Raw genomic sequence first — 56,672 nt, 5'->3', positions numbered from 1 at the left:
ACGACGGGGCCGGTGTGCCCGCCGACCAGCGAGAGCGCATCTTCGAGCGCTTCGTACGACTCGACGACGCCCGCACCCGCGACGACGGCGGGGCCGGTCTTGGCCTCGCCATCGCGCGCGATGTGGCGGTACGACACGGCGGAACACTCACGGTCCGGGAGGCACCCGAGGGGGGCGCACTCTTCGAACTCCGGGTCCCTGGTGCCCCCTGAGGGGCGCGGGGCTGTGACATTTTGCGGCTCCGCCAGGTGGGCGCGACCAGCCACAGTCGGCACGCAGTCGCAGGCGGCCTTCCCAGCGGAGCGCTACCGGGATTCATTCGCAGTGCTCGGGGGTTCACCCCGGGGTGAAGCGAATCTCCCGCCTGCGACGCGGAGCGTCGCGGTGTCGTTCTGGCGGAGCCGGACTGGGCTGCGGTGACGGTGAAGGTTCGCTCGCATGTTCCCGGTGACGGTACTCGTTCGACCTGCCTAGTGTGATCGTCGTGCAGCTCCGGTATGCCTTCAGGTTGTACCCGGACACCGGCCAGCGCACCGCGCTGGCCAAGGCGTTCGGGTGCGCCCGCGTCGTGTTCAACGACGCCGTGCGGGCCCGCCAGGACGCCCGGCGGGCGGGTATCCGTTCCCGACGGCCGGTGAGCTGTCGACCCGTCTGATCACCGAGGCGAAGAGGACCGCCTCGCGGTCCTGGCTGGGCGAGGTCTCCGCGGTTGTCCTCCAGCAGTCCCTGCGCGACGCCGAGGCCGCCTACAAGAACTTCTTCGCCTCACTCAAGGGCACCCGCAAGGGCCCGAAACTGGGTGCACCCCGTTTCAAGTCCCGCAAGGACACCCGGCAGTCGATCCGGTTCACGGCCAACGCCCGCTGGACCATCACCGACAGCGGCCGTCTGAACCTGCCCAAGATCGGGGCGGTGAAGGTGAAGTGGTCCCGCACGCTGCCCACCACCCCCACCTCCGTCACCGTGTTCCAGGACAGTGCGGGCAGGTTCTTCGCCTCGTTCGTCATCGACACCGACCCCGCCGCCGCGTCGATGCCCGCCACCGACCAAACCATCGGCATCGACCTCGGGCTCACCCATTTCGCCGTGCTGTCCACCGGCGAGAAGATCGACTCGCCCCGGTTCCTGCGCCGGGCGGAGAAGAAGTTGAAGAAGGCCCAGAAGGAACTGTCCCGCAAACAGAAGGGATCGAAGAACCGCGAGAAGGCGCGCCTCAAGGTCGCCCGCGCCCACGCCAAGGTCACCGACGCCCGCACAGAGTTCCACCACCAGCTCTCCACCCGGCTGATCTCCGAGAACCAAGGAATCGCCGTGGAGAGTCTGTCGGTGGCGGGACTGGCGCGTACCAGGCTGGCCAAGTCCGTCCACGACGCCGGCTGGACGGCGTTCGTGAACATGCTGGAATACAAACTGGAATACAAAGCGGAACGGTACGGGCGCACCCTGATCAAGATCGGCCGGTTCGAGCCGACCTCCCAGACCTGCTCCACATGCGGCGCCGTGGACGGCCCCAAACCCCTGTCCGTCCGCCAATGGACCTGTACCGCCTGCGGCACCGTCCACGACCGGGATCACAACGCCGCGATCAACGTCAAAAAGGCCGCCGGACTGGCGGTGTCAGCCTGCGGAGCGCCGGTAAGACCAGAACCTGTTCTGGCACAGCGCGAAGAAACAGGAAGCCACGGATTCCCGGCCGGAAACCGTGCCGCGTAGCGGCACGGCAACCGGTAGAGAAGGCCAGAATCCTCGCCCTTCACGGCGAGGAGCAAGTCAAGGCTTGCCGCGCTGCCCCCGCAGATGCTCCGCGATCGGCGTCAGCGTCTTGTGGAGCTCCTCCAGCGCCTCCGGCGACAGCAGGTCCATGAAGTGCCGCCGCACGGAAGCCACATGGTGCGGTGCGACCTTCCGCATCGTCTCCATGCCGTGGTCGGTGAGGACCGCGAACAGCCCCCGGCGGTCGGATTCGCAGTTCTCCCGGCGCACCAGATCCGCGTTCTCCATGCGGGTGATCTGGTGCGAGAGGCGGCTCTTGGACTGGAGGGTGGCGGACGCGAGGTCGCTCATCCGCATCCGTACGCCCTCCGACTCGGAGAGGTTCACGAGGATCTCGTAGTCGTTCATGGTCAGGCCGAACGGTTGCAGGTCCCTCTCGAGCTGGTAAGTCAACAGCCTGTTGACGTCCAGGTGGGTGCGCCAGGCACACTGCTCCGCATTGGTCAGCCAGCGCGTGGCCGTCTCGGTCTCCATAAGTGAAGTCTACCTAAAATGTTGAAAGGCGAACTAGTGAGGGCGGTGTGACTACGCGCACGCGTTCGATGTCACACTCCGCAGACTACCGCTCACAGCCCGAAGCGACGCTGGAGGTCTCCCAGCTGTCCGGGAAGGCGCGGTACGCCTGCCTGCTGTCCATGCTGGCCGGGTACCCCGCCACCGCCGGGTACTCCCGCCTGCTGCGGGACCACTCCCGTGGCCTGCTCGGCCATGAGGGTTTCGGTGGACTGGAGCAGCACCGTGCCGGCCCCCACGAACTCGAACTGGTGCTCCTCACCGGAGGCCCCGCCGATGCCCGTCATCGCACGTAGACCGCCCATTACACCTGTCATGTACCCGTGGTCGTAGTGGTGGCACGGGGAGGGGCAGTCCGCCCAGCCGACCAGTGCCTGTGGGTCCACTCGGATCGGGGGTTCCATGAACACCACCGGACCGTTGGAGGCGGCCACGAACTTGCCCGTTCCGATAAGGGTCAGGAAACCCGGCACGATCGACTGCTTGAGGGCGAGAGTTGGCTGAAAAGCGAGCAGATTGCCGGAGCGAATGGTCAGGTTGCCGTTTTCCAGATCGTACGAATTCACGTCGAAGGCCCGGTCGGCGAGCAGCATCTTGCCCGAGCCCTCCGCCACGACCCAGTCGCTCGCGTGCAGAGGCGAATGGAAAGACGTACGGACAAGTCGGTCGAGCCGGCCGTGTCCGATGCCGTTGAAGTCGATCGTCCCGTAGTAGGCGATCATCTTGCCCTTCTGCAGGAACCACTGGCTCCCCTTGAGCTCCACGCAGAAGGTGTAGTTGTTCACGTTGTCGTCGACGGGCAGTGTCATCGGGTCGTGGACGGTCGGCCCCGAAGCCCCGTATCCGCTCACAGCTTCTCCTCCGAGGCCTGGACGTACACCGCGCCGTTGCCGCTCAGCTCCAGCTGGAACGCCTCGCCCGAGCCGCGGCCCACCATGTCGCGCCAGCCCAACGCCGTGGACAGCTTGTTGCGTACGTCGCCGTGGTGCGCGACGTACGCCTGGGGGTCGACGTGGACCGGGCGCTGCGGGGTGATCGGGATCTCGAACACGCCGCCGTGCGCCATGACGGCGACCGCGCCGTGCCCCTTCAGGGTCGTCGTGAAGAGCCCCTGACCGGTCACCTGGCCGCGCACCATGCCCATCACCCCGCCCTGCGAGCCCATGAACATCGTGCCCTGCTGGAGTGCGCCGTCGAAGGCGAGCAGCCGGTCCGCCTCCACATACAGGGTGTCGCCGGTGAGGCCGATCACCTGGATGTGGTGGCCGCCGTGCCCGAAGAGCACCGTGCCGGAGCCCTCGACGGTCATCAGCGGGGTGGCCTCGTTCGCCAGGCGGCGGCCGAGCATCGACATCACTCCGCCCTGGCCGCCCTGGATGTTGGGCGTGAAGGACACCTCGCCCTTGTAGGCGAGCATCGCGCCCCGCTGACTGAACATCCGCTGGCCGGGCAGCACGGTGGCCTCGACCATCTTCGAGTTGATCTCACGGAAGGGCATGTCACACATCCCCCGCGATCGTGTTCCGCTCACTGGGCTGTACGTAGACCAGGCCGTCGCCCTCGAAGCGGATCTGGAAGGCCTCGCCGCCGCCCTCGCCCATGAACGTGCGGAACGTCACGCCCGACTGGAAGGACTGCCGCACATTGCCCTGGTGCGCGATGTACGCGCCCGGGTCGACGGTGAGCGGATACTGCGCGCTCACCCTCAGCACCACCGCCGGACCGTCGGACATGATCGCCGCCTGGCCGTGGCCCTCGACGGTCGTCGTGAACAGCCCGTTGCCCTGGGTGGCACCGCGCATGCCCGTGAATTCCGTGCCGGTACGCAGCCCGGCATCGGTCACGAGCAGATTGCTCGACTCGACGTACAGCTTGTCCCCCTGGAGATTCACGAGGTTGATCTCGGAAGCCCGGTCCGCGAACCAGCAGGTCCCGTGCCCCTTCACCTCCATCACCGTCATCTGCTCACCGGTGAGGCGCCGGGTCACCATCCCCCGTACGCCCTCACCGCCGCCACTCATCTTCTTGAAGGCCACCTGACCGTCGTACGCCACCATCGAGCCGTTCTTCGCTTTTACGGCATCCCCGGTCATGTCGACGGCCAGCACCTTGCTGCCTTGAAGTCGGAACATCGCCACGCTGTGAAGGTAGCGGCCGGGTAGGGTCCGCCAAAAGGGCCTACGGGTGGATCTCGTCCCTGATCGGACCCCTAGGGGGCCAGGGGATCCGGCGGGTGCGCCGCCCCGCACCCCGCGCCGGGGCGGCCGGAACCCGGGTGCCACAATGGTTCGGACGCTTGTGCTTGCGTTCACAAAGCGACGTTCCTGCCGAAAGCGAATCTCCCACCGAAGGTGACCCGTGGACATTAAGACCGCCAGCGCCCTCCGCCGCCTCCGCCTGATCTCGGCCCCCGAGGCGGCTTCCTTCCTGATCCTCCTCGTCTGCTCGGTGCTGAAGCGGACAACGGACTTCAACGCGGTGCCCGTCATGGGCTACGTCCACGCCGTCCTCTTCATCCTGTACGTGATCTTCTGGGCGGACGCCTGGAACCGCACCAAGTGGGGCGCGAAGACCGCCGCCTTCTACTTCGTCCTCTCCGTCCTGCCGACCGGCGGCTTCTTCGCCGAGCGCAGGCTCAGGCACGAGGCCGAGAACGCGGTCATCGCCTCCCGCGCCCGGCGCGAGGGCGTGGTGGAGACGTCATGATCGTCGCCTTCTCCGTGACACCGCTGGGCGTCGGCGAGGACGTGGGGGAGTACGTCGCCGACGCCGTCCGGGTCGTACGTGAGTCGGGGCTGCCCAACCACACCGACGCGATGTTCACCTCGATCGAGGGCGAGTGGGACGAGGTGATGGCCGTGGTCAAGCGCGCCGTCGCCGTCGTCGAGGAGCGTGCCCCGCGCGTCTCGGTCGTCCTGAAGGCGGACATCCGTCCCGGTGTGACGGACGGTCTGACATCCAAGGTGGAGACGGTGGAACGCCACTTGTCCGCGTAGGCCTCCTCCAGGCAAACCCCGGTCCTTCTGGGCCGGGGTTTTGTTGTGTCCGCTCCAGCGGGGCCGATTACCCCTTCGGACGCGCCCAGTTCGACACGCCACCAAATCTCCACTTGTGTATGGGTATCGGCTTGTTCGATCACCGGACTGGTTCAATCACTGGAGGGCGCTGTGCGGCCCGAGGGCTACGACTACGACACCTACAGCCGTCTCGCCGGACCGCTCACGCAGCCGTCCGGCCCGGCGTACCAGGTGCAGTACACCAAGCTCCTCTCGCGAGAGCCGCACCGAATACGCGCTGTCCTGCTGATGACCTTCGCGCCGATCCTCACCGGCCTGCTCCTCGTCTACCTGGTGTGGCCGAGCCACTGGGTGGAGCGCGAAGGCGGCGAACGCTGGCTGGTCGGGCTCGACATCGCGATGCTCATAGCCATCGGGCTGATCGAGCTGTTCATGGTCGTCAACGTGATCAGCATCGCGCACGCCACGATGGTGGCGCGGGACCCGATACCCGTCGTGGCCCAGGAAGGGACCCGGGTCGCCTTCCTCACCACGTACGTCCCCGGCAAGGAACCCCTCGCCATGGTCCGCGCGACGCTCGAAGGCGCGGTCAGGGTCACCCACGCCGGACCCGTGGACGTCTGGCTCCTCGACGAGGGCGACGACGAACAGGCCAAGGCCCTCTGCGCGGAACTCGGCGTCCGGCACTTCACCCGGTTCGGCGTCCCGGAGTGGAACCGTGACAAGGGCGTCCACAAGGCCCGTACCAAACACGGCAACTACAACGCGTGGATCGCGATGCACGGCAAGGAGTACGAGTACTTCGCCTCCGTCGACACCGACCACGTCCCGCTCCCCAACTTCCTTGAGCGGATGATGGGTTACTTCCGGGACCCGGACGTCGCGTTCGTCGTCGGGCCGCAGGTCTACGGCAACTACGAGAACCCCGTCACCAAGGCGGCCGAGTCGCAGCAGTTCCTCTTCCACGCGCTGATCCAGCGCGCCGGCAACTGCTACCGCGCGCCCATGTTCGTCGGCACCAACAACGTCGTACGCGTCGCGGCCGTCCGTCAGGTCGGCGGCCTGTACGACTCCATCACCGAGGACATGGCCACCGGGTTCGAGCTGCACCGCCACAAGAACCCGAGGAGCGGAAAGCACTGGCGGTCCGTCTACACCCCGGACGTGCTCGCCGTCGGTGAGGGGCCCGCCTCCTGGACGGACTTCTTCACGCAGCAGATGCGCTGGTCGCGGGGGACGTACGAGACGCTGTTCAAGCAGTACTGGAAGGCGCCGTTCACGATGCCTCCCGGCCGCCTCTTCTCGTACACGATGATGCTCGTCTACTACCCGATGACGGCCGTCAACTGGCTGCTGGGCATCATGAGTTGCTTCCTCTTCCTGTGGTTCGGCGCATCCGGCACGCAGGTCGCCGCATCCGTCTGGCTGATGCTCTACAGCGACGCGGCCGCCCTCCAGATCGGCCTCTACCTCTGGAACCGGCGGCACAACGTCTCCCCGCACGAACCCGAAGGCTCCGGCGGCCTCGCGGGCATGGCGATGTCGGCGCTCTCCGCGCCCATCTACCTCAAGTCGTTCGGCGAAGCCCTGATCCGCCGACCCAGCCGCTTCGTGGTCACCCCCAAGGGCGGCGAGGCCAACCCCGACCGGCTGCTGACCTTCCGTATCCACCTCACCTGGGCGGCGCTGCTCGGCGTCTCGCTCGCCGCGTCGGTCGTCCTCGACCACACCCACGCCGCCATGCGCACCTGGGCGGTGCTGGCCATGGGGATCTCGCTCGCCCCGGTCGGGGTGTGGGTCGCCACGCTGCTCAAGGAACGCAGGGCCCGGCAGCTGCCCCATCTGACGACCGCTCGGATCACCGAGGCCGTCGAGCCCGCCCTCGCGACCAGCGGCAGCACGACCGCGGTCACCAGCTCCACGACAGGAGGTAACTAGGCCATGGCCTACCAGCCCTCGCAGAAGACGAAGAAGACCGTGCTGGGCATCGGCGGCATAGTCGTGCTCGCCGGCCTCAACGCCCCCGCCGCGGTCGGCTTCGCCAGCGAGACGTACTACGAGTACAAGATCGCGCAGCCCGGCTACAAGGCGAAGTACGGCTCCTGGAGCCACCTCGACATCCCCGACGACTACCGCACCAACGCCATCCACGCGGCCCTGCTGCACACCGGCAAGGTGCTGATCGTCGCCGGCTCGGGGAACGAGAAGCGGAAGTTCGACAAGGGATCGTTCGACACCGTCCTCTGGGACCCGACGACCGACACCTTCAAGAAGATCGCCACCCCCGACGACTTCTTCTGCTCGGGGCACGCCCAACTCCCCAGCGGCAGAATGCTGGTGGCCGGCGGCACCGCCCGCTACGAACTGCTCGAGAGCGAGGTCGAGCGGGCCGGCGGCGGTATGCGGGTGAAGAACGAGAACCCCGACCGGGCGGTGTATCTCAAGAAGGGCACCCGTTTCCGCTCACCCGCCGGCGTCGAGTACGTCAGCAAGGTCGACGTCCGGATCCCCAAGGCCAAGCGCACGCAGAAGGTCACGTACAACCGTGCGGGCGTCATGCAGCCCTGGAAGACCAGGATCGTCGCGAGCGAGTCCCGTGTCTTCGTGGAGGCGACCGAGGGCGGCCCGACCTCGGCCACCGACACGCAGGCCCAGTACGAGATCGTCGGCCTGAAAGGCAAGGACGCCGACAACACGTACGGCCTCTCCGAGAAGATCACCCTGGAGAAGCAGGACTTCCAGGGGATCAGGGCGGCCTACGAGTTCGACCCGACGGCCGAGAAGTACATCCCCGTCGACCCCATGCAGAAGGCCCGTTGGTACCCGACGCTCGTCGGACTCGACGACGGGCGGGTCCTCGCGGTCTCCGGCCTCGACGACGTCGGCATGATCGACCCCGGCGACAACGAGATCTACGACCCGAAGACGAAGAAGTGGACACCGGGTCCCAAGCGCTACTTCCCCACCTACCCCGCGCTCTTCCTCACCAAGGGCGGCAAGCTCTTCTACCCGGCGTCCAACGCCGGTTACGGGCCCGCCGAGATGGGCCGCGAGCCCGGCATCTGGGACCTGAAGACCAACAAGTTCGAGAAGGTCCCCGGGCTGCGGGACCCTGACGAGACCGAGACCTCCGCATCCCTGCTGCTGCCGCCCGCGCAGGACCAGAAGGTGATGATCCTCGGCGGCGGAGGCGTCGGCGAGTCCAAGAAGTCGACCCCGCGCACGGCTGTCGTCGACCTCAAGAAGGGCAGCCCGTCCTTCGAGGACGGCCCCAACCTCCCCCAGGGCACCCGGTACTTGAACAGCGTGATCATGCCGGACGACTCCGTCTTCACCACCAACGGCTCCGAGGACTACCGCGGCCGCAGCGCCAGCAACATTCTCAAGGCGCAGTTCTACGACCCCAAGGCCAACTCCTTCCAGGAGGCCGCCTCCCCGAAGGTCGGCCGCAACTACCACTCCGAGGCCCTGCTGCTGCCCGACGGCCGCGTCGCCACCTTCGGCTCCGACCCGCTCTTCGACGACCAGCAGAACACCAAGCTGGGCCACTTCGAGCAGCGCATGGAGATCTTCACCCCGCCCGCCCTGCACAAGAACGGCAAGAACCGCCCGGTGCTGGGTGACGGCCCGGACGTTCTCGACGGCAAGCGGCGCGCGACCTTCGCGACCGAGTACCCCGAGCGCGTGGTCAAGGCCCGGCTGATGCGCCCGAGCGCGGTCACCCACACGACGGACGTCGAGCAGCGCTCGATCGAACTCGGGCTGACGAAGACCGAGAACTCGGTCACTGTCGACGTACCCAGCGACCGGGCCCTGGTGCCGCCGGGCTGGTACATGCTGTTCGTGACGGACGGGGAGGGGACGCCGTCGGAGGCGAAGTGGATCCAGGTGCGCTGAACCGGCCTGCCGTGCCTACGAATTGGAGTTGCGCGCCAGACTCAGCGCGTACTCCGGCCACCACTGGCCGGCGTCCGGACCGCCCTCGCAGGTGCCGTCCGACTCTCCGGGCCGTTTGATCCACAGATAGGCGTCCAGGGCGGGCTCGCCCGTGTCGGTGGTCGGCCGGGTGCCCAGCGCCCGGCCCGACGGGTTGCACCAGACGCCGGGCAGTGGCCCGTTGCCGTTGCGGCTGGAGTCGATCACGAAGTGCTTGCCGCCGAGGTCCTGGGAGAGATGGAGGCCGTACGCCTTGGTCACCGCGTCCGTCTGGAAGTTGGAGACGTTGAGCGCGAAGCCGTCCGCGTTCTCGATGCCGGCCCGCTTCAACGGGTCCACCAGCTTCCACGGCTCCTGGATCCAGGACGGGTTGCCCGCGTCCAGGTACACCTGCGTGTTCGGCTGCTGCTTCAGCCGGACGATCGCCTCGCCGAGCAACTGCTCGCGCTCGGCGTGGTACTCGCCGGGAGTGCAGCCGTCCACGATGTGCGCGACCGCGTCGGGCTCCAGCACCACCAGGGCCTTGCTGTCGCCCAGTGCGTTCGCGAACTTCCCCATCCACGCCCGGTAGGCGTCCGCGTCCGGCGCCCCGCCCGCCGAGTGCTGGCCACAGTCCCGGTGCGGGATGTTGTACGCGACGAACAGCGCCGTCCGCCCCTCCTGGGATGCCGACGTGGTCGCGGACGTGACCGCCGGGGCCGGGTCGGTCTCACCGGCCGGCCACAGCGCGACGGGCTGCCCGGCGATCCGCGCCAGCAGTTCGGCGTCCGCGGTGCGGCCCTGCCGCTCCCACAACTGGATCTGCTCGGAGGCGGAACTGGCCGGGTCGACCCAGAAGGGCGAGGTCGGCGCCGGACTCGCCTTCTTGGTGGCGGCGCCGGCGACGGAGGCCTCGTCGACGCTAGGCGTGGACGAGCAGCCCGCCGCGAGCCCGAGCACCGCGAGTGCCGCGAAGGTACGGATCAGCCGGGACATCCTGCCCCCTTGGGCGAAGGTGACTATCAGTGACAATTCATCGGCAATCGTTGCATAGGGCGCTTAGTCGACATGGATACGACACTGGGGCGGCGGGGTTCGGCGGTCGGTCGGCATCTGGTTCGGCGCGTCGTCCGGACGGCGTTCCGCCCGGTATTCCGGGGCCGGGGACCGAAAGGCGAGACAGGGCTGACCACGATGTGACCGGCCGGTAAGGTCTTTGGCGTGTCGAAGCCGCTCAGCCTTGCCTTTGATCCCATCGCCCGTGCCGACGAGCACTGGAAGCAGCGGTGGGGCTCGGTGCCGTCCATGGCGGCGATCACCTCGATCATGCGCGCGCACCAGATCCTGCTCGCCGAGGTGGACGCGGTGGTCAAGCCGTACGGGCTGACGTTCGCGCGGTACGAGGCGCTGGTGCTGCTCACGTTCTCCAAGGCGGGCGAGCTGCCGATGTCCAAGATCGGTGAGCGGCTCATGGTGCATCCGACGTCCGTGACGAACACCGTGGACCGGCTGGTGACCTCCGGGCTCGTCGACAAGCGCCCCAATCCCAACGACGGGCGCGGCACGCTCGCCTCCATCACCGAGAAGGGGCGCGAGGTCTGCGACGCGGCCACCCAGGACCTGATGGCGATGGACTTCGGGCTCGGTGCGTACGACGCCGAGGAGTGCGCGGAGATCTTCGCGATGCTGCGGCCGCTGAGGGTCGCGGCTCAGGACTTCGACGAGGAGTAGCAGGCAGTGGTACGTGGGGAAGGGTCGCCTCAGTGTGTGGGGAAGGGCCGCCTCCGCTACGAGCCGGGGGCGCCCGAAGATCGCCCGAAACCGGTGGTTACGCTCGTCTCCATGAAGAAAAGCGTGCTGACCCGCTATCGCGTGATGGCCTACCTCACCGGTGTGCTGCTGGTTCTGCTGTGCCTCGGCATGATCGCCAAGTACGGCTTCGACATCGACGGGGCCGTCGACTTCACCCGCCTTGTCGCCATCGCGCACGGCTGGTTGTACGTCGTGTACCTGATCGTCGCCTTCGACCTGGGCTCCAAGGCGAAGTGGCCGGTCGCCAAGCAGCTGTGGGTGCTGCTCGCGGGGACCGTTCCGACGGCCGCTTTCTTCGTGGAGCGCCGGATCTCGCGCGAGCTCGAGGGCAAGATCGCGGACGGCACTCCCGTTGTCGCCAAGGTGTGACGGCGTAATCCCGTCGCCGCGTAACCCACCACCACTGCGCAATCCCTGCCGCCGTATGGGCAACGTACGGCGGTCAGCCATCGACATTTACTAGGACGTCCTAGTAAATTCGAAGGTATGGACGCTGACGCCATCGAAGAGGGCCGCCGACGCTGGCAGGCCCGGTACGACGCCGCGCGTAAGCGCGACGCAGACTTCACCACGCTCTCCGGAGATCCCGTGGAGCCGGTGTACGGGCCCCGGCCGGGAGACACGTACGAGGGCTTCGAGCGGATCGGCTGGCCGGGGGAGTACCCCTTCACCCGTGGCCTCCACCCGACCGGCTACCGAGGGCGAACGTGGACCATCCGGCAGTTCGCCGGATTCGGGAACGCCGAGCAGACCAACGAGCGCTACAAGATGATCCTCGCCAACGGCGGCGGGGGCCTGTCCGTGGCCTTCGACATGCCCACCCTCATGGGGCGCGACTCCGACGACCCGCGCGCGCTCGGCGAGGTCGGGCACTGCGGGGTCGCGATCGACTCGGCGGCCGACATGGAGGTCCTGTTCCAGGACATCCCGCTCGGTGACGTCACGACGTCGATGACGATCAGCGGTCCTGCGGTCCCGGTCTTCTGTATGTATCTGGTCGCGGCCGAGCGGCAGGGTGTGGATCCGGGCCTGCTCAACGGCACGCTCCAGACCGACATCTTCAAGGAGTACATCGCACAGAAGGAGTGGCTCTTCCAGCCCGAGCCGCACCTTCGCCTCATCGGTGACCTGATGGAGCACTGCGCCGAGCGCATCCCCGCCTACAAGCCGCTCTCCGTCTCCGGCTACCACATCCGGGAGGCCGGCTCCACGGCCGCGCAGGAGCTGGCGTACACGCTCGCCGACGGATTCGGATACGTCGAACTGGGCCTCTCCCGTGGCCTCGACGTGGATGTCTTCGCACCCGGGCTGAGCTTCTTCTTCGACGCGCACCTCGACTTCTTCGAGGAGATCGCCAAGTTCCGGGCGGCCCGGCGGATCTGGGCACGCTGGATGCGTGATGTGTACGGGGCCACGTCCGACAAGGCGCAGTGGCTGCGCTTCCACACGCAGACGGCCGGGGTCTCACTGACCGCCCAGCAGCCGTACAACAACGTGGTGCGTACGGCGGTCGAGGCGCTGTCGGCGATCCTGGGCGGCACGAACTCGCTGCACACGAACGCCCTGGACGAGACGCTCGCGCTGCCGTCGGAGCAGGCCGCGGAGATCGCCCTCCGTACGCAGCAGGTGCTGATGGAGGAGACGGGCGTCGCCAATGTCGCCGACCCGCTGGGCGGTTCCTGGTACGTCGAGCAGTTGACGGACCGGATCGAGGCCGACGCCGAGAAGATCTTCGAGCAGATCAGGGAGCGGGGGCAGCGCGCGCACCCGGACGGACAGCACCCGATCGGTCCGATCACCTCCGGGATCCTCCGGGGCATCGAGGACGGATGGTTCACCGGGGAGATCGCCGAGTCCGCGTTCCAGTTCCAGCGGTCGCTGGAGAAGGGCGACAAGCGGGTCGTCGGCGTGAACGTCCACCACGGCTCCGTCACCGGCGACTTGGAGATCCTCCGCGTCAGCCATGAGGTGGAGCGGGACCAGGTGCGGGAGCTCGCGGGGCGGAAGGCCGGGCGGGACGACGCGGCGGTCCGCGCCGCGCTGGAGACCATGCTCGCCGCGGCGCGCGACGGGTCCAACATGATCGTGCCCATGCTGGACGCGGTACGGGCGGAGGCGACGTTGGGGGAGATCTGCGGGGTGCTTCGGGACGAGTGGGGGGTGTACACGGAGCCGGCGGGTTTCTGACCGGCGTCGCGCAGCGCGCGACCAGGAACAGCCACGGCCGCTCGCGGCGCCGATCACCGGCGCGGGGAGCGGCCGTAGGTAGTTGTACTCATGACCGGCCGCCGCCGGGGCGGGACCATGGACCGGAAGCACGGGCCGGGATGGTGCCGGCGGGGGCAACTGGGGGACGGTATGGGGAAGTTCCTGTTAGGCGTGTGCGCTGTGTTCACGACCGTCGGAGCGCTCGTGCTCGCGTACGCGGTGGGGGCGCCGCTGTCCGTGGTGCTGGGGGCCGCGGCCGGGGTGATGAGCCTGCTCTGGCTGCTCGTTCTGCTGACGGTGCCGTGGAATCTCTACTTCCGGGCCCACTCGGTGCTCGCCGAGATCGCGGTGAGCAGGGAGAAGGGTCTCGCGGTCTCGGAGGAGCGGGACGCCGAGGCCGCGAGGATCGCGCGCGTGATGCTGCGGGTCGCCGTCGCCGGGCACATGGTGACGGCGGGGCTCGTCGTCGCGGTCACCGCCGCCACGGGCAACGCCACCGGCTACTGGTTCGCCGGGTTCTTCCTGCTGAGCACGGTCTTCCGGCCCGCGGGCGCCTACTTCGCGCAACTGCGGCGACGCCTCGGCACACTGCTCAAGGACGTGACCTACCCGCGCGACGACGTGGTGGAGCTGAGGGGGACTGTCACGCGGCTGGTGGCGGGCGTGCGGGTTCTGGAGGAGAAGACCGAGGAGCAGTACCGCTCGCTCGCCGAACTGCGACGCAGGGTCGATGCGTTGGGTGTCTCGGTGTACGAGCGCGCCGACGACGCCGACCGGAAGATCGCCGCGCTGGGGCGGGAGTTCGAGGCCACGGTGAACCGTCTGACCAACAACGAGGAGATCATCGCGGGGCTGAAGGCGTTCCTGCGGTTGCTGCGGGCGGGGGACGGGGTGGAGGGGAGTCGGTCGGCGCAGGGATTCTGAGGGCTTGGCCCTGAGGTGACGAACATGTCCATTGATTCGATTCATGTCATCCCGGCTTGTGCCGTGTGATGAGAACGGTGGGCGTGGGCCCACCGTCCAGGGGAGGAGACGCCATGAAGTCCCGGAGGACGGCTACGCCGGTTCCGACCCGGCGGCCAGGCCGAGCAGCAGCACCCGGGTGAAGCTGCGCACCCACTCCTCGTCCGCCGGCTCCGCGCTGACCAGGGTTCGGTGGACCACCGCGCCCGCCACCACGTCGAAGATGAGGTCGACGGTGCGGGCGGCGGACTCGGGGTCGGGCTCCGGGGGGAGTTCGCCGCGGAGTTGGGCGCGGGCGCGGCCCTCCAGGACCAGGCACTTCTGGCGGTCGACGATGGAGGTGCGGATGCGTTCGCGCAGGGGTTCGTCGCGGGTCGACTCCGCCACCACCGCCATCAGGGCGGTCTTCGCCTCCGGGCGGGACAGGATCGCCGCGAACTGGAGGACCACGCCCTCGATGTCGGCGGCCAGGCTGCCGCGGTCGGGGAGCTGGAGTTCGTCGAAGAGTTCGGCGACCGCGTCGACCACGAGTTCGTTCTTGCCCGCCCAGCGGCGGTAGAGGGTCGTTTTGGCGACGCCCGCTCGGGTCGCGACGTCCCCCAAGGTCAGCTTGGACCAGCCCAGTTCGACCAGTGCCGCCCGCGTCGCCGCCAGGATCGCGGCGTCCGCGGCGGCGCTGCGCGGACGTCCCGTACGGGGGGCGGAAATGCGACTCTGCATGCCAGTGACCATATCCGGCCAGTCTCAGCGACCCCTGTGCCCTCTGTGGCCGTATCCGTCGTTTACCCGAAGCCGTGAGGGAGATCACCGAAGAAGGGCGTACACCGGGGTCTTCGGACAGTTACGCTACGACCCGTAGCGAAAGCTCGAACGCGGCGACAACCGCACTCGCGTCAGGTGGGGACCCGGCGCCCGGCAGTACCAATCAAGACGTAACCGGCCCGGCTTTCACAACGCTTTTCACACGCGTGCACGGAGGGGGGAAGATGTACTCATGCAGCCACGGAACATGTCCATGAGCGGAGTCGTCGACCTCGCCGCGGTGAAGGCGGCCCAGGAGGCCAAGGTCAAGGCGGAGCAGGCGCGCGCCGAAGCGGCCAGGCAGGGTGGCGGGGGTGAGAGCGGGGGCGTTTCCCCTGCCAGCCTTGTCATCGATGTCGACGAGGCGGGGTTCGAGCGCGACGTCCTGCAGCGCTCCAACGAGGTCCCGGTCGTCATCGACTTCTGGGCCGAGTGGTGCGAGCCGTGCAAGCAGCTCAGCCCGGTGCTTGAGCGGCTGGCCGTCGAGTACAACGGACGCTTCGTTCTTGCCAAGGTCGACGTCGATGCCAACCAGATGCTGATGCAGCAGTTCGGGATCCAGGGGATCCCGGCCGTCTTCGCGGTGGTCGCCGGGCAGGCCCTGCCGCTCTTCCAGGGGGCGGCGGGTGAGGCCCAGATCCGCGGGACCCTGGACCAGCTCGTGCAGGTCGCCGAGGAGCGCTTCGGGCTGACCGGCCTGGTCGTCGATCCGGACGCCGAGCCCGGGAGTGCTCCGGCGGTGGCTGCCGAGCCCCCGGCCGGACCGCACGACGCGCTCCTCGAAGCCGCCGTACAGGCGCTGGACGCGGGCGACTTCGGCGGTGCCGTACAGGCGTACAAGAACGTACTGAGTGACGCCCCGGGTAACACCGAGGCGAAACTGGGTCTCGCGCAGGCCGAGTTGCTCCAGCGCGTGGCGAGCGCCGATCCCCAGCAGGTGCGCAAGGACGCCGCGGAGAGGCCCGGTGACGCGCAGGCGCAGATCGCCGCCGCCGACCTGGACCTCGTGGGCGGGCATGTCGAGGACGCCTTCGGGCGGCTCACCGACACGGTGCGGCGCACGGCGGGCGACGACCGGGATGCCGTACGGCTGCGGCTGCTGGAGCTTTTCGAGGTGGTCGGCGCCGACGACCCGCGGGTGATCGCGGCGCGCAGGGCGCTGGCCCGGGCCCTGTTCTGACCAGTACCGCGACGGGTTCTCTGACCTGTTGCTAAACGCCCGGACGTGTGATGCCCGGGTGAAAGATGTGCCCCTAGGGAGAGAAGTGGCCGCGCTTTACCAAATCTTGGTAAACGCGGCCGCTGTTACTTGGAGTAAGTCGGGGGCGTTGATCTGTCGGATTCTGTCCGAGGATCAACCAGTGTGTCACCTACCTTGACGCCACCCTGTGTTGTTGATCGATGCCGACGGGTCGCTGTTCGGTTATCCGCCCGTTACTAGCCAGTAACGAACCCCCTTGCGGGGGCGGCGAGAATGCACCACGATCGGCGACGCTCGGTCCATTCCCCCCTACCTCGACAGCCAATCGGGTCAAGGGGTTTTCTGGGTCCCCGCCGAGTAGGGCCGGCGGCAGTGGCGCCGGCTCTTGGACAGGGGGGTCTTTGCCCTTCGGCAGAGCCTGTCCAGCAGGTTGTGCGTGATGTGCGTCAGGCGCGACCAGTGGTTGTCGCTCGGGGGTGATCGCCAGTGATTCGGGCACGGTAAGCGCCTGAAAGTACGGGCGCTCTCCTTCCCGAGGACGTAGCACTTCTCCCATCCCTGCCCGGCTGAGCCGCTACAACGGGGCAGTCAGGGCCAGGAGATGTACGTCCGAGAAGGAGGAAATATGGAGTCCCAGGTGCGTGGCGGGACAAGATGGAAGCGCTTCGCTGTGGTCATGGTGCCCAGCGTCGCCGCGGCCGCCGCGATCGGCGTCGGGCTCGCGCAGGGTGCGCTCGCCGCGTCGTTCAGCGTTTCCGGCCAGGAGTTCAAGGTCAAGGCCGGGCATCTTGAGGGCACCGGCTTCGCCCAGTACGGCGCCATCGACACCGGTTACACGTCGACCGACGGCAAGACCAAGACGCCCCGTGCCGTCGCGGTGTCGTCGTTCAAGCACGCCGAGATCACGAACATGTGCCAGTCGGTCAAGACGGAGATTCCCCTCATAGGGAAGACGATCTACCTCCGTCTCGAAGCGGGTCCGGACGACAAGCACAAGGTCATCGCCGAGAACCTCTACATCGACGTCGCCCAGCTCGACGCCGAAGCGACCTTCACGGGCATGGAGATCGGCGTCGCGGTTCAGGACCAGAGCAAGGGTCCTGCAGTGAGGAAGGGTGACGGCGTGCTGCCGGGCGGCTTCGCCCAGCAGGCGGACTCGGCCGACCTCACGGACGTCGAGCAGACGGCGTGGGCGACCACGGCCGGCACCTTCAAGCTCAGCGGTCTGTCGATGAGACTCGGTACGAGCGCCACGATGGAGTGCTTCTAACGGTTTCCGTCGCAGCGGTGCGATTGGGCGGCTGAGCTGCCCAAGGGGGCGGGGAGCCGTCGTTTCTCCGCCCCCGCCTCCGCCCGATGCTTCGCACCGGGCGCTTTGAGCCCATACTTTCCGGCTTCACCACCCCACGGCCGAGCCGGTACGTACTTCCACCGGACCCAGGGAGCTTTTTTCCATGAGTGCCGAGACTCCGGTCCAGAGCGCCGGGTACTTCACCCGCGCGCGTCTGCGATTCCGTGACTGGCGGGGTAACCGGCCGTTCTGGGCCGGTCTGTTCACCCTGCTCGGCGGGGTGCCGATTGCCTACTTCCCGTACGCCACCTTCAAGCTGGGCAACATGTCGCTCGCCATGGCGACCACCGCGGGTGCCGGCTCACTGATCATCGGTGTTCTGCTGTTCACGCTGGGCCTGACCATGTGGTTCCAGCAGGCGACACGTGTCTTCGCCGGTGTCGCCGCGATCGTCCTCGGTCTGGTTTCCCTGGTGGTCTCCAACATCGGTGGCTTCATTGTCGGCTTCCTGCTCTCTCTGATCGGCGGCGCGCTCTCCGTTTCCTGGATGCCCAGGGATGCGTCGGCCGAGGGCGCGAAGTCCCACCGCGCCGGCAAGCGCGGCCCGGCGGGGGACGCGCAGGAAGGGCCCGCTCCTGCCGACGCCGATGCCGGAGATACGACCGGCGCGGGCGCCCCGGAGCCGGGCCAGCAGCTGACCGAGAGTGCCACGGCCGACAACGGCAGCGGCAACGGCGGGGGGTACCGTGCCGACTGACGAGGTGTCGTCCCAGGGCGACTCAGCGGCTCAACCCCGTACGAGAACTGGGCCGCGCCACGCCGCCCCCAGGAAGCCGCTGGCCACCAGGTTCCACGTGCCGGCCGGCAAGGCGATAGCCTTCGCGGCGATGCCGACCGCGGTCCTCATGGGGATGGGGCTCACGCCGACACTCGCCAACGCCGATGACAAGCCTGCCACCTCGAAGAGTCTGACGGCCGAGGAGTACCAGGCCTGCGTCGAGCTCCTCGACGGCGAGGACGCGTCGGCCACCCCGACGCCCTCCGCATCCGCGTCCGCTTCGGCGAGCGCCTCCGAGTCAGCCGACGCGACCGAGCCGAGCCCTTCGGCCACGGCGTCCTCGGGTACGGGTGAGACCTCTTCGCCGGATTCAGGTTCCGACGACAAGGCCGAGCCCACGCCGTCGGCGTCGGCGAGCAAGGCACCCCAGAGCAGCGGCAGTGAGGCCGACACGGCCACGGCGACCCCCTCGCCGTCCGAGAGCAGCAGCAACCCGCTGGACCCGCTGGGCATCGGCGATGTCATCAAGGACATCCTCACGCCCGACGAGAAGGCGAGCGCCACCCCCTCGCCGTCCGCCACGCCCTCGGCGAGCGCGAGCGAGGACACGTCGGGCAGCGACAGCTCCGACACCGTCACGGACACGGCCAAGCCGGCCGACGAGACGGTGAAGGACACCACCGACACGGCGTCCAAGGCGGCCGAGGACAGCGCGGAGGCGTCCAAGGAGGCGACCGACGAGGCCACTTCGTCCGCCAGCCCCAGTCCCAGCCCGTCCGCGAGCGCAAGCACCGACGCGGCAGACTGTCCTGTCTCCACCGACGCAGAGGGCAACGTCGACAACCCGGTGATCCTGCCCGACGACCCCTGGTACCTCAACGCCAGCTCGCTGCTGCTCAAGGGTGCCGACTATCAGGGCGTCGTGAAGGTGAAGACCGCCAACGGCACGGTCAAAGAGGTCCTGAAGTACGTGATCTCCGGCGGTACCGACATCGGCGATCTGCACCAGACGGTGATCGACAAGCACGCCGGCAAGACCTACCACGTACAGGCGGGCAAGGGCACGACGTCCACCATCAAGGACGGTGACACCGTCATGTACACCGAGAGCATCTCCGGCAAGCTGTTCGGCCTGATACCGATCACGTTCGACCCGGAGCACCCCCCGCCCCTGAACATCCCGCTGATCTACTTCACCGACGTGAAGGTCGTCCAGGCAGGCCAGTTCGGCGGCACGCTGACCATACCCAGCATGCACACGTACCAGGACTGAGCCCCCTCAAGCCCATCCGGGAGCCGCACACAGGGCCGTGGCCCGGTTCTTCCGCTCGCGCGGAGGGACCGGGCCACGGCCATGAGCGGGTTCTCTGACCCGGACAACTTCTTTAAAGGTCGTTTACAACTTTCACAACTTCCCCATAGGGTGAATTTGCCGTGCGCATGACCAGCCGCGGCACGGGGGAAGCACGACCGGCGCGCGATGCGTTGAGGCGTGCGCGCGTGCGAGTCCCCCGCCGACCTCATCAGCGAGGGGCACTACTACATGTTCACTCTCGTCAACCGCTCGGTACGCCGGGCGACGGTGCTCGCGGCCGCAGTCGCGGTGACCGCCGCACTGGCGGTGACGACGGCAAAGTTCGCACCGACCTCGTCCTCCGCGCCGGAAGCCAGGCAGACAGCGCGCACCGACCAGGCGCCGCTGATCCAGCAGGCGGCCGCCGACGGCACCGGCCTCTTCCCGCTCATCGGCCGTGACAAGAACGGCCGCCTCTTCGACCACGAGGCCAAAGGCACCGGCGGGTTCGCCGCCAAGTTCGACCTGGGGGGCGGCTACACCGGCGCGACCCTTCTCGCCCAGGCCAACATCTCGAACAATCAGACAGGCACCGACCTGTACGCCGTGATCGACGGCACGCTGTACTACACCGCCGAACGCGGCATCGACACCAAGGTGCTCGGCACCGGCTGGGATCAGTACACCCTGCTCGTCTCCGTAGGCAACATGGGCGGCACCGCCCACCCCGACCTGCTCGCCCGCGACACGACAGGCGCGCTCTGGCTCTACCAGGGCAAGGCAGACGGCACGCTGTCCACCAGGGTCCTGGTCCGCCCGTCCGGCTGGAACGGCATGAACAAGGTCGCCGGCCGGGGTGACTACACCGGCGACGGCAAGGCCGACGTCATTGCCCGTTCCACCGCCGGAGTCCTCTACGTCTACCCGGGCAGCGGCACCGCCACGGCCGAAGCGGTGTTCGCCAACACCCGCTACATCGTGCCCGCCCCCACCGGCGGTGCGTGGGCGGACTACACCAATCTCGTCTCCGTGGGCGACAACGACGGCGACGGCAAGCCCGACCTGATCGGAGTGGACAGCGCGGGCGCACTGTGGCTCTTCAAGGGCACCGGTACGGCCTCGGCCCCCTTCGCCGCGCGCACGCAGATCGGCAGCAGCGGCTGGGGTTACAACTTGCTCTTCTGAGCGGTTTCCGCCAGCGACCTCGCCCCAACTTCCTCTCGGCAGAACGGCTGACACTTCCGCATGCGTACACACGCACGTCCGGTCGAGCAGAGACGCCGGACCATGTTCCGCCGGGCCCCAGGCAGATGGTCCCGGCTCCTTACCACCACGGCCCTTGCCACCGCGACGGCGATCGCCGTCACCGGCGGCCAACTCCCCAGCCTGGACCGGCAGCAAAGCGCGGCCACCGCCGACGACCCCACCGTCCCGACCCTCTTCGACCTGGAGAACGCCCAGCAGGTCCGTGAGGACCAGTGCCTCCTCAACGGTGTCTCGCGCAAGGGCGGTCCGGCGACGAAGGAGGTCGCACGGGCAGGCCTCGTCGGCACGGAGGAGCAGCTGCACACGGCTGCCAACCCGGAGTACTGGACCGCCACGCCGCTTGCCACGTCGTACAAGACGGACCGGGCAGCGGCCGACACCAAGCTGGATGAGCTCAACGGCCGCCGATACGTGTGGGAGGAATCCCTCGCGATTCCGTCCATGTCCAATCCGCCGGGCTACACGAGCGCCGGCTTCGAGTGGGTGGAGGACGACTCCAATCCCTTCGACACGATAAATCTGAGCGACTGGGTCGCCGCCCAGTTCTGGAAGAACGAGGCCGACCTCTATACCGACCCCCATCCCACGGCGAGCCAGGAGTCCGTCGACGCGGCCACGGCGATCTACAACGCCCGCTATGACGAGGACAAGTACGAGGACTACAAGGACCGTGACGCGTGGAAATGGGAGATGCAGTTCATGCACCCCATGTACGCCGACGACGCGCGGCTCTTCCTCCAGTACGGCGGATTCCCCACGACCGCGCCCGACCCGGACTCGATGGAGTTCCGGATCGATGTCGAAAACCTCAAGGCGCGGTTCGCGTCCTGCGCGTACACCAATCCGCCCGACCCGCACGAGGTGTTGGGCACCGAGCTGGCCGTGGCCGCCACCGAGTGGCAGGACGAGCTGGCCGGTCAGAAGACTCAGCGGGACACCATCGTCCGGGCCGAGACACAGGCCAACGCCGATCTTTCGACGGCCTCCCAGGCGCTCGGGGAGGCGCTCGCCCAGTCACTGATCGCCGACCGACTGACCGACTGGCAGGCATACTGGACCAAGCAGAAGCCGGACGACCATCCACTCTTCTACCCCACAGCGGCCGAGTTCGCCCAGGTCAAGAAGTGGATAGCGACCGCGCAGGGGCGTGCCTCGGGTCGCCTCTTCGTGGCGTCCCGCGCCGCGCTCTCCGCCAAGGCCCAGGCGGACAAGGTCACCAAGGCTCAGACGGCGGCGTACGCCATCGCCGACGCGGCCGGTTTGCCGCGCGGTCGGGGTCTGATGTATGGGCAGCAGGCCGCACAGGTGACCAAGGCGTCCGCGGCGGCGGCGCAGGCTGCGGCGAAGGCCACGGAGACTGCGTTCAACGCCACCCGGGCCTCGGCCGCCGACAGCAAGACTCTGAACGCGCTGGCCAACACGCAGGCACATGCGGCGAAGGCCGAGTTCCGGCGTAAGGCCGCAGAGGAGGCCGCCGCGCAGGCGAAGGCCGCCTCGGAAGGCGCAGCCGCACAGGCCGCGGAGGCCGCGAAGCACGCGTCCGAGGCGAAGGCCGCCGAGAACAGGGCCAAGGCCGCGGAGCAGACCGCGAAGAACGCGGCGGCGGACGCAAAGGCCAAGCGGCAGAAGGCCGAGTCCGAGCGCGACTACGCCAAGTCGCAGAAGGAACTGGCCGAGAAGGAACGCAAAAAGGCGCAGGACGCCGAATCGATCGCCCAGTCCCAGCGCCAGGTCGCGGCCGACAGGTTGTCCGACGCACAGGTGGCGGGGAGGACGGCGTCCGAAAAGAAGGACAGCGCCCTGGCCGCCGAGGGCAGGGCCAAGAAGGCGCGTGACGGGGCGCTGGCTGCCGAGGACAGGCGGGACAGCCTCGTCGCGAAAGCCGAGGCGGCGGATGCCCTGGTCGCCGCGGTGGACGGTACGGCGGATGCCATTGAGGCCCGTCAGGCAGCCACCAAGGCACGTAAGGCGGCGGACGACGCCACCGCGGCCGCGACCGCGGCACGTGCGGCAGCGGATGACGCCACCGAGGCGGCCACCGCAGCGCGTACAGCGGCGACCGAGGCTCAGGGCGCGGCCAAGCGCGCCCAGTCGGCAGCCGATGGCGCCAAGCGAGATGTAGCCATCACCAATGCCGCGGTGACGAAGGCTCACGCTGCCGCCGCCGACGCCATCGATGCGTCCATGGCGGCGAAGTGGAACGCCATCGCGGCGAAGGCGGAAGCGGAGACGGCTCAGAAGGCGGCAGCCAAGGCCAAGGGCGACTCAATTGTCGCGCGTTCCGAAGCCGTACTCGCGGGTGCCGACTCGATCCGCACCGCGGGACACGCCTACGCCACCGCGCAGGCCGCTACGGCGGCCCGTGACTCGGCGCTGCAGGTCGTCAAGCCGGCCAACGATGCCATCGAACTCGGCTCCCCCTACGCGGAGACCGACTCCTCGGCCGGCCTGGCCGTACTGACTGGGCAGGCGTCCAAGACGGCTGCTCAGCAGCAGGCAGCGCTGGCCGATGCGAAGGCGGCCGAAGCGGCGAAGGCCGCGGCCCTGGCCAAGGTACTGGCGGCCCAGGCCGACGTCGACGCGAAGGCGGCGGCGCAGGCTGCGGCGGAGGCGGCCGGCTACGCAGCGAGTGCGACCAAGTCCGCGGCCGAGGCCCAGGCTTCGTCGGATGCGGCGGCCGCCTCTGCCAAGGCGGCGAAGAAGTCTGAGGCCAACACGGTCGAATACGACCGGCAGGCCACCGAGGACGCCGCGGCGGCGCAAGCAGCGGCGGACTTGGCCGACGGGTACGCGTCGGACGCCGACTCGGCGGCCACGGACGCCGAGCGGGACGCGGCGAGTGCCCGTGGCGCTGCGGACGCGGCGGAGACCGACGCGGGTACCGCGCGCGGCATCGCCGACCAGGCCGAGGCGGACGCGACCGTGGCCGAGGCGGCCGCGGCCAACGCCCGCAACCTCGCGGTGGAGGCCGCGCAGGCCGCCATCCGCACCGAACAGGTGGCCTACGAGGACCAGCAGGAGGAGGGGCGCACCGCCGACGGCAGCGGCACGGGTATTGACGGGGTCGTGATGAAGCCCAGCGGCGACACGCTGGTCGACATCAATCCCTTGGGCGACTGTGTGGGCACCCATACCGGGGGCGAGATCGGTTGCGAGATCGACCTCGAGTTCCACGTCTACGGCGAGATGGACTTCTACGTCGAGTCCTGCCCGCTGCCTGGTGTCGACCGCGCGAAGTGCGGCAGCGCCCTCAAGCGCGACTATCTGATGAGCTCTCCGCTCGACGTGCGGTTCCGTGAGAACAACGTGCACGTGGACGGGGTGGAGCTCACCGCATCCGTCCTGAAGGCCATCGCCACGGGCGCGGTCGCGGACATCGTCGGCTGCTTCGGGCACGGCGAACTCAACAGCTGCCTGTGGCTGGCCGGGAGCATCATCATCCCGAATCTGCTGATGCGGGCGGCCGCGGCGGCGTTCGCGGTGCGTACGGCGATGGTGAACGGTGCCCGTCTGAGCACGGCGATCTGGGGCCTGCGCGGCGCCGGCATGTCGGCGTCGGGTGTCGCGAGCCTGGAGCAGGCGGGTGTCAAGGCGCTCCTTTCTCGGTGCTTCCCTGCAGGTACGAAGGTTGCCACCGCCGACGGGCCGAAGCCCATTGAGGACATCGAGGTCGGTGACCGTGTCTGGTCCCTCGACCAGGCAACGGGCAAGAAGTCTCTCCAGCGGGTCTTGAAGCTGTTCGACCGCACGGTCGACCAGCTGGTCCGGATCAGCACCGTGGACGGCAAGGTCGAGGCCTCTGACACGCACCGCTTCTGGGTGCGCGAACGGGGTTGGGTCGAGGCTCGTGCCCTCCGCGCCGGAGACACCTTCGAAACGCAGGACGGTGGTTCCGAGGAGGTCCTCGGCACGTCCCTCGTCAAGGGGGACGTCAAGGTCTACAACTTCGAGGTCGAGCAGACCAACACCTACTATGTGTTCGCGGGGTCGAAACCTGTCCTCGTTCACAACGAGTGCGTTGACGCGATCCTCAAGGACCTTGTCACGGATGGGGATCACATCATCCTCGGCATCAATCCGTATTCCGACGACTTGGCCACGATGCTCGGCGGCCGGACGTTCAACGCGAAGCAGGGGTTTGGTGATCCCTTCCCTGGCGCGGAGGGAGGACGTCCTGTGTGGATGTTTGCCGTCGAGGGGGCAATCGCCCATCCCAATGTGCGGTTGTCCGTGTTGCTGGACGGCGTCCCGGGTGCCGGGAGTGCCGACGAAGCCTTGGCCCTTCTTCTCGAACGTGGCAAACCGCTGATCGGCGCCAATTGGAGGGAGGCGGCCAAGACCGGCAACGGCACCGCCTGGGAGGTCGCGACACTGCGGGTTAAGACGATCCTGGGCCAGCGGTTCTGGAAGGACATCGAGTGGTACATAACCAAGCCGGGTGAAAAGGTGCCGACCCGCGCCTATCCGACCAAGCCCGACTGGGCGGAATGAGCCGAGAGTCAGGAAGTACAAGCAATGCCAGAATTCGTGCGCGAGGGCCGGCTTTTCCGGGTGGTGAGCTTCGCCGCGTCACATCGTCAGCTCATTCTGCGCAGCGACGCGACCCAGATCGACGAGACGGAAACCCGGGTCGAAGTGTACTTCGGGCATGTGGAGTTGATGTTTCTCAAGCCCATCTACCGAAAGGGACTCCGTGTCCGTCGGGCCTCCGAAGGGGAGTTCGCGACGTTGCGGGAACGTCATGACATCCCGGCGGACGACGCCTCCTGGACTTGGATGATCGATCCGGACGGCAGCAGCTTCGTTGTCTCAAGCGCTCCCGCGTGGCGGGAAGCGGCTTGCACATTCGAGGATCCATCCCTGTTCGACTTCTCCAGTCCGCAGCCCCCGGAATTCCCGGTGGACTCAGGCACCGTCGGCTGACCCCCGACAGACAGACGGCTGAAGGCGCCCCCTGCAACAGGGGGCGCCCTCAGCGCCGTACAAGCACTGCCGCAGGTCAGACCGTGCGGGCGCTCTCGCCCAGGTGGTGCACCCGGACCATGTTCGTCGTGCCCGGGACGCCAGGAGGTGAGCCCGCGGTCATGACGACCACGTCGCCGTCGTTGAAGATGTTGAGCTTCTGGAGTTCCTGGTCGACGAGGTCGACCATTTCGTCGGTGCTGTGGACGAAGGGGACGACGTGGGACTCGACGCCCCAGCTGAGGGTGAGCTGGTTGCGGGTGCCCTCGTCCGTGGTGAAGGCCAGGATCGGCTGGGAGGCGCGGTAGCGCGAGAGGCGGCGGGCGGTGTCGCCGGACTTGGTGAAGGCGACCAGGCCCTTGCCGCCGAGGAAGTCGGCGATCTCGCAGGCGGCGCGGGCGACCGAACCGCCCTGGGTGCGCGGCTTCTTGCCGGGGACCAGAGGCTGGAGGCCCTTGGAGAGGAGCTCCTCCTCGGCCGCCACGACGATCCTCGACATCGTCTTGACCGTCTCGATCGGGTACGCGCCCACGGACGACTCGGCGGACAGCATGACCGCGTCCGCGCCGTCGAGGATCGCGTTGGCGACGTCGGACGCCTCGGCGCGCGTGGGGCGGGAGTTGGTGATCATCGACTCCATCATCTGGGTCGCGACGATCACCGGCTTGGCGTTGCGGCGGCAGAGCTCCACGAGGCGCTTCTGCACCATCGGGACCTTCTCCAGCGGGTACTCGACGGCCAGGTCGCCGCGGGCCACCATGACGGAGTCGAACGCCGCGACGACGCCCTCCATGTTCTCGACCGCCTGCGGCTTCTCCACCTTGGCGATGACGGGGACCCGGCGGCCCTCCTCGTCCATCACCTTGTGGACGTCGTTCACGTCGTGGGCGTCGCGCACGAAGGACAGGGCGACCATGTCGCAGCCCATCCGCAGGGCGAAGCGCAGGTCCTCGACGTCCTTGTCGGACAGCGCGGGCACGTTGACCGCCGTACCCGGCAGGTTGATGCCCTTGTGGTCGGAGATCACGCCGCCCTCGACGACGATCGACTTGACCCGGGGGCCGGTGACCTCGACGACCCGCAGCTCGACGTTGCCGTCGTTGATGAGGATCTGGTCGCCCTTGGAGACGTCGCTGGGCAGGCCCTTGTAGGTCGTGCCGCAGATCGACTTGTCGCCCGCGACGTCCTCGGTGGTGATGGTGAACTCGTCACCGCGCACCAGCTCGACGGGCCCCTCGGCGAAGGTCTCCAGGCGGATCTTGGGCCCCTGGAGGTCGGCGAGAACACCGATGGCCTTGCCGGTCTCTTCCGAGGCGGCCCGGACACGGTCGTACCGGCCCTGGTGCTCGGCGTGCGTCCCGTGGCTGAAGTTGAAGCGGGCCACGTTCATGCCGGCCTCGATCAGCGCGACGAGCTGCTCGTGGGAGTCGACCGCGGGGCCGAGAGTACAGACGATTTTCGAACGGCGCATAGGACGATCCTATCGGTTTGTTTCGCTACGGAATATTCCGTCTGGCGGAAGATACAAATGGGCGGGCAGGCGCTCAGGCGTATCTCTCGTATCTCTCGCCGGGCTGGGATATATCAGGCATGAGGTGGGATGTATCAGGCGTGAGGTGGGGTGTATCAGACATACGTGCCGACGGGCTCAGGTATGGATCTCGCGGCCATATGTCTCTGCGGCTCAGGCATATCTCTCTCGGCTCAGGCATTGCTCTCTCCGACCAGCGCGTACGTCTGTGTCGCGATCTCCAGTTCCTCGTCCGTCGGCACCACGGCGACCGCGACGCGCGCGTACTGCGGCGAGATGAGCCTGGGTCCATCCGCTCGTACGGCGTTCAGGTCGCCGTCGACCGCCAGGCCCAGCGCCTCCAGGCCGGCGATCGCGGCCTCGCGCACCGGGGCGGCGTTCTCCCCGACTCCGGCGGTGAAAGCGATGGCGTCCACCCGGCCGAGGACCGCGTAGTAGGCGCCGATGTACTTCTTCAGGCGGTGGATGTAGATGTCGAAGGCGAGCTGGGCCTGCTCGTCACCCTCGTCGACACGACGGCGGATCTCGCGCATGTCGTTGTCGCCGCACAGGCCGATCAGGCCACTCTGCTTGTTCAGCAAAGTGTCGATCTCGTCGGTGGACAACCCCCCAACGCGCATCAAATGGAAGATGACCGCCGGATCCACGTCTCCGGAGCGCGTACCCATCACGAGCCCCTCCAAGGGCGTCAGCCCCATCGAGGTGTCCACGCACCGGCCGCCCCGCACGGCCGAGGCCGACGCTCCGTTGCCGAGGTGCAGCACGATGACGTTCACCTCCTCCGGCGTCCTGCCCAGCAGCTTCGCGGTCTCCCGGGACACGTACGCGTGCGACGTGCCGTGGAAGCCGTACCGGCGGATGCGGTGCTCGTCGGCGGTCTTCACGTCGATCGCGTAGCGCGCCGCGGACTCCGGCATCGTCGTGTGGAACGCGGTGTCGAAGACCGCGACCTGGGGGAGGTCGGGGCGCAGTGCCCGGGCGGTACGGATGCCGGTGAGGTTGGCCGGGTTGTGGAGCGGTGCCACCGGGATCAGGCGCTCGATCTCGGCGATGACGGTGTCGTCGATGACGGTCGGATCGGTGAAGAACATGCCGCCGTGCACGACCCGGTGGCCGATCGCGAGCAGTTCGGGGGAGTCCAGGCCGAGCCCGTCCTTGGCCAGTTCCGCGGCGACGGCCTTGAGGGCGGCCTCGTGGTCGGCGATGGGGACGGTCTGCTCGCGGGTCTCCCCACCGAGCAGCGGGGTGTGCTTGAGCCTGCTCGTCTCCTCGCCGATGCGCTCGACGAGGCCCATGGCCAGCCGACTGGTGTCCCGCATGTCGAGCAACTGGTACTTGACCGACGAGGAGCCGGAGTTGAGGACGAGGACACGGGTCGCGCTCACAGCTGGGACACCTTCGGGTCGGGGCTCTGGGCCTGGATCGCCGTGATGGCGACGGTGTTCACGATGTCCTGAACCAGCGCGCCGCGTGACAGGTCGTTGACGGGCTTGCGCAGGCCCTGCATGACCGGGCCGACGGCGATCGCGCCGGCCGAACGCTGCACGGCCTTGTAGGTGTTGTTGCCGGTGTTGAGGTCCGGGAAGATCAGCACGGACGCCTGCCCGGCGACCTCCGACTCCGGCATCTTGGTGGCCGCGACGGACGGCTCCACGGCCGCGTCGTACTGGATCGGCCCCTCGATCCGCAGGTCGGCGCGGCGCAGTCGCACCAGCTCGGTGGCCTCGCGCACCTTGTCGACGTCGGCGCCCGTACCGGACGTACCCGTCGAGTACGACAGCATCGCGATCCGCGGCTCGACGCCGAACTGCCGGGCGGTGGTGGCCGACTGGATGGCGATGTCGCAGAGCTGCTCGGCGTTCGGGTCCGGGTTGACCGCGCAGTCGCCGTAGACGAGGACCTTGTCGGCGAGGCACATGAAGAAGACGGACGACACGATCTTCGTGTCCGGCTTGGTCTTGATGATCTCGAAGGCGGGCCGGATGGTGGCGGCGGTGGAGTGCACGCAGCCCGACACCATGCCGTCGGCGAGGCCCTCCTGCACCATCAGCGTCCCGAAGTAGTTCACGTCGGCGACGACGTCGTACGCCAGCTCGACGCTCACGCCCCGGTGCGCGCGCAGCTCGGCGTACCTCTCCGCGAAGCGGTCGCGCAGTTCGGAGGTCGCCGGGTCGATGAGCTGGGTGGTGCCCAGGTCGATGCCGAGGTCGGCGGCCTTCTTGCGGATCTGGTCGAGGGGGCCGAGCAGCGTCAGGTCGCAGACGCCCCGGCGCAGCAGCACCTCGGCGGCGTGCAGGACGCGCTCCTCGGTGCCTTCCGGCAGCACGACGCGGCGCTTGTCGGAGCGGGCCTGCTCCAGGAGCTTGTGCTCGAACATCATGGGCGTGAGGCGGTCGCTGCTCGGCGCGGAGACGCGCTTGAGGAGGTCGCTGGTGTCCACGTACCGCTCGAAGAGACCGAGCGCCGTCTCCGCCTTCCTCGGCGTGGCGGCGTTCAACTTCCCTTCCAGGCCGAAGAGTTCGGTCGCGGTGGGGAAGGAGTTCCCGGCCACCGAGACGACCGGGGTGCCGGGCGCGAGGCGGGCCGCGAGGGTGAGGATCTCGTCGCTGGGCCGCTCGTTCAGGGTGAGCAGCACGCCGGCGATGGGCGGGGTGCCCGCGCTGTGCGCGGCGAGCGAGCCGATGACCAGGTCGGCGCGGTCGCCGGGGGTGACGACCAGACAGCCGGGGGTCAGGGCGTTGAGGAAGTTCGGCAGCATCGCGCCGCCGAAGACGAAGTCGAGCGCGTCGCGCGCGAGCCCCGCGCTGTCGCCGAGGAGCACCGTGCCGTCGAGGGCCTGGGCGATCTGCGCGACGGTGGGCGCGGAGAGCGCGGGTTCGTCCGGGAGCACGTAACTGGGCACCGGCAGACGGCTGTCGAGCCGCTCGTGTATCCCGGCGCGGTCGGCCGGGGCGACCCGGTTCACCACCATCGCGAGGACGTCGCAGCCCAGTCCGTCGTACGCGCGATAGGCGTTGCGCGTCTCGGCGCGCACGGACTCCGAGGTCTGCCCCCGGCCTCCGACGACCGGGATGACGGACGCGCCGAACTCGTTCGCCAGCCGGGCGTTGAGCGCCAGCTCGTCGGGGAACTGCGTGTCGGCGAAGTCGGTGCCGAGGACGAGGACGACGTCGTAGTCACGGGCGACGCGATGAAAACGGTCGACCAGGGTGGACACCAGCTCGTCCGTGCCCTGCTCGGCCTGGAGCGCGGACGCCTCGTGGTAGTCCATGCCGTAGACCGTCGCCGGGTCCTGGGTGAGGCGGTAACGGGCGCGCAGCAGCTCGAAGAGCCGGTCCGGACCGTCGTGCACGAGCGGACGGAACACCCCCACCCGGTCGACCTGACGGGTCAGGAGTTCCATGACTCCCAGCTCGACGACCTGACGGCCGTCGCCGCGGTCGATCCCGGTCACGTACACGCTGCGCGTCACGCGTGCTCTCCATCCGTTCGTCTCGTTGTCGGGAGACTGTTCTCAGCGGTTCTGGGGGTGTTTTTGGGGCTCGGTAAAATAGCCCACTAAGGTGAGCAGAAGCCTCTTGACAATACCTCTGCGGGTAGCTAGGGCGCCCGCCAGGGAGAACGTCCTGGTGGGGGGTGCGGAAGCGACGACGCCCTTCGGGCCGTGAAAGACTCGCACCGGCTCACACGTACCAGCAGCGAGCAGGAGACACAGCACGATGCGCATCGGAGTTCTCACCGCAGGCGGCGACTGTCCTGGCCTGAACGCAGTGATCCGGTCGGTCGTGCACCGAGCGGTCACCAACTACGGGGACGAGGTCGTCGGCTTCGAGGACGGCTACGCCGGCCTGCTCGAAGGCCGCTACCGCACCCTCGACCTCGACGCGGTCAGCGGCATCCTCGCCCGCGGCGGCACCATCCTCGGCTCCTCCCGCCTCCAGCGCGACCGGCTCCGGGAGGCCTGCGAGAACGCGCAGGACATGGCCCGTGAATTCGGCATCGACGTGCTCATCCCGATCGGCGGCGAGGGCACGCTGACCGCCGCGCGGATGCTCTCGGACTCGGGGGGCCTCCCCGTCGTCGGCGTCCCGAAGACGATCGACAACGACATCTCGGGCACGGACCGGACCTTCGGCTTCGATACGGCGGTGGGCGTCGCCACCGAAGCGATGGACCGACTCAAGACCACCGCCGAGTCCCACCAGCGCGTGATGGTCGTCGAGGTCATGGGTCGGCACGCCGGCTGGATCGCCCTGGAGTCCGGCATGGCGGCCGGCGCCCACGGCATCTGCCTGCCCGAGCGCCCCTTCGACCCGGCCGACCTGGTGGCGATGGTCGAGGAACGCTTCGCGCGCGGCAAGAGGTTCGCCGTCGTCTGCGTCGCCGAGGGCGCGCACCCCGCCGAGGGCACCATGGACTACGGCCACGGCGCGATCGACAAGTTCGGCCACGAGCGCTTCCAGGGCATCGGCACGGCCCTCGCGTTCGAGCTGGAGCGGCGCCTCGGCAAGGAGGCCAAGCCGGTCATCCTCGGCCACATCCAGCGCGGCGGCACACCGACCGCGTACGACCGCGTGCTCGCCACCCGCTTCGGCTGGCACGCCGTCGAGGCCGCCCACCGCGGCGAGTTCGGCAGGATGACGGCCCTGCGCGGCACGGAGATCGAAATGGTGCCGCTGGCGGACGCGACCGCCGAGCTGAAGACGGTGCCGAAGGACCGGATGGACGAGGCGGAGTCGGTGTTCTAGGGGTCGCCGGTGTTCTAGAGGCCGTCGGTGTTCTAGCGGTCGCGGCTGTTCTGAGGTCGTCTTTCGCGGCCGGGGCTTTCAGTACGTAGTTCTCTGGACCATCGACCAGAACTGGTCGACGATCCGGTCCAGGAAGTCCCGGCCCGACTCGCCGGCGTCGGTGGCGGCCGAACCGTCGCCCCAGCTCAGCGAGGCGACCATCTGCCCCTGGTAATCGGTGTGCATCTCCTCCAGGACGTCCTCCAGAAGCCGCCGGTCCAGGGACACCATCTTGGCGACCGGGCGCACGTACGCCTGCCAGCGCGTAGTCATCGCGCTGCGCAGCAGTTCCGCGAGCTTGTCGTCGCGCCCCGTCACCGTGACGAAGTCGCGCAGCGAGAGGTCGAGAACCTCGGCGAGCGTGGCCGACTGCCGCTCGTTGCCGCGCCACTCGCCGGACTCCTCCATCCGCTGGTACGCGAGGAGTTCGAGGCCGACGGAGCGCGCGAGGTCGTCGGTGGCGAGGCCGCGCGCGACACGGTGCTCGCGCAAGGTCCGTGGCGCGCCGATGAGATCACCCTGTGAACACCACAACACGCCCGCAAGCGCGGTGAGTTCGGGTGCACTCGGCTCGGCGATCCCGCGTTCCCAGGCGGCGACCAGGTCCGGGGTGACGTAGGGAAGTCCGTACGAGGCTCGCATCCCGTACGCGACATGCTCGGGCCCCATTCCTAGCGCCGCCCGAAGTCTGCGGGCGGCCGGGGCGTTGAAGGGCGGGGTGGGCTGATGGGCCTGCGGTCGGTGCACGCGGTCAAAGTATGGGCCGGGGGCGGCGGTGACTACAGTCTGTTCGGCCACAATCACGGATTGTAGGAACATACGGTTTCGGCCGTCGGGTCGCGATGGCCGAAGATCACCCGGTGACGTCCGGGGCCGGCGGCTCGGTGTGGCCGCGGCCGCTCGCACGTGCTGTCCGGGAACCCGGCGGTCGCGTGAACGGCAAGGCAGGAGGGCATATGCGCGAGGGGCTGCTCGCTTCCGGCTGCCGGTGTTCCGTCGACGGCCTGCTGGGCGACATCCGCGCCGTACTGTCCGGATCCACCGTGACCGCGTCGTCGTCATCACCGTCGTCGGCCGCGCGAGGGTGGAGAACCTTCGGCGCAATCCGAACGTGTTCCTTTCCCCGGCCCTTTCCTCGGCTCTGCCCCGTCTGTGTCAGGCGGTTTCAGGGTGGTTGCCGGGGCCGGTGGTGCGACGGGACAGCGGAGTGGGGGAGAGCGCGGTGTCCTCCTCGCCGGGTTCGAGGAGGGTGTCGGCGGGGCCGATGACGAGTGGGTCTGGTGTACCGACCGACTCGGGATCCTTGTCGGCGTAGTCGACGCGCGAGAGCAGACCGCGCATGGCTTCCAGACGGGCGCGACGTTTGTCGTTGCTTTTGACGACCGTCCACGGGGCGGGCTCGGTGTCGGTGGCGCGGAACATGTCGACCTTCGCCTCGGTGTAGTCGTCCCACAGGTCCAGCGACGCGAGGTCGGTGGGGGAGAGCTTCCACCGGCGCACCGGGTCGACCTGCCGGATGGCGAAGCGGGTGCGCTGCTCGGAGCGGGACACGGAGAACCAGAACTTCACCAGCAGGATCCCGTCATCGACGAGCATCCGCTCGAAGGCCGGGCACTGCCTGAAGAACAGCTCCCACTCCTCCTTCGAGCAGTAGCCCATCACCCGCTCCACGCCGACCCGGTTGTACCAGGATCGGTCGAAGAAGACGATCTCTCCCGCCGTCGGCAGATGCGCGATGTACCGCTGGAAGTACCACTGACCGCCCTCCCGGTCGTTGGGTTTGTCCAGGGCGACCACCCGCGCGCCACGGGGGTTGAGCCGCTCGGTGAAGCGCTGGATCGTGCCGCCCTTGCCGGCCGCGTCGCGCCCTTCGCATACGACGACCACCCGCGCGCCGGTGTCCTTGACCCACCGCTGGAGCTTGAGCATCTCTATCTGCAGGACGCGCTTTTCCTGCTCGTACTTTTTGCGGCTGACCTTGCGGTCGTAAGGGTGGTTCTCCCGCCAGGTCTTGGTGGGCCGCCCGGTCTCGTCCAGGACGATCGGCTGCTCGCGGCGACTGGCGTCGACGGTGAGACCGTCCAACAACCCTTCCGCGTCGGTGCTGTTCATGTGCGGTCAGAAGGGCATGCGGCCGCGGGTGCGGCGGCCGGCCGAGCCGCTGCGGCCGACGGCACGGGAACTGCTGCGGAACGGCTTGCTGAACAGCCTGCCCAGGAAGCCAGGCGCCTTGCCGCCGGCTCGAGCTCCGATGCCGAGCGAACGCTGGGTGCCGCGTTCGGGGTGGCGGGAGAGACGGGGGACGAGGAACGCCAGTACGGCCAGGACCACACATACGGCGACGATGGCGAGGATCAGCATCAGTGAACTCCTTCTGGTCGTTGGTCGTTTGTCGGACATAGGACGGGTGCCCCGTCGTGGCATCCCCATGTGGGCTGCGTGTGGTCCGCGTATGGTCCGCGTGCGATCTACAGAAACCGGCGGATGGGGGCCACGGCCGTCTCCCGAAGCCGCTGAGCTGCGGAGCGGCGTTTCCAGCGGCCCTTCTCGATCGGCTCGCTGGCCCGCAGATCCTCGTCGAAGTGCCCGTCGAGGGTGGCGGTGAACTCCTCGTCCATTACGGCGAGCATGACTTCCTCGTCGTGGTCGAGGGAGCGGCGGTTGAGGTTGGTTGAGCCGATCAGGGCCGCGACCCGGTCGACGGTGATGACCTTGGCGTGCATCATCGTCGGCTGGTACTGGAATATGCGTACTCCGCAGGCGAGCAGGTCGTCGTAGAAGTGCTGACCCGCCAACTGGCAGACGCGCTTGTCGGTATGGGGGCCGGGCAGCAGGATCTCCACCTCGACACCGCGCCGGGCGGCCGAGCACAGCAGGTCGACGAAGTGGACGTCGGGGGCGAAGTAGGCGGTGGCCAGGCGGAGTCGTTCCTGGGCGGATTCGATCACGACCCGCAGGAGGGTCTGCATGTCCTGCCAGCCGATGCTGGCCGAACCGCGGACGACCTGGACCACGGCGCCGCCTTCGGACGCGTGGTCGGTGAAGCGGTCGCGGGTGTCGAAGAGGGTGTCGTGGCACTCGGCCCAGTTCTGCGCGAAGGCGGCGGCGATGCCGTCCACCGCGGGTCCGCGCACCTGGGCATGGGTGTCGCGCCACTCGTGCTCGTTACGGGCGTCACCGCACCACTCCTCGGCGATGCCCACCCCGCCAGTGAACGCCGTCTCCTCGTCCACGACCAGCACCTTGCGATGGCAGCGGTGATTCTGCTTGAACGGGGAGAGGTACAAGGGCTTGCGAAACCAAGCCACTTCGGCCCCGGCCTCTTCCATCATCTCAAGCAGGTCCTGCTCGATGAGTCGGCTGCCGAAGCCGTCCAGCAGCAGCCGTACCCGCACACCGTCGCGGGCCCGGTCGGCCAGCGCGGTCGCGAACTGGCGGGCTATCTCACCGCGCCAGTACACGAACGTCATCATGTCCACGGTGTATTCGGCGCCGCGGATGCTCTCCAGCATCGCGGCGAATATCTCGTCCCCGTTGCGCAGCGCCAGCAGGGAGTTGCCTTCCGTGGCGGCGATGCCGAGCAGCCGCTCCAGGCGACGCCGTAGCCGCTGCTTCCGCTCCGCCGGGAGCAGCGGCGGCATGGCGGTCACCCCGGACCCTTCGGACTCACTGCGTGTGCTGGTCACGGCTCCCCCTGCCGGTCGAAGAAGAACGGTCGAAGTAGAACAGTCGAAGAAGAACAGTCGAAGAAGAACAGTAGCGGCGAACCCTATAACCCCGAATAGAAGACTCAAACCCGGAAATCGGTGCGCATGATCGTTCAGGGGTGGGGCACACGATTTTCCGGAGGTTGATAATCATGGTTCCCCTGCTTCTCGTTCTTCTTATCGCTCTCATCCTTTTCGGTGCGGGCTTCGCACTGAAAGCACTGTGGTGGATAGCGGTGATTGTTCTCGTGGTGTGGGTGTTGGGGTTCGTCCTCAGGCCCGCGGCCGGCGGTGGAGGTAAGCGTAGCCGCTGGTACCGCTGGTAGACGGCGGTTTCACACGCCGTAGGGCGAGGGTGCGACGCGCGAATGACCGTGGCTGAAAAGGCCGGGTAGTGCGCCGCTCCCGACAGACCGCACGGATTTCAACCAGATTTCCTGTGCATGGCGGGCACTCGATCGGGAACCCGTCCCCGGTCAGTAAAGATTCCGGCGCTGACCAAGCGTTCGGGGTAATTCTGTACAGCTGAACGAAGGGATTCATCGTGACGAACATGTGGGGTTACCAGCCGACGTCGGGCCACCAGGCGGGCCTGGACCTGACGGGCTTCAAGGTGGAGGCGACCGACGGCCACATCGGCAAGGTCGACAAGTACTCCGAGGAGGTCGGCTCCGCCTACATCGTCGTCGACACCGGTGTGTGGATCTTCGGCAAGCACGTACTGCTGCCGGCCGGCACCATCACTCGCGTGGACACGACCGACAAGAAGGTCTACGTCGGCCGCACCAAGGACGAGATCAAGAACTCTCCTGAGTTCGACAAGGACAAGCACGTCGGGGATGAGGGCTACCACGAGCAGGTCGGTGGCTACTACGGCACCCCGCGCGCCTGACATCTGATCAGACGCCACCCGTACGCGGCGTCGGCCGGCTCCCGAGGGGGTCGGCCAACTCCGCGTTCCCGTACACGTCCGTACGGGAACGCAAGCCTGAGGGCCATGGGCGAGAGCCCTGAACGGCTCGTAGTCTGCGGGCCATGAGTGAGAGCGACGAGAAGGTTCTTCGGGAGCCGCCCATTGCGGGTGACGAGGTCGACACCCTCCTGGGCTCCCTGGAACGTCAGCGCAGGACGCTGGCGTGGAAGTGCGGGGGCCTGGACGCCGCCGGCCTGCGGGCGACGGTCGGTGCGTCGACGATGACGCTGGGAGGGCTGCTCAAGCACCTTGCGCTGGTGGAGGACGACTACTTCTCCGGGCGGCTGTTCGGGCGGAAGCCGGCTTCTCCCTGGGACACGGTGGACTGGGACGCCGACCCCGACTGGGAGTGGCGCTCGGCCGCCGACGACACGCCCGAGCAACTCTATGCGCTCTGGGACGAGACTGTCGCTCGCTCCCGCGCCCTGCTCGCGGAAGCGCTGGCGGATGGTGGCTTGGAACGGTTGTCCCTGCGCACGTGGCCCGACGATAGGGCGCCCAGCCTGCGGCGCATCCTCATCGACCTGATTGAGGAGTACGCGCGACACGTGGGGCACGCGGACCTGATCAGGGAGTCGGTGGACGGGCTGGTGGGGGAGGATCCACCGCGGTGAGGGGCCCTCTGGGGCCTAGAGGAGGTGGTCGGCTTTTCCGGCCTTGATGTCCCGGATGAGGGTGCGGAGGGCTTCGCGGGTGTCGGTGGGGTAGTGGTCTTCCTGGCCGGCGATGGCTATGTAGGCGTTGCCGGTGAGGTCTGGGTCGGTGCCTATGCGGAAGCAGTTGGCGCCTTCGCCGCAGTAGGGCTCTTCCGAGGGCCCCGGAGGGTTCCGGGAAGATCCCGATCCGACCGGACGGTGTCCCCGTCGGCGCCGGTCCGCTTCGGGTGCAACCTGCCGCTCCTTTCTACGGCGGTATCCATGGCTCTACGGCAACGGTCCGCCCGGGGCCGGGCTCGCCTCTATCGCGTACAGGTATCCGTCCCTGCTGCCGACGTAGACCACGCCGTCGGCCACGACCGGGGACGACATCACCGGCCCGCCCGTCCTCACCTTCCACCGCAAACGGCCGTTCTCCGCGCTGATCGCCCACAGGTGGCCGTCGTCGCTGCCGAAGTACACCGTGCCGTCCGCCACCACGGGGGAGGAGCCGATGGGGCCGTCCGTGGAGACGCGCCACCTGATGGCGCCGGTGGTGGCGTTCAGTGCCCACAGCCGATGGTCCTGGCAGCCGACGTACAGGGTGTTGCCGGAGATCGCGGGCGTGGTCCAGATGCTGCCGAGGGAGTCGAGCATCATGTGCCAGCGGAGTGCACCGGTGGCGGCGTCCAGCGCCCGCACGGACGGGCCCAGCCCATTCCCCACGTACAGGGTGCCGTCGTGCAGCAGCGGCGTGGCAGGGGACTGGCTGTAGACGGGCACTTTCCAGCGGACCTCGCCCGTGGCCGGGTCGAACGCCCAGACGATCCCGTCCTTGCTGGCCGCGTAGAGGATGCCGTCGGCGAGCACGGGCGCCGACTCCGTCCCCCAGCCCCTGCCCTGGTACTTCGCCCTCCAGCGGCGCCGCCCGGTCGCCGCGTCCACGGTCCGCAGGTACCGGCCGGCGTTGATGTAGTGGACCAGCCCGTTCGCGACGAGGGGCCGGCTGCGGGAGATCCACCTCATCCGCCTGCGCCAGCGGGGCCGGCCGTCGGCGGCGTCGAGGGCGAACAACTCGCGCCAGCCGGCGGCATATACGGTGTCCCCGGCCACGGTGGGAGAACCCGTGCCTCCGGCGTCGGCATTGGTCCACCGGACGGATCCGTCGGCCGCGTCGACTGCCCACACGCCCCGGCCGGTGACATAGACGGTCCCATCGGTGACGTACGGCGCAGAGCGCACCAAGCCTCCTACGTGCACCCGCCATCGCACGGTTCCGGTTCCCACGGTTCCGGTTCGCTCGGTTGCGGCCGGTGGGACCGAGGTACGGAGCTGGATCCCCTCGCGTGGGCGCCCGTTTCCCCGTCGGCGTCGGTTTCGCTTTGGCACTATGCCCCCCGTGTCGCGTGGCTTCGTTTCGTCAGAGGTCTTCCGGTTCGGCGGAGTCAGATGTCGCAGGCGTCCTGCCAGCCGCACGCGCCGCAGATGACCAGGTCCAGGGCCCGGTCGCTGATGTGGTCGACGGTCACGTACGGGCGCAGCCGCTCACTGCTCACGCCGCACCGCGGACAGGCCGCGAAAAGGCCCAGCCGGCCGAAGTCGCTGATGGCCAAGACGCTTTCGGAGACGTTGCCCCGAACGGTGGGCGCGGGCACGGCGGTTGAACCGATGTGCACGATCATCGCCGCCGTCGCGTCCGCCATACGGTCCGCGCCCCTCGCGAGGCGTATGTGACGCAGGCTGCCCAGGGAGGGCGGCAGCGGCGTGTCGTCGAGGCGGACGGGCACGGGGCGGGCCTCGCCGGTGCCGGTGAGCCCGCTCGGCAGGCCGGGTTCAGCCAGGGCCTCGGCCCACGCGGTTCCGGCGGCGGCCGACCACAGGAGCACGACGGCCTCGTCCGTATCGGCGGAGGGGCACGCCATGCTGCGGGACGCAGGGGAGTCGTCCGAGCCCGACGTCCACGCGTCGAGTACGAGGTCGGCCCCGACCCGCCTCAGCGCGGCCGCCAGCGAGGAAGCTGGTCGCTCGTCCTGCCGCTGGTACGAAAGTCGGGTGCGCATGAGGTCATGGTGCGCCACGGGGGCACGCCGTGGCGTGCGCTTTTCGAACACCGGACCAGTTCGCCGAGCGCCCTCCGGGTGGAGTCGCGGACGTCGAGGCCGGCCGGAGCGCGGTGGGCTTCTAGAGGAGGTGGTCGGCCTTTCCGGCCTTGATGTCCCGGATGAGGGTGCGGAGGGCTTCGCGGGTGTCGGTGAGGTAGTGGTCCTCCTGGCCTGCGATGGCTATGTAGGCGTTGCCGGCGGGGTCGGGGTCGGTGCCTATGCGGAAGCAGTTCGCGCCTTCACCGCAGTAGGGCTCTTCCCAGATGATGTCGGGCACGGGGTCTCCTAGAGGTCGTCTGCGAGGGTGTGGATGAAGGCTCGCGAGGCCGCTGGGGAGAGTGCTACGGACTCGGCCGCGTCGAGTTGGGCCCGGTACTTGAGGAGTTGCGTCCATGTGTCGATGAACTCCGGTCCGTGTGTGCTGTCGAGCTCGACGGTGTCGAGGCGGGGGACGGCCGACTCGGCATACACGACGGACTGCCCGGCACCGGGGAAGCCGCCCGCCTTGAACGGGATGACGCGTACGGTCACGTTCTCGTGCTCGGACACGTGGAGAAGGTGCTCCAACTGCCGCCGTGCGACCGTCGGTCCGCCGAACTCCATGCGGAGGGCGGCCTCATGGAGGATCACGTCGAGGTCCGGGGGCTCGGGTCGGTCGAGCACCTGCTGCCGGTCGACGCGATGGGCGACGCGTACGTCGACGTCGGAGGTAGGCAGAGGCGGGATTACGGCTTCGAAGACGGCGCGGGCGTGGGCCTCGGTCTGGATCAGCCCCGGCAGATGCACGGTGACCGCGATCCGCAGCCGACTGGCGTGCCACTCCATCTCGGCGATGTCCAGGAAGCCGTCGGGAAGTTGACCCCGGTACGCCTCCCACCAGCCCTTGTCCCGCCCGGCGGCCATGGCGGCCAGCGCCTCGACGAACTCCTCGTCCGTGCAGTCGTAGTTGCTCGCGAGTGTACGTACGCGGTCGGCGCTGATGCCTGAGCGGCCTGACTCCATGTTGGGCACGTTCGTGCGCGGGACGCCCAGGAGGCCGGCGGCGTACTCCGTCTTCATTCCGGCCGCGACGCGCATCCTGCGCAACTCCGCGCCCAGCCGCCGCTGCCGCTCTGTCGGTGCATTCCTCGGCGGCATGCGTTCCCTCCCGTTCGGCCGTGTGACGGGGTCAGTCTGCCGTCGGGGTGGGTGATCGGTCCACCAGGATCTTCGGCGAAGGGTAGTACACGTACTCCTTCGATGCCCTACAGTCAGTGACAAGTCGCTTACGGCCCGGCGTCGTTCGGAAGTGCATCGCGCGAGCCTGCCCGCGTTCTCCCTGCCCTGGGAGGGGCGGGCTCGTGTCAGGGAGACAGGCCACTGGTCGAGCCGTACGCACATCGTCATGTCCGCTGAATCTCAAGGGAGTTCGCCATGTCCTCATCGCCGGCCGTCTCGGCCTGCCCCATCTCCGCCGACGTACGGGACGCGGCACCGCCGTCCCCGGACACGCTCGCGTACAGCTTCACGTTGCCCGCCGGGCCGGTGAGTTCGCGGATCGCGCGGGCGGCGACCCGGGTGGCTCTTCAGGCGCACGGGCTGGAGGGCATGACGGAGGCGGCGGTGCAGGTGGTGGCCGAACTGGCCGCGTGCGCCTGCCGGTTCACGCCGGACGACGCCTCGGTGTATGTGTCGCTGCGATTCAGGGAGGGGGCGTTGCGGGTGATCCTTTACGACGGGCATCCGCGGCACAGTCATCCCCGGCTGGCGGCGGCCTGCGATGCGCGGAGGCGGGCGGCGCTGCGGGTGTTGGCGTGCGTGGTGCGGGTGTGTGAGGGGGACTGGGGGTTCGGGGAGGCCAGGGAGCCCGGGGGCGGGACGCGGATGTGGGCGGTGTTGCCCTGGCGAGGGGCTCGGGACTTTGCGGCGGTGGGGGTTGGGGTTCGGAAGGGGTGACACCTCACCCCTTGACCGCCCCACCCAGAGCAAACCCCCCACCCAGCCGCTTAGCCACCAGCACATACAGCAAAATCACCGGCGTCGAGTAAATGATCGAGAATGCCGCCAACTGCCCATAAACCACAGTCCCCCGATTCCCGAAGAAGTCATTGATGCTCACCGACGCGGGCATCTGGTCCGGCGTGAGCAGCAACATAAAGGGCACGAAGAAGTTGCCCCACATCATCACGAACGAGAACACCGTCACCACGGCCACGCCCGGCCTCATCAGTGGCAGCACGATCCGCAGCAGTGACTGGAACGACGAAGCCCCGTCCGTCCAGGCGGCCTCCTCCAGCTCCTTCGGGACCCCGTCCATGAAGTTCTTCATCAGCCAGATGGCGAAGGGCAGTTGGGAGGCCGCGAAGAAGAAGATCGTGCCCTGCATGGTGTCGATCAGGTTCACCTGCACGAAGAGGGCGTACACCGGCACCATGATGGCGGTGATCGGCAGACTCGTCGCGAACAGGATGGTGAGCAGGAAAGGCCGGTTCAGCCGCGATCGGAAACGGGACAGCGGATAGGCGGCGAGCGTCGAGCAGATCACCGTCAGCAGCGTTCCACCCCCGCAGAGGATCAGGCTGTTGAGCAGCGGGGTGAAGGTGATGTCCGGTTTCAGGACCGCGTCGAAGTTGTCCAGCGTGAGGCTGTCGGGAGCCTGCACCCGCAGGCCCGCGTGCGGGTCGAGCGCGGACAGGACCACCCAGACCAGCGGCAGCGCGAACGCGGCGGCCAGGACGAGGAGTCCGGCGTCCGCAGCCAGCCGCCGGGTGGAACGGCGGCGGGACCCGAAGGGCGACCCAAGTGACGACCTCAGGGACGACTTCAGGGACGACTTCAGAGGCGTACGACCAAGCTGAATCGCCATCTCAGACCTCCGTCCGCAGCAGCCGCATGTACACGAGCGAGAACAGCGAGCCGACGACCAGCAGCAGCAACGCCACCGCCGTCCCGTACCCGATCATGCTTTTCTGGAAGGCCTGTTCGTACATGAACAGCGGAAGGGTCTGGCTCTTGCCGCTCGGCCCACCTCGCGTCATCACCCAGATCAGCCCGAACACCGACAGCGTCTGCAGCGTGTTCAGCATGAGATTCGTACCGATCGATCGGCGAATCATCGGGAGCGTGATGTGCCACATCCGCCGCCAGCCCCCCGCCCCGTCCACCTCCGCCGCCTCCGTGATCTCCTTCGGGATTTCATTCAGCGCCGCCGAATAGACCAGCATCGAGAAAGCTGTCCCCCGCCACACGTTCGCGAACGACACCGCCAGGATGGGCAGGGTGAACAACCAGTTCTGGGACGGGAGATGGAGCCAGTCCAGGATGGCGTTCAACGTCCCCTCCCGGCGGAAGAACGCGTACAGCAAAAACCCCGCGACGACCTCCGGCAGTACCCACGCCGTGATGACGATCCCGCCCACGACCGTCCGTACCGGCTTCGACGCCCGCTGCATCAGTGCGGCCAGCGCCAGCCCCAGCGTGTTCTGCCCGACCAGCGACGACAGCACCGTGAATACCAGCGTGAGCCAGACCGCGTTCAGGAACGCGTCGTCCTGGAACGCCGCCCGGAAGTTGTCGAAGCCGACGAACGACGAATGGGCCTGGCCCGTCAACTGCAGGTCCGTGAAGGCGATGTAGGCGCAGTAGCCGATCGGGCCCGCGAGGAAAAGGACGAGCAGAATGAGAGCGGGGGAGACCGGGAGCGCCCGGATGAGGGAGCGGCGGAGGCCTCCCCGGCGAGGGGAGGCGACCTTCGTGTCCGGGTCCGGGGGACGGACCTGAGCTGCCACCGGCGTACTCACGCTCACTTGGTGATCACTTGGTCGTCGGTGGCCGTCTTCAGCTCATCGTCGTATCCGCTCGCCGCCTCCCCGACGGAACTGTCGCCCGTCGTCACGCTCTCCATGGCCTCCTGGATGGCGGTCGAGACCCTCGGGTACGCCGGGTACGCGGGCCGGTAGTGCGTGCTCGCGACCAGGTCCGTGAAGAACTTGATGCCGGGCTGCGCCGCGACGTACGCGGGGTCGGCGGCGACGTCCTTCCGCACCGCGATACCGGAGTTGGCGATGTACCACTTCTGGGCGTTCGCCTTGGTCTGCATCGTCTCGATGAACTTGAAGGCCAGGTCGGGGTTGGACGACTTGGCCGGGATCGACCAGGTCCAGCCGCCGGACATGCTCACCTTGCCGGGAGCCTGGCCGTTCTGCGTCGGCATGTACGCGAGACCGAGCTTGTCGGACCACTCGGGCCATTCGTGGCCCGACCCCGTCAGCCAGTCCTGCGGGAGCCAGCTGCCGTCGAGGTTGATGCCGAGCTTGCCCTCGGGCAGCAGCTCGCCGCGGACCGTGGTCGAGATGTTGGGGTCGAGGGCGTCGGAGACCTCCGGGCCCAGCTTCTCCTTGAAGACCGTCTCCACGAAGGCGAGGGAGTCCTTGAAGGCCTGGCTGCCGGCGATCCACTTCTTCGACGCGGTGTCATACAGGGGATCCGACGAGCCGTCCCCCGTGCCGTACAGCAGCATCTCGAAGCCCTGCATGGTGGCGGCCTCACCGGCGGGCTTGCCCGTGTAGACGTTCAGGGGGGTGACGCCGGGGACCTTCTCCTTGATCGTGCGGGCCGCGTCGAGGACCTCGTCCCAGGTCTTCGGCTGCCAGTCGCTCGGCAGGCCCGCCTTCTTGAAGATGGCCTTGTCGAACCAGAGACCCCGGGTGTCCGTCCCGTCCGGGACGCCGTACGTCTTCCCGTCCTCGGCCTTGGCCGCCGTCTTCGCCGTGTCGATGAACTGGTCCCAGTCCGGCCACTTGTCGAGGTAGGCGTCCAGGGGCTTCAAGTAGCCGCTGGTGATGTCCGAGTTGATGAGGAAGGTGTCCTCGTAGACCAGGTCGGGAGCCGTCTTCGGAGACCGCAGCATCTGCTGGACCTTCGTGTAGTACTCGGAGTCCGGCGCCTTGATCGGAACCAGCTCGACCTTCTTGCCGGGGTTCGCCTTCTCGAACTCCTTCTTCATCTCGCCCAGATAGGTGTCCATCACCTTGATCGAGTTGTCCGTGGACTGTTTGAACGAGATCTTCACGGTGTCGGGATCGCTGCCGGACCCTGATCCGCAGGCCGTGAGCGTGGTGGCGGTGAGCAACGTGACGAGGAGAAGTGGGGCGGCGGTGGGGCGCACGGGCACGACCTCCTACTGGCCGACATCGTTGTCGGCCAAGACTTGTCTGGCTCGGCGAACGTAAGAGGCGGGAGTATGTCAGGTCAATAGGGGGAACGTGTCGTGCCGGAACAGGGCGTCACCGTAGGGCAGTTGCTGCTCGCCGAGTATCAGGTCGTCAAGGACGAGCAGAAGGCGAGGATCGGGTTCCGGGACAATCTGCTGTACGTGACACTCGCCGTCGTGGCCGCCGTCGTCGCCGCGGCCGCGCAGGCCAGGCAGACATCGATGTTGCTGGCCCTGCCGCCCGTGTGCGTCGTCCTCGGGTGGACCTACCTCGTCAACGACGAGAAGATCTCGGCCATCGGGGCCTATGTGAGGCTGGAGTTGGGACCGAAGCTCGCAGAACTCGCCGCCACCGATGCCGCCTTCGGGTGGGAGAACGCCCATCGCGGCGACCGTCGGAGAGTGTCGCGCAAAGTCATCCAGTGCGGAGTCGACCTGCTCGCCTTCTGTGTCGTACCGCTCGCCGGCCTCGCCGTGTACTGGAGCAGTGGTCAAGTCGCCACGGGACTGATGGTGTTGTCCGTTACGGAGGCACTGGCCGCGGTGGTGCTCGGCGTGCAGGTCGTGTCGTACGCACAACCCTCGGCCGCTGCCGTGAGTCCACCTCGTACGAGGTGGTCCACCTCGTACGAGGTGAACTTGACCAGGCAGTCATCACGGCGGGGGGCGACGTGACGTCGTACGACGGGGATCGCGGGTTCGTTGCGAGGGCGCGCCGGTTCTTCTGGTTTCCACGGGGGACCCCGCGAGGTGTCGCCTCGATCGGGCCGCTTGTGTGGTGCTGGTTCTTCTGCGCCGCCGCGGGGGCTGGGGTGGTCGCCCTCGGCTGGACCGACGCTGTGGTCGTCATCGGGGTGGGCACCGTGGGCGCGATGGTCGACGACCTGATCAATGGAGTGCGGTACCGCTGGCCGGCCCTCACAGTCGGTCTGCTCGTCTTCTGGTCGGTCGGCAGACTGGTGCGGACGGGGATGCCCGCACCGGCCGACCCCGACTGGGCCGACTATCCCGCCCTCGTGTGCGGGAGCCTGGCGGCCCTCGTGGTCTTCGCCGCGATCACGCGCATACGACCACCTCGTCCACGAGACCATTGACGACCTGCCCAGGTTCTAGCCCTTCACCCACCGATACTGCAGCTCCGGCCGTCCCACCTGGCCGTACTGCGGGGCCCGTGCCGCCCGCCCCGACTCCACCAGGTGTTCGAGATAGCGCCGGGCCGTGATCCGGGAGATCCCGACCAGCTCGGCGATCCCGGCCGCCGTCAGGCCCTCGCCGCAGTCCCGCAGGGTGACGGTGACGCGTTCGAGGGTCGGGGCGCTCAGGCCTTTGGGGAGCGCGGCCGGGCCCGGTGCGCGCAGGGTGGCCAGGGCGCGGTCCACCTCGTCCTGGCCGCTCGCCTCGCCCGCCGCCGCGTGGTACTCCGCGTACCGGATCAGGCGGTCACGCAGCGTGGCGAAGGTGAAGGGCTTCAGGACGTACTGGACGACCCCGAGCGACACACCCTCCCGTACGACCGCCAGATCCCTCGCCGACGTCACCGCGATCACGTCCGCGTGATAGCCGGCGGCGCGCAGCGAGCGGGCGAGCTGCAGGCCGTGCGTGTCCGGCAGGTGCAGGTCGAGCAGCAGCAGATCCACCGACGTACGGTCCAGCGCGCGCCGCGCCTCCGCACCCGTGTGCGCCTTGCCGACGGCCGTGAAGCCGGGCACGCGGCCGACGTACATGACGTGCGCGTCGGCGGCGACCGGGTCGTCCTCGACGACCAGTACGCGGATGGGGTCGGGCGTCATACGTCGCCTCCAGGCAAGGCGGGCTGGGCGGACTGAGTGGGCTGGGCGGACGGAGGGGATGGAGGGGATGGAGGGGATGGAGGGGATGGAGGGGATGGAGGGGATGGAGGGGATGGAGGGGATGGAGGGGATGGAGGGGACGGAGGGGACGGAGGGGATTGAGGGGACTGGGCGGGCTCGGGCCGATCGTCCTGCTGTCGGGTCGGCGGCGCGGTGGACGCCCCGGCGTCGGACGCTGCGGTGGATGCCTCGGCCCCGGACTCCGCGGTCCTCGGCGCCGAGGACACCGTAGGCAACGGCAGCCGCGCCTCGAACTCCGCCCCACCCCCGGCGGCGGCCGCCACCGTCAATGTGCCGTCGTGCCTGCTCACGGCCTGCCGTACGAGAGCCAGTCCCAGGCCCCGGCCGCCGGGCCCCGAGGGCTTGGTCGACCAGCCGCGCTGGAAGACCGCTTCCACGTGGGCGGGAGCGACCCCCGCACCGGTGTCGGCGACCCGCAGCACCAGCCCGTCGGCGTCCGTGAACGCCGTCACCGTGACCCGCGCCCCCACCGTCCCCTGCGCCGCGTCCACCGCGTTGTCGATGAGATTCCCCAGGACCGTGACCAGGTCGCGGGCGGACAGGGAGTCCGGCAGGAGCCCGTCGTCGATGGCGCTGTCCTGGGAGACCACCAGTTCCACACCCCGCTCGTTGGCCTGCGCGGCCTTGCCCAGGAGCAGGGCGGCGAGCACCGGTTCGCTGACCGCCGCGACCACCTGGTCGGTGAGTGTCTGGGCCAGCTCCAGTTCCGCCGTGGCGAAGTCGACGGCCTCCTCGGCGCGGTCCAGCTCGATGAGGGACACCACCGTGTGGAGGCGGTTCGCGGCCTCGTGAGCCTGTGAGCGCAGCGCCAGGGTGAAGCCGCGCTCCGAGTCCAACTCACCCATCAGGGACTGGAGTTCGGTCACGTCGCGCAAGGTCACGACGATGCCACGGCGGTCACCGCCGGAGACCGGGGAGGTGTTCACCACCAGGACGCGGTCCGCGGTCAGGTGCACCTCGTCCACCCGTGTCTCCGCCGACAGCAGCGCGCCCGTCAGCGGTGCGGGCAGCCCGAGTTCGGCCACGGAACGGCCGACCACATCGCCGGTCACACCGAGCAGCTCGCGCCCGCCGTCGTTGATCAGCGCCACCTTGAACTGTCCGTCCAGCATCAGCAGGCCCTCGCGTACGGCGTGCAGCGCGGCCTGGTGGTAGTCGTGCATGTGGCTCAGCTCGGCCGCGTTCATCCCGTGGGTGGAGCGGCGCAGCCGGGCGTTGATGACGTACGTGCCGAGACCGCCCAGTGCCAGGGCGCCCGCCGCGACCCCGAGGAGCGCCGTCACCTGGTCCTGTACGCGGGCGGTGATCACCTCGACCTTGATGCCCGCGCTGACCAGGCCGATGATCTTGCCGTTTTCCCGGATGGGAACCACCGCGCGGACGGATGGTCCCAACGTGCCCGTGTATGTCTCCGTGAAGGCCTTGCCCGCCAGGGCGGGGCCGATATTGCCGAGGAAGTGCTTGCCTATCAGCGTCTCGTCGGGGTGGGTCCAGCGGATGCCCTGCGGGTTCATGATCGTGACGAAGTCGACGTCCGTGTCCGCCTGCACGAGGAGGGCGTACGGCTGGAGGGTCTTCGTCGGGTTGGAGGTGTGGATCGCCTCACGCACCGAAGGGGAGTCGGCGACCGAGCCGGCCACCGCCATGGCCTGGCGGCCCGCCGCGTCCTGCGCCTGGCCGCGGTCGCTGACGTAACTGAAGAGCGCGTACCCGGCAACGAGCACCGCGATCAGCACGGCCTGCATGCCGAAGAGCTGACCGGCGAGGCTGCGAGGTTTGGGAACGCGTGGGAAGCGCATGGCTAACAGTCTCCCTCCACGTATAAGTGTGAACTAAATGAACGGAAGGGTGACCGCCCTCACAAGGCGGGAGATAGTCACCGCATCCCCTGGGAGTGCGCCTCCAGGACAGGCCGGGAGTCCGTCTCCCGGATCCACCCGGGAATCCGCCTCCCGGGTCCTGGAGGCGCGACTTCCGGATCCCCGGACGTGAGCCGCACGCCGGGTTCCGCCGGTCGTGAGCCGCACGCCGGATGATGCCGACGACGTCGTCAAGGAGGGCAGCCGTGGCCAGCGCCCCGCAAACCGCACCTGCCGCACCCGCCGCAAAGCGGGACCGCACCCACTATCTCTACATCGCCGTGATCGGCGCCGTGATCGTCGGTATCGCCGTCGGCCTGATCGCTCCCGACTTCGCGGTCGAGCTCAAGCCCATCGGCACCGGCTTCGTGAACCTCATCAAGATGATGATCTCCCCCATCATCTTCTGCACGATCGTGCTGGGCATCGGCTCGGTACGGAAGGCCGCCAAGGTCGGCGCCGTCGGCGGTATCGCACTGGCCTACTTCACGGTCATGTCGCTGGTCGCGCTGAGCATCGGCCTGGTCGTCGGCAACATCCTGGACCCGGGCAGCGGCCTCGCCGTCACCGACGCGATCAAGGACGTCGGACACGCGCAGGTCGACGCGGAGGCCAAGGACACCACCGAGTTCCTGCTCGGCATCATCCCGACGACGATCGTCTCCGCCTTCACCGAGGGCGAGGTCCTGCAGACCCTGCTCGTCGCCCTGCTCGCCGGCTTCGCGCTGCAGGCCATGGGCCCCGCCGGCCAGCCGGTCCTGCGCGGTGTCGAGCACATTCAGCGGCTCGTCTTCCGCATCCTCGGCATGGTGATGTGGGCCGCCCCGGTCGGCGCCTTCGGCGCGATGGCCGCGGTGGTCGGCTCCGCGGGCCTCGAAGCCCTCAAGAGCCTCGCCGTCCTGATGCTCGGCTTCTACGCCACGTGCTTCCTGTTCGTCTTCATCGTGCTCGGCGCGCTGCTGCGGATCGTCTCCGGCCTGAACATCCTCACGCTGTTCAAGTACCTGGGCCGTGAGTTCCTGCTGATCCTTTCGACCTCCTCCTCCGAGTCCGCGCTGCCGCGGGTCATCGCGAAGATGGAGCACCTGGGCGTCAGCAAGCCGGTGGTCGGCATCACCATCCCGACCGGCTACTCCTTCAACCTCGACGGCACCATGATCTACATGACCATGGCCTCGCTGTTCATCGCCGACGCCATGGGTACGCCGATGTCGATCGGCGAGCAGATCCCGCTGCTGCTCTTCCTCTTCGTCGCCTCGAAGGGTGCCGCCGGTGTCACCGGTGCCGGCATGGCGACCCTGGCCGGCGGCCTCCAGTCGCACAAGCCCGCCCTGGTGGACGGCATCGGCCTGATCGTCGGGATCGACCGCTTCATGAGCGAGGCGCGCGCACTGACGAACTTCGCGGGCAACTCGGTCGCCACCGTCCTGATCGGCACCTGGACGAAGGAGATCGACATGGACCGCGTGAACCGTGTCCTCGCGGGTGAGCTGCCGTTCGACGAGAAGACCCTGCTGGACGACGACGAGGACACCGCGGTTCCGGCCGACGCGGAGGTCCCGGAGCAGGGCGGCGAGAAGGAACTCGCCAAGGCGTAGCCAGGCATGGCCAAGGCATGGTCACTGCATAGCCAGGCATAGCCAAGGCACAAGCCTCGCGGGTGCCCTCCTGAACGGGGCGCCCGCGAACCGGGGACCGGGACGACCGGGACATCCCCTCCCCAGAACGCCGAGCGGCCAGGCCATCCCCCGTGGCTTGGCCGCTCGGTGCGTCACCGGAACCCGCAGGTTCAGTCGCTCAGCTTCGCCACCAGCTCGGTGGCGTGTGAGGCGGGTACGCCCGCCGCGGTCAGCAGCGTGACCGCGGCGGAGCGGCCCGCCTCCTCCGCTGCCAGCAGGCCGTGGTTCACCGCCTCCATGAGCGCGAACAGCATTTGCTCGTGTACGTGGGCGAGCACGGTCGCGGGCAGCGGGGACTCGAACACCCCCTGTTCCAGACCGCGTCGGAGCACCTCCACGGCGGCTCCGCGCACGGGCGTGAGTCGATCTCGGATGCCCTGCACCGTGACGCTGCGCTGCGCGAGCCCGATGAGCAGCCGGTAGCGGTCGGCGACCTCCCAGCAGGCGAGCGTCGAGCGGACCAACGACTCCATCGGATCCTCGACACCTTCGCGACCCGCCATGTGCGCCGCCTCCACCGCGTCCACAGCGGCGTCGAACAACGTGTAGATCAGTGCCTCACGGCTCGGGAAATGCCCGTAGACCGTACGCCGTACGACGCCCGCGGCTCGCGCGATCTGGTCCATGGACGCGTCGGGATCGCGCAGCAGTTCAGTGAGCGCGACGTCGAGGATCCGGCGCCGGTTCACATCCGCGCGGCTGGGGCTCACCGTGGTCATACCCACCATTCTGCCTGCCGCAGGTCCACCGGAACGGGGCCTCCACAAGGGCTCCACCAAGAAGCGGAGGGGTTCCACTGTTCAGCTGTGGCTGTTGAGCCGGGCCAGATCCTCGGCGTTCAGTGCCAGGTCCGCCGCCCCCGCCGAGTCCCGGATCGTGGCCGGCTGGCTTGCGCCGGGGATCGGGATCACGGTCGGTGAGCGGGTCAACAGCCAGGCGAGGCAGACCTGTTGGGGGCTCACGCCGTGCTTGCGGGCCACCTCGCTGAAGGCGCCGAAGCGGTCGTCGGACCGCACCTTCGACGGGCCGTCCAGGGAGCTGCGGGAGATGCCGCCCAGGGGGCTCCATGGCAGGAACGCGATGCCCAGTTCGGCGCAGAGCTCCAGCTCCGGCTCGCTGTCCCGCACCGCGGGGGAGTACTGGTTCTGGACCGAGGCCAGGCGGTCGCCGAGGATCGCGTGGGCCTGGTGGATCTGGGCGACGGTCGTGTTGGAGATTCCGGCGAGGCGGATCCTGCCCTCGTCGAGGAGGTCGCGCAGGGCGCCGAGCGAGTCCTCGAAGGGGATGGCCGGGTCCGGCTTGTGGAGTTGGTAGAGGCCGATCGCCTCCACGCCGAGCCGCTTGAGGGAGGCCCCCGCCGCCGACCTGAGGTGGCGCGGAGAACCCGTTACCGTCCAGCTGCCGTCGGCCGGTCTGCCGCGCCCGCCCTTCGTGGCCACCAGCACATCGGCCGTGCCGCCGCCGTAGGTCGCCAGGGCGCGGGCCACCAGCCGTTCGTTGTGGCCGGGCTCCTCGCCGGGCAGGTGGTAGGAGTCCGCGGTGTCCAGGAGCGTCACTCCCGCGTCGAGGGCGGCGTGCACCGTGGCCACGGCCCGCGTCTCGTCCGGGCGGCCCTCGATGGACAGCGGCATCGCGCCGAGGCCGACCGCGCCGACGCGGAGGTTTCCAAGGGGGCGGTGGTGCATGTCAGTTGTCCTTCCCGATGGTCTCTGTCACGGCGCGCGGCAGCCATTCATGGGCCTCGCCGAAGGTGAAACCGAGCTTCGTGGCCCGGGAGTTGTCCATGCCGTACGAGCGGGAGAAGGAGAACGGTGAGATGTCCCCGACCTCGACACTCCGGAAGACCGCCTTGCCCTCCGGGAGGTGTACGGCCACCGCCGCGCACAACTCCTCGGTGGTGAGCACTCCGTGGGAGGCGGCGTTCACCGGGCCGGTGAATTCCGAGCCCGCCGCCCAGACGAGAAATTCCGCGATCTCCTCGACATGAATGTAGGTCGCGGGGCGGTTCGCGACGGGTACGGCGATCGGCTCACCGGTGCGGACGCGGTCGATGTAGTGGTCGAGGCGGCCGGTGAAGTCATCGCCCCCGCCCAGGACATGGGCGACGCGGACGGCCACGTACGGCAGCGCCGGGCCGGCCGCCGCGAAGACCGCCTCGGCCTGCCGCTTGCCCTCGCCGTAGTGCGTGTCGAGGAACTCCTCGTCGCTCCAGGGGAGTTCGACATCGACGCCGACCGTACGAGCGTCCATGGCATCCTCGCGTACGAGGGCCACCGAGTCCTCGTACTCGTACACCTCGACGGTGGACGTCATGACGTACCGCCGCGTGCGGCCCGCGAACACGCGTCGCGCGATCTCGGCCTGCCTGGGTGTGTAGCAGACCTGGTCGATGACGACGTCGAACGCACGCGAACCCAGCGCCCTCTCCAGGGACTTCTCGTCATCGCGGTCGGCGACCAGGTGAATTGTCCCCGGGGGCGGTGCCGACGAACCGCGATTGATGACGGTGACCCGGTCCCCGGCGGCAATCAGCCGGGTAATCAGACGCTTTCCGATATACCGGTTTCCGCCGATGACACATACCTCGCGCACGCTGTTCCTCCCCGTAAAACAACCCCTGAGCTCCTGTGGTCATAATTCTCCCGAGGTGACAGTGAGGTCTGAAGGGGGAGTCATGGGAGATCCGGCCGCGGCACCGAAGGAACCACGGCATCTGCGCCCCGCCGCCAACGAAACGTCAGTGGCCTTGGACGCCCTGGACCGGCAGATCCTTGAGCTGCTTCAGAGCGACGGCCGGATCAAGCTCAGTGAGCTGGGCCGCCGCGTCCGGCTGAGCCCGGCGGCCGTCGCCGAACGCGTCCGGCGCCTGGAGTCGACGGGCGCCATCACCGGCTACGGCGCCCATGTCTCGCCGCCCCGCCTCGGCTACGGCATCCAGGCCTTCATCCGCGTCAACCCGCACGGCGGCTACACCCTGAAGCACCCCAGGACGCTCGAACTCCTCTCCCGCCCGGAGATCGTCGAGGTCCACCATGTCGTCGGCGAGGACTGCTGGATCCTCAAGGTCGTGGTCGAGGACACCATCCAACTGGAGGACGTCCTGGAGCAGACCTCCGCCCTCGGCCGCACGACGACGTCGATCGTCATGTCGTCCCCGGTGGAGCGGAAGCCGCTGCTGCCGCCGGCCCGCGGCTGACGGGCACACCAGGCACACTCCCGGAGACATCCTTGCCTTGACGTCGGCGTCAAGGATTACCGTCGACATATGCGAATCGGCGAGCTGGCCGTACGGGCCGGGACGACCACGCGGACTCTGCGGTACTACGAGTCTCGGGGGCTGTTGCCCGCGCGGCGGGGTGAGAACGGGTACCGGACGTACGACGAGGGTGATCTGCGGTTGCTGCGGCAGATCAGGACCTTGCAGGACTTCGGGTTCGACCTGGAGGAGACGCGGCCCTTCGTGGAGTGTCTGCGGGCCGGGCATCCGGAGGGCGACTCCTGCCCCGCGTCGCTGGCGGTCTACCGGCGCAAGCTCGGTGAACTCGACGCGGTGATCGACGAGTTGGTCGCGGTACGGGCGACGGTCGGCGAGCAGCTGGCGCGGGCGGAGCGGGCGCGGGACGAGCTGGCGGCCGATGCGGGGGTTCCGGGTGGCCCGGAACCCGTATGCGAACTGGGAGGGCGGACGCGGTGATCAAGGCAGCGGGTGTGGCAGAGGTGACGGACGCGGACTTCGAGGCGGAGGTGATCGGGGCGGAGTTGCCCGTGCTGGTGGAGTTCACGGCCGACTGGTGCCCGCCGTGCCGGCAGATGGCGCCGGTGCTGACCGCCCTCGCCGCCGAGGAGGGCGACCGGCTCAAGGTCGTACAACTGGACGTGGACACGAACCCGCAGACCACGCTCGCGTACGGCGTGCTGTCGATGCCCACCTTCATGGTGTTCCGCGGCGGGGCGCCGGTGAAGTCGATGGTGGGGTCCAGGCCCAAGCGACGGCTTCTGGAGGAGCTGTCCGAGGTGATGTAGCCCCCCGCACCGCGGAACCGGCCACCCGGCCCCCGACGGTCGGCCGACAGACACAAGAAATCCCCCGAGCAATTGCGCTCGGGGGATTTCCTTGCGTATATTTAATGGTTCGCGACTTCAAGGGCATTGAATCGCGGAGAAGTTCACTGAGCACAGTGTATCCGGCCGGGAGTAGAATTGTCAAACAGGGGCTCAAACACAGACTCCACCACAGGATTTGTCGACGATGAATTGCGTATTGAGCAGGAATTCATCGACGGGGTGTACACGCGCGTGGACGCGCTGCGCGGTGACACGGAGGCCGCCGTCGTGGACGCCCTCGGGCAGGGGAACACGCCCATGCAGGCGCGCCTTGAGCGGGACGTGCTCGTCGCCGAGCGCTCGGGGCTGCTGGCCGCGCTGAACGCCGTGGACGGTTCGCTCTGCTTCGGCCGTATCGACCTCACCTCCGGGGTGAGCCACCACATCGGCCGTATCGGCATCCGCGCCGACGACGCCGAGCACACCCCGATCCTCATCGACTGGCGGGCTCCCGTCGCCCGCCCCTTCTACCTGGCCACCGGCCATACGACGATGGGCCTGCGGCGGCGCCGGCACATCACCACCGACGGCCGACAGGTCACCGATCTCCACGACGAGATCCTCGACCTCGGCGACCACGAACGCACCGGGCACGAGGACCCGAGCGGCGACGCGGTGCTCCTCGCCGCGCTGAACTCGGCGCGCACCGGCCGCATGAGCGACATCGTGCAGACCATCCAGGCCGAGCAGGACGAGATCATCCGCGCGCCCTACCAGGGTGTGCTGGTGGTCGAGGGCGGGCCCGGCACCGGCAAGACGGCGGTCGCGCTGCACAGGGCCGCCTATCTGCTGTACGAGTACCGGGAGTTGCTCGCCAAGCGAGCCGTCCTGATCGTCGGGCCGAACCCCGCCTTCCTCGGCTATATCGGCGAAGTGCTGCCCGCACTGGGTGAGACGGGTGTGCTGCTCGCGACCGTCGGGGAACTGTTCCCCGGGGTGAAGGCGACCGTCGGCGACCTGCCCGAAGCGGCTGCCGTGAAGGGGCGCGCCGACATGGCCGACGTACTCGCCGCGGTCGTACGCGATCGGCAGGGCCTTCCCGACCCCGTCATCGCCATCGAGCACGACCGGGACATCCTCATGCTCGACGCGGGGCTCGTGGGAGTCGCCCGTGAGCGCACCCGTGAGGCGCAGTTGCCGCACAACGTCGCGCGCGAGTACTTCGAGGGCCACATCCTCAACACGCTCACCGACATGCTGGCCGAGCGCATCGGCACGGATCCCTTCGACGGGTCGAATCTCCTCGACGCCAGTGACATCACGCAGATCCGCGACGAACTGGCCGAGAACCCCGAAGTCTGGGGCGCCATCGAGCAGTTGTGGCCGCGGCTGACTCCGCAGCGGCTGGTTGCGGACTTCCTCGCCGAGCCCGACGGGTATCTGCCGGACGGGGACGCGGACGCCGTCCGGCGGGAGGTCACGCGGGAGTGGACCACCGCGGACGTGCCTCTCCTCGATGAGGCCGCCGAACTGCTGGGCGAGGACGATCGGGTGGCGCGGGCCCTCGCCGATCAGGAGCGGCGCAGTCAAGTCGCTTACGCACAGGGCGTGTTGGACGTGTCCTACGCCTCCCGTACGTACGAGTTCGAGGACATGGACGAAGAGGACTCCGAGGTCCTCTCCGCGCACAACATCATCGACGCCGAGCGGATGGCCGAGCGGCACGAGGAGGACGACCACCGCAGTGCCGCCGAACGGGCGGCGGGCGATCGGACCTGGGCGTTCGGGCACATCATCGTGGACGAGGCGCAGGAGTTGTCGCCCATGGCCTGGCGGCTGTTGATGCGGCGGAGTCCTACGCGGTCGATGACGCTGGTCGGCGACCCCGCGCAGACGTCCGAGGCCGGTGGGGTCGGATCGTGGGAGGAGATCCTCTCTCCCTACGTCGAGGACCGGTGGGACCACGCCCGTCTCGCGGTCAACTACCGGACTCCGTCCGAGATCATGGACCTCGCTGCGGGGGTGCTGCGGGCGGAGCATCCTGAGTTCGAGCCGCCTCGGTCCGTGCGGAGTACTGGCGTACGGCCGTGGGTGCGGGCCGTCTCCGACGACCTGCCGGGCGCTGTTGCCAAGGCCGTCGCCGAGCTGGCGCCTGCCGAGGGGCGGCTTGCGGTGATCGCGCCGCGGGCGCTGCACGGCTCGCTTGCCGACCGGTTGGACGGGGTGACGGTGGGGGAGTCGCCCGATCTGACCCGTGCGGTGGTGCTTCTTGATCCTCGGCAGGCCAAGGGGCTGGAGTTCGACTCGGTGTTGGTGGTTGAGCCCGGGGGGTTCGGGACGAGCGATCTGTATGTGGCGCTGACTCGGGCTACGCAGGTGCTGGGGGTGCTCTATAGCGGGGAGTTGCCTGGGGGGTTGAGGGGGGCGGGGGTGGTGTAGGGGGTTTTCGCCCCCTCCGCCCCTTCCCGTCCCGTTCCTGAGAGATCGGACGTGCGTCGG

At 68.4% G+C, this 56,672-nt stretch carries 53 protein-coding genes and 2 pseudogenes (1 of these 55 running past the window's edge); 29 read left to right on the top strand and 26 right to left on the bottom strand.

The genetic code is table 11. From position 1 onward, the window contains the following. Together AB0N66_RS30305 and AB0N66_RS30300 are read left to right on the top strand one after the other, a co-directional pair. Nucleotides 1-212 carry the final stretch of a HAMP domain-containing sensor histidine kinase gene (locus tag AB0N66_RS30305; protein WP_365440943.1) on the top strand. The gene continues 1,195 nt to the left of window position 1, outside the view, so only the last 212 of its 1,407 coding nucleotides appear in the window; its start codon lies off the left edge, out of view; its stop codon occupies nt 210-212. A gap of 272 nt (nt 213-484) precedes the next feature. Further along, nucleotides 485-1,713 (top strand): annotated as a pseudogene (locus AB0N66_RS30300) (RNA-guided endonuclease TnpB family protein). 57 nt (nt 1,714-1,770) lie between these two features. On the opposite strand, the gene AB0N66_RS30295 reads toward AB0N66_RS30300, so the two are convergent. The 4 genes from AB0N66_RS30295 to AB0N66_RS30280 all read right to left on the bottom strand — a co-directional run bounded on the left by AB0N66_RS30295 (nt 1,771) and on the right by AB0N66_RS30280 (nt 4,418). Beyond that, nucleotides 1,771-2,247, bottom strand: a complete 477-nt coding sequence (locus tag AB0N66_RS30295; protein ID WP_365440941.1) for a MarR family transcriptional regulator — start codon at nt 2,245-2,247, stop codon at nt 1,771-1,773. A gap of 92 nt (nt 2,248-2,339) precedes the next feature. Further along, entirely contained in the window at nt 2,340-3,137 is a 798-nt protein-coding gene (locus AB0N66_RS30290) for an AIM24 family protein (protein ID WP_365440939.1), read from the bottom strand. Continuing rightward, nucleotides 3,134-3,784: an AIM24 family protein gene (locus tag AB0N66_RS30285; RefSeq protein WP_365440937.1), complete on the bottom strand. Its 651-nt coding sequence runs from the start codon at nt 3,782-3,784 to the stop codon at nt 3,134-3,136. Before AB0N66_RS30285 ends, AB0N66_RS30290 begins: the two co-directional genes overlap by 4 nt. A gap of 1 nt (nt 3,785) precedes the next feature. Beyond that, entirely contained in the window at nt 3,786-4,418 is a 633-nt protein-coding gene (locus AB0N66_RS30280) for an AIM24 family protein (RefSeq protein WP_365441156.1), read from the bottom strand. Nucleotides 4,419-4,644: 226 nt separating this feature from the next. On the opposite strand from AB0N66_RS30280, the gene AB0N66_RS30275 reads away from it, so the two are divergent. The 4 genes from AB0N66_RS30275 to AB0N66_RS30260 all read left to right on the top strand — a co-directional run bounded on the left by AB0N66_RS30275 (nt 4,645) and on the right by AB0N66_RS30260 (nt 9,200). Further along, the gene (locus AB0N66_RS30275) at nt 4,645-4,992 is read left to right on the top strand and encodes a DUF3817 domain-containing protein (protein ID WP_365440935.1); all 348 of its coding nucleotides are present in this window, start codon (nt 4,645-4,647) and stop codon (nt 4,990-4,992) included. Further along, complete coding sequence (locus AB0N66_RS30270) at nt 4,989-5,282, top strand: MTH1187 family thiamine-binding protein (RefSeq protein ID WP_365440933.1); 294 nt, start codon at nt 4,989-4,991, stop codon at nt 5,280-5,282. The genes AB0N66_RS30275 and AB0N66_RS30270 overlap by 4 nt, the downstream gene beginning before the upstream one ends. Before the next feature lie 171 nt (nt 5,283-5,453). Then, nucleotides 5,454-7,241: a glycosyltransferase family 2 protein gene (locus tag AB0N66_RS30265; protein WP_365440931.1), complete on the top strand. Its 1,788-nt coding sequence runs from the start codon at nt 5,454-5,456 to the stop codon at nt 7,239-7,241. A gap of 3 nt (nt 7,242-7,244) precedes the next feature. Further along, a complete protein-coding gene (locus AB0N66_RS30260) occupies nt 7,245-9,200 on the top strand; it encodes a kelch motif-containing protein (RefSeq protein WP_365440929.1) in 1,956 nt (651 codons plus the stop codon). Between the two features lie 15 nt (nt 9,201-9,215). Here AB0N66_RS30260 and AB0N66_RS30255 read toward each other — a convergent pair whose 3' ends face one another. Beyond that, on the bottom strand, nt 9,216-10,214 hold the full coding sequence (locus AB0N66_RS30255) for a glycoside hydrolase family 6 protein (protein ID WP_365440927.1): 999 nt from the start codon (nt 10,212-10,214) through the stop codon (nt 9,216-9,218). 225 nt (nt 10,215-10,439) lie between these two features. Between AB0N66_RS30255 and AB0N66_RS30250 the strand changes: the two genes are divergently transcribed. From AB0N66_RS30250 to AB0N66_RS30235, 4 genes are all read left to right on the top strand, one after another. Next, on the top strand, nt 10,440-10,949 hold the full coding sequence (locus tag AB0N66_RS30250; RefSeq protein WP_365440925.1) for a MarR family transcriptional regulator: 510 nt from the start codon (nt 10,440-10,442) through the stop codon (nt 10,947-10,949). A gap of 111 nt (nt 10,950-11,060) precedes the next feature. Continuing rightward, nucleotides 11,061-11,399 carry a DUF3817 domain-containing protein gene (locus AB0N66_RS30245; RefSeq protein ID WP_365440923.1) on the top strand — a complete coding sequence of 113 codons (339 nt, stop codon included), beginning with the start codon at nt 11,061-11,063 and terminating at the stop codon, nt 11,397-11,399. A gap of 117 nt (nt 11,400-11,516) precedes the next feature. Beyond that, nucleotides 11,517-13,217 (top strand): methylmalonyl-CoA mutase family protein, encoded by a 1,701-nt coding sequence (locus tag AB0N66_RS30240; RefSeq protein ID WP_365440921.1) that lies wholly within the window; start codon nt 11,517-11,519, stop codon nt 13,215-13,217. A 171-nt stretch (nt 13,218-13,388) separates the two neighbouring features. Then, nucleotides 13,389-14,162 carry a hypothetical protein gene (locus tag AB0N66_RS30235; protein WP_365440919.1) on the top strand — a complete coding sequence of 258 codons (774 nt, stop codon included), beginning with the start codon at nt 13,389-13,391 and terminating at the stop codon, nt 14,160-14,162. Nucleotides 14,163-14,294: 132 nt separating this feature from the next. Here the strand turns inward: AB0N66_RS30235 and AB0N66_RS30230 are convergent, their stop codons facing one another. Beyond that, a complete protein-coding gene (locus AB0N66_RS30230; RefSeq protein WP_365440917.1) occupies nt 14,295-14,921 on the bottom strand; it encodes a TetR/AcrR family transcriptional regulator in 627 nt (208 codons plus the stop codon). 274 nt (nt 14,922-15,195) lie between these two features. Here AB0N66_RS30230 and AB0N66_RS30225 point away from each other — a divergent pair, with 274 nt between their 5' ends. From AB0N66_RS30225 to AB0N66_RS30195, 7 genes are all read left to right on the top strand, one after another. Beyond that, a complete protein-coding gene (locus tag AB0N66_RS30225; RefSeq protein WP_365440915.1) occupies nt 15,196-16,182 on the top strand; it encodes a tetratricopeptide repeat protein in 987 nt (328 codons plus the stop codon). A gap of 646 nt (nt 16,183-16,828) precedes the next feature. Continuing rightward, nucleotides 16,829-17,473 carry a DUF6230 family protein gene (locus AB0N66_RS30220; RefSeq protein WP_365440913.1) on the top strand — a complete coding sequence of 215 codons (645 nt, stop codon included), beginning with the start codon at nt 16,829-16,831 and terminating at the stop codon, nt 17,471-17,473. 184 nt (nt 17,474-17,657) lie between these two features. Then, on the top strand, nt 17,658-18,251 hold the full coding sequence (locus AB0N66_RS30215) for a DUF6114 domain-containing protein (protein ID WP_365440911.1): 594 nt from the start codon (nt 17,658-17,660) through the stop codon (nt 18,249-18,251). Continuing rightward, nucleotides 18,241-19,545, top strand: coding sequence for a hypothetical protein (locus AB0N66_RS30210; RefSeq protein WP_365440909.1), 1,305 nt, complete (start codon nt 18,241-18,243; stop codon nt 19,543-19,545). The genes AB0N66_RS30215 and AB0N66_RS30210 overlap by 11 nt, the downstream gene beginning before the upstream one ends. Nucleotides 19,546-19,764: 219 nt before the next feature. Further along, the gene (locus tag AB0N66_RS30205) at nt 19,765-20,751 is read left to right on the top strand and encodes a VCBS repeat-containing protein (RefSeq protein WP_365440907.1); all 987 of its coding nucleotides are present in this window, start codon (nt 19,765-19,767) and stop codon (nt 20,749-20,751) included. Between the two features lie 60 nt (nt 20,752-20,811). Beyond that, nucleotides 20,812-25,323: a polymorphic toxin type 27 domain-containing protein gene (locus tag AB0N66_RS30200; RefSeq protein ID WP_365440905.1), complete on the top strand. Its 4,512-nt coding sequence runs from the start codon at nt 20,812-20,814 to the stop codon at nt 25,321-25,323. A gap of 24 nt (nt 25,324-25,347) precedes the next feature. Then, nucleotides 25,348-25,755 (top strand): hypothetical protein, encoded by a 408-nt coding sequence (locus AB0N66_RS30195; protein ID WP_365440903.1) that lies wholly within the window; start codon nt 25,348-25,350, stop codon nt 25,753-25,755. Between the two features lie 76 nt (nt 25,756-25,831). Here AB0N66_RS30195 and pyk read toward each other — a convergent pair whose 3' ends face one another. The 3 genes from pyk to pta form a co-directional block, all read right to left on the bottom strand. After that, on the bottom strand, nt 25,832-27,265 hold the full coding sequence (pyk, locus tag AB0N66_RS30190; protein ID WP_365440901.1) for a pyruvate kinase: 1,434 nt from the start codon (nt 27,263-27,265) through the stop codon (nt 25,832-25,834). 233 nt (nt 27,266-27,498) lie between these two features. After that, entirely contained in the window at nt 27,499-28,710 is a 1,212-nt protein-coding gene (locus tag AB0N66_RS30185; RefSeq protein ID WP_365440899.1) for an acetate kinase, read from the bottom strand. Continuing rightward, nucleotides 28,707-30,797, bottom strand: coding sequence for a phosphate acetyltransferase (gene pta / locus AB0N66_RS30180; protein WP_365440897.1), 2,091 nt, complete (start codon nt 30,795-30,797; stop codon nt 28,707-28,709). Before pta ends, AB0N66_RS30185 begins: the two co-directional genes overlap by 4 nt. Before the next feature lie 247 nt (nt 30,798-31,044). On the opposite strand from pta, the gene AB0N66_RS30175 reads away from it, so the two are divergent. Then, on the top strand, nt 31,045-32,073 hold the full coding sequence (locus tag AB0N66_RS30175) for an ATP-dependent 6-phosphofructokinase (RefSeq protein ID WP_365440895.1): 1,029 nt from the start codon (nt 31,045-31,047) through the stop codon (nt 32,071-32,073). 78 nt (nt 32,074-32,151) lie between these two features. Here the strand turns inward: AB0N66_RS30175 and AB0N66_RS30170 are convergent, their stop codons facing one another. From AB0N66_RS30170 to AB0N66_RS30155, 4 genes are all read right to left on the bottom strand, one after another. After that, nucleotides 32,152-32,781 (bottom strand): XRE family transcriptional regulator, encoded by a 630-nt coding sequence (locus tag AB0N66_RS30170; RefSeq protein ID WP_365441154.1) that lies wholly within the window; start codon nt 32,779-32,781, stop codon nt 32,152-32,154. A 486-nt stretch (nt 32,782-33,267) separates the two neighbouring features. Then, on the bottom strand, nt 33,268-34,224 hold the full coding sequence (gene ppk2, locus AB0N66_RS30165; RefSeq protein ID WP_365440893.1) for a polyphosphate kinase 2: 957 nt from the start codon (nt 34,222-34,224) through the stop codon (nt 33,268-33,270). Nucleotides 34,225-34,230: 6 nt separating this feature from the next. Next, nucleotides 34,231-34,473 carry a DUF6411 family protein gene (locus AB0N66_RS30160; RefSeq protein ID WP_365440891.1) on the bottom strand — a complete coding sequence of 81 codons (243 nt, stop codon included), beginning with the start codon at nt 34,471-34,473 and terminating at the stop codon, nt 34,231-34,233. A gap of 107 nt (nt 34,474-34,580) precedes the next feature. Beyond that, complete coding sequence (locus AB0N66_RS30155; RefSeq protein ID WP_365441152.1) at nt 34,581-35,753, bottom strand: phospholipase D-like domain-containing protein; 1,173 nt, start codon at nt 35,751-35,753, stop codon at nt 34,581-34,583. A 218-nt stretch (nt 35,754-35,971) separates the two neighbouring features. Here AB0N66_RS30155 and AB0N66_RS30150 point away from each other — a divergent pair, with 218 nt between their 5' ends. The 3 genes from AB0N66_RS30150 (at nt 35,972) to AB0N66_RS30140 (ending at nt 37,406) form a co-directional block, all read left to right on the top strand. Continuing rightward, nucleotides 35,972-36,145, top strand: a complete 174-nt coding sequence (locus tag AB0N66_RS30150) for a hydrophobic protein (RefSeq protein WP_365441150.1) — start codon at nt 35,972-35,974, stop codon at nt 36,143-36,145. A gap of 215 nt (nt 36,146-36,360) precedes the next feature. Beyond that, nucleotides 36,361-36,711, top strand: a complete 351-nt coding sequence (locus AB0N66_RS30145) for a PRC-barrel domain containing protein (RefSeq protein ID WP_365441148.1) — start codon at nt 36,361-36,363, stop codon at nt 36,709-36,711. Between the two features lie 143 nt (nt 36,712-36,854). Continuing rightward, nucleotides 36,855-37,406, top strand: coding sequence for a DinB family protein (locus tag AB0N66_RS30140; protein WP_365440889.1), 552 nt, complete (start codon nt 36,855-36,857; stop codon nt 37,404-37,406). Nucleotides 37,407-37,421: 15 nt separating this feature from the next. Here AB0N66_RS30140 and AB0N66_RS30135 read toward each other — a convergent pair. The 5 genes and pseudogenes from AB0N66_RS30135 to AB0N66_RS30115 form a co-directional block, all read right to left on the bottom strand. After that, nucleotides 37,422-37,601, bottom strand: a pseudogene (locus tag AB0N66_RS30135) (hypothetical protein); the annotation flags it as partial. Between the two features lie 114 nt (nt 37,602-37,715). Next, nucleotides 37,716-38,699 (bottom strand): PQQ-binding-like beta-propeller repeat protein, encoded by a 984-nt coding sequence (locus AB0N66_RS30130; RefSeq protein ID WP_365441146.1) that lies wholly within the window; start codon nt 38,697-38,699, stop codon nt 37,716-37,718. Nucleotides 38,700-38,872: 173 nt separating this feature from the next. Continuing rightward, nucleotides 38,873-39,487, bottom strand: coding sequence for a TIR domain-containing protein (locus AB0N66_RS30125; protein ID WP_365440887.1), 615 nt, complete (start codon nt 39,485-39,487; stop codon nt 38,873-38,875). Between the two features lie 121 nt (nt 39,488-39,608). Continuing rightward, complete coding sequence (locus tag AB0N66_RS30120) at nt 39,609-39,806, bottom strand: hypothetical protein (RefSeq protein ID WP_365440885.1); 198 nt, start codon at nt 39,804-39,806, stop codon at nt 39,609-39,611. A gap of 8 nt (nt 39,807-39,814) precedes the next feature. Further along, nucleotides 39,815-40,666, bottom strand: a complete 852-nt coding sequence (locus tag AB0N66_RS30115) for a helix-turn-helix transcriptional regulator (protein ID WP_365440883.1) — start codon at nt 40,664-40,666, stop codon at nt 39,815-39,817. Between the two features lie 276 nt (nt 40,667-40,942). Between AB0N66_RS30115 and AB0N66_RS30110 the strand changes: the two genes are divergently transcribed. After that, nucleotides 40,943-41,464 (top strand): ATP-binding protein, encoded by a 522-nt coding sequence (locus AB0N66_RS30110; RefSeq protein WP_365440881.1) that lies wholly within the window; start codon nt 40,943-40,945, stop codon nt 41,462-41,464. 4 nt (nt 41,465-41,468) lie between these two features. On the opposite strand, the gene AB0N66_RS30105 is transcribed toward AB0N66_RS30110, so the two are convergent. From AB0N66_RS30105 to AB0N66_RS30095, 3 genes are all read right to left on the bottom strand, one after another. Next, nucleotides 41,469-42,323, bottom strand: coding sequence for a carbohydrate ABC transporter permease (locus AB0N66_RS30105; protein ID WP_365441144.1), 855 nt, complete (start codon nt 42,321-42,323; stop codon nt 41,469-41,471). Nucleotides 42,324-42,375: 52 nt separating this feature from the next. Next, on the bottom strand, nt 42,376-43,218 hold the full coding sequence (locus AB0N66_RS30100; protein ID WP_365441142.1) for a sugar ABC transporter permease: 843 nt from the start codon (nt 43,216-43,218) through the stop codon (nt 42,376-42,378). A gap of 92 nt (nt 43,219-43,310) precedes the next feature. Next, entirely contained in the window at nt 43,311-44,681 is a 1,371-nt protein-coding gene (locus tag AB0N66_RS30095; protein WP_365440879.1) for an extracellular solute-binding protein, read from the bottom strand. 96 nt (nt 44,682-44,777) lie between these two features. Between AB0N66_RS30095 and AB0N66_RS30090 the strand changes: the two genes are divergently transcribed. Together AB0N66_RS30090 and AB0N66_RS30085 are read left to right on the top strand one after the other, a co-directional pair. Continuing rightward, nucleotides 44,778-45,395, top strand: a complete 618-nt coding sequence (locus AB0N66_RS30090; RefSeq protein ID WP_365440877.1) for a hypothetical protein — start codon at nt 44,778-44,780, stop codon at nt 45,393-45,395. 137 nt (nt 45,396-45,532) lie between these two features. After that, entirely contained in the window at nt 45,533-45,814 is a 282-nt protein-coding gene (locus AB0N66_RS30085) for a hypothetical protein (protein WP_365440875.1), read from the top strand. 15 nt (nt 45,815-45,829) lie between these two features. Here the strand turns inward: AB0N66_RS30085 and AB0N66_RS30080 are convergent, their stop codons facing one another. Together AB0N66_RS30080 and AB0N66_RS30075 are read right to left on the bottom strand one after the other, a co-directional pair. Continuing rightward, a complete protein-coding gene (locus AB0N66_RS30080) occupies nt 45,830-46,510 on the bottom strand; it encodes a response regulator (protein ID WP_365440873.1) in 681 nt (226 codons plus the stop codon). Beyond that, nucleotides 46,507-48,390 (bottom strand): sensor histidine kinase, encoded by a 1,884-nt coding sequence (locus AB0N66_RS30075; protein WP_365440871.1) that lies wholly within the window; start codon nt 48,388-48,390, stop codon nt 46,507-46,509. The genes AB0N66_RS30080 and AB0N66_RS30075 overlap by 4 nt, the downstream gene beginning before the upstream one ends. A 236-nt stretch (nt 48,391-48,626) precedes the next feature. On the opposite strand from AB0N66_RS30075, the gene AB0N66_RS30070 reads away from it, so the two are divergent. Continuing rightward, complete coding sequence (locus AB0N66_RS30070) at nt 48,627-50,048, top strand: cation:dicarboxylase symporter family transporter (RefSeq protein ID WP_365441140.1); 1,422 nt, start codon at nt 48,627-48,629, stop codon at nt 50,046-50,048. Nucleotides 50,049-50,239: 191 nt separating this feature from the next. Here AB0N66_RS30070 and AB0N66_RS30065 read toward each other — a convergent pair whose 3' ends face one another. The 3 genes from AB0N66_RS30065 to AB0N66_RS30055 form a co-directional block, all read right to left on the bottom strand. After that, on the bottom strand, nt 50,240-50,848 hold the full coding sequence (locus AB0N66_RS30065; protein WP_365440869.1) for a TetR/AcrR family transcriptional regulator: 609 nt from the start codon (nt 50,846-50,848) through the stop codon (nt 50,240-50,242). 81 nt (nt 50,849-50,929) lie between these two features. Continuing rightward, nucleotides 50,930-51,814 carry an aldo/keto reductase gene (locus AB0N66_RS30060; RefSeq protein WP_365440867.1) on the bottom strand — a complete coding sequence of 295 codons (885 nt, stop codon included), beginning with the start codon at nt 51,812-51,814 and terminating at the stop codon, nt 50,930-50,932. Nucleotide 51,815: 1 nt separating this feature from the next. Continuing rightward, nucleotides 51,816-52,721, bottom strand: a complete 906-nt coding sequence (locus tag AB0N66_RS30055) for an NAD-dependent epimerase/dehydratase family protein (RefSeq protein ID WP_365440865.1) — start codon at nt 52,719-52,721, stop codon at nt 51,816-51,818. A 148-nt stretch (nt 52,722-52,869) separates the two neighbouring features. On the opposite strand from AB0N66_RS30055, the gene AB0N66_RS30050 reads away from it, so the two are divergent. From AB0N66_RS30050 to AB0N66_RS30035, 4 genes are all read left to right on the top strand, one after another. Continuing rightward, entirely contained in the window at nt 52,870-53,325 is a 456-nt protein-coding gene (locus tag AB0N66_RS30050; RefSeq protein ID WP_365441138.1) for an Lrp/AsnC family transcriptional regulator, read from the top strand. A gap of 69 nt (nt 53,326-53,394) precedes the next feature. Further along, nucleotides 53,395-53,823 carry a MerR family transcriptional regulator gene (locus AB0N66_RS30045; protein ID WP_365440863.1) on the top strand — a complete coding sequence of 143 codons (429 nt, stop codon included), beginning with the start codon at nt 53,395-53,397 and terminating at the stop codon, nt 53,821-53,823. Between the two features lie 14 nt (nt 53,824-53,837). Next, nucleotides 53,838-54,152: a thioredoxin domain-containing protein gene (locus AB0N66_RS30040; RefSeq protein WP_365441136.1), complete on the top strand. Its 315-nt coding sequence runs from the start codon at nt 53,838-53,840 to the stop codon at nt 54,150-54,152. A gap of 177 nt (nt 54,153-54,329) precedes the next feature. After that, on the top strand, nt 54,330-56,612 hold the full coding sequence (locus AB0N66_RS30035) for a UvrD-helicase domain-containing protein (RefSeq protein WP_365440861.1): 2,283 nt from the start codon (nt 54,330-54,332) through the stop codon (nt 56,610-56,612). Nucleotides 56,613-56,672: the final 60 nt, after the last annotated feature.

The sequence above is a fragment of the Streptomyces sp. NPDC093544 genome (assembly GCF_040683495.1).
Classification (GTDB): domain Bacteria; phylum Actinomycetota; class Actinomycetes; order Streptomycetales; family Streptomycetaceae; genus Streptomyces.
This window is presented reverse-complemented; position numbering and strand designations above follow the sequence as displayed.

Excerpts from the sequence above, each read along its gene's own strand:
- AB0N66_RS30215 (WP_365440911.1), top strand. The coding sequence starts at position 17,658 with ATGAGTGCCGAGACTCCGGTCCAGAGCGCCGGGTACTTCACCCGCGCG.
- AB0N66_RS30110 (WP_365440881.1), top strand. The coding sequence starts at position 40,943 with ATGTCCTCATCGCCGGCCGTCTCGGCCTGCCCCATCTCCGCCGACGTA.
- AB0N66_RS30240 (WP_365440921.1), top strand. The coding sequence starts at position 11,517 with ATGGACGCTGACGCCATCGAAGAGGGCCGCCGACGCTGGCAGGCCCGG.
- AB0N66_RS30075 (WP_365440871.1), bottom strand. The coding sequence starts at position 48,390 with ATGCGCTTCCCACGCGTTCCCAAACCTCGCAGCCTCGCCGGTCAGCTC.
- AB0N66_RS30045 (WP_365440863.1), top strand. The coding sequence starts at position 53,395 with ATGCGAATCGGCGAGCTGGCCGTACGGGCCGGGACGACCACGCGGACT.
- AB0N66_RS30155 (WP_365441152.1), bottom strand. The coding sequence starts at position 35,753 with ATGCCGCCGCTGCTCCCGGCGGAGCGGAAGCAGCGGCTACGGCGTCGC.
- AB0N66_RS30260 (WP_365440929.1), top strand. The coding sequence starts at position 7,245 with ATGGCCTACCAGCCCTCGCAGAAGACGAAGAAGACCGTGCTGGGCATC.
- AB0N66_RS30070 (WP_365441140.1), top strand. The coding sequence starts at position 48,627 with ATGCCGACGACGTCGTCAAGGAGGGCAGCCGTGGCCAGCGCCCCGCAA.
- AB0N66_RS30200 (WP_365440905.1), top strand. The coding sequence starts at position 20,812 with ATGCGTACACACGCACGTCCGGTCGAGCAGAGACGCCGGACCATGTTC.
- AB0N66_RS30225 (WP_365440915.1), top strand. The coding sequence starts at position 15,196 with ATGCAGCCACGGAACATGTCCATGAGCGGAGTCGTCGACCTCGCCGCG.
- AB0N66_RS30235 (WP_365440919.1), top strand. The coding sequence starts at position 13,389 with ATGGGGAAGTTCCTGTTAGGCGTGTGCGCTGTGTTCACGACCGTCGGA.
- AB0N66_RS30115 (WP_365440883.1), bottom strand. The coding sequence starts at position 40,666 with ATGCCGCCGAGGAATGCACCGACAGAGCGGCAGCGGCGGCTGGGCGCG.
- pyk (WP_365440901.1), bottom strand. The coding sequence starts at position 27,265 with ATGCGCCGTTCGAAAATCGTCTGTACTCTCGGCCCCGCGGTCGACTCC.
- AB0N66_RS30170 (WP_365441154.1), bottom strand. The coding sequence starts at position 32,781 with ATGGGGCCCGAGCATGTCGCGTACGGGATGCGAGCCTCGTACGGACTT.
- ppk2 (WP_365440893.1), bottom strand. The coding sequence starts at position 34,224 with ATGAACAGCACCGACGCGGAAGGGTTGTTGGACGGTCTCACCGTCGAC.
- AB0N66_RS30140 (WP_365440889.1), top strand. The coding sequence starts at position 36,855 with ATGAGTGAGAGCGACGAGAAGGTTCTTCGGGAGCCGCCCATTGCGGGT.
- AB0N66_RS30255 (WP_365440927.1), bottom strand. The coding sequence starts at position 10,214 with ATGTCCCGGCTGATCCGTACCTTCGCGGCACTCGCGGTGCTCGGGCTC.
- AB0N66_RS30065 (WP_365440869.1), bottom strand. The coding sequence starts at position 50,848 with ATGACCACGGTGAGCCCCAGCCGCGCGGATGTGAACCGGCGCCGGATC.
- AB0N66_RS30245 (WP_365440923.1), top strand. The coding sequence starts at position 11,061 with ATGAAGAAAAGCGTGCTGACCCGCTATCGCGTGATGGCCTACCTCACC.
- AB0N66_RS30175 (WP_365440895.1), top strand. The coding sequence starts at position 31,045 with ATGCGCATCGGAGTTCTCACCGCAGGCGGCGACTGTCCTGGCCTGAAC.
- AB0N66_RS30060 (WP_365440867.1), bottom strand. The coding sequence starts at position 51,814 with ATGCACCACCGCCCCCTTGGAAACCTCCGCGTCGGCGCGGTCGGCCTC.
- AB0N66_RS30195 (WP_365440903.1), top strand. The coding sequence starts at position 25,348 with ATGCCAGAATTCGTGCGCGAGGGCCGGCTTTTCCGGGTGGTGAGCTTC.
- AB0N66_RS30280 (WP_365441156.1), bottom strand. The coding sequence starts at position 4,418 with ATGTTCCGACTTCAAGGCAGCAAGGTGCTGGCCGTCGACATGACCGGG.
- AB0N66_RS30080 (WP_365440873.1), bottom strand. The coding sequence starts at position 46,510 with ATGACGCCCGACCCCATCCGCGTACTGGTCGTCGAGGACGACCCGGTC.
- AB0N66_RS30220 (WP_365440913.1), top strand. The coding sequence starts at position 16,829 with ATGGAGTCCCAGGTGCGTGGCGGGACAAGATGGAAGCGCTTCGCTGTG.
- AB0N66_RS30230 (WP_365440917.1), bottom strand. The coding sequence starts at position 14,921 with ATGCAGAGTCGCATTTCCGCCCCCCGTACGGGACGTCCGCGCAGCGCC.
- AB0N66_RS30125 (WP_365440887.1), bottom strand. The coding sequence starts at position 39,487 with ATGCGCACCCGACTTTCGTACCAGCGGCAGGACGAGCGACCAGCTTCC.
- AB0N66_RS30295 (WP_365440941.1), bottom strand. The coding sequence starts at position 2,247 with ATGGAGACCGAGACGGCCACGCGCTGGCTGACCAATGCGGAGCAGTGT.
- AB0N66_RS30150 (WP_365441150.1), top strand. The coding sequence starts at position 35,972 with ATGGTTCCCCTGCTTCTCGTTCTTCTTATCGCTCTCATCCTTTTCGGT.
- AB0N66_RS30160 (WP_365440891.1), bottom strand. The coding sequence starts at position 34,473 with ATGCTGATCCTCGCCATCGTCGCCGTATGTGTGGTCCTGGCCGTACTG.
- AB0N66_RS30285 (WP_365440937.1), bottom strand. The coding sequence starts at position 3,784 with ATGCCCTTCCGTGAGATCAACTCGAAGATGGTCGAGGCCACCGTGCTG.
- AB0N66_RS30270 (WP_365440933.1), top strand. The coding sequence starts at position 4,989 with ATGATCGTCGCCTTCTCCGTGACACCGCTGGGCGTCGGCGAGGACGTG.